At 47.0% G+C, this 56819-nt stretch carries 61 protein-coding genes (2 of these 61 only partly in view); 41 read left to right on the top strand and 20 right to left on the bottom strand.

Going from position 1 to position 56819, the window contains the following annotated elements; all coding sequences use genetic code 11:
* The 15 genes from vscD to vopQ form a co-directional block, all read left to right on the top strand.
* Window positions 1-909, top strand: partial view of a SctD family type III secretion system inner membrane ring subunit VscD gene (vscD, locus tag ACYJZR_RS08225; protein WP_140369437.1) — the 3' portion only. It extends 393 nt beyond the left edge of the window; the window shows 909 of its 1302 coding nt (coding positions 394-1302); its start codon lies beyond the left edge, outside the window; it ends in the stop codon at window positions 907-909.
* Window positions 896-1105: an EscE/YscE/SsaE family type III secretion system needle protein co-chaperone gene (locus ACYJZR_RS08220; RefSeq protein ID WP_015296814.1), complete on the top strand. Its 210-nt coding sequence runs from the start codon at window positions 896-898 to the stop codon at window positions 1103-1105. The genes vscD and ACYJZR_RS08220 overlap by 14 nt, the downstream gene beginning before the upstream one ends.
* Window positions 1106-1116: 11 nt before the next feature.
* Complete coding sequence (gene vscF, locus ACYJZR_RS08215; protein WP_005464566.1) at window positions 1117-1365, top strand: type III secretion system needle filament protein VscF; 249 nt, start codon at window positions 1117-1119, stop codon at window positions 1363-1365.
* Window positions 1366-1368: 3 nt separating this feature from the next.
* Entirely contained in the window at window positions 1369-1728 is a 360-nt protein-coding gene (gene vscG / locus ACYJZR_RS08210; RefSeq protein WP_005477707.1) for a YscG family type III secretion system chaperone VscG, read from the top strand.
* Window positions 1725-2351, top strand: coding sequence for a YopR family T3SS polymerization control protein VscH (gene vscH, locus ACYJZR_RS08205; protein ID WP_021448598.1), 627 nt, complete (start codon window positions 1725-1727; stop codon window positions 2349-2351). Before vscG ends, vscH begins: the two co-directional genes overlap by 4 nt.
* A gap of 8 nt (window positions 2352-2359) precedes the next feature.
* The gene (vscI, locus tag ACYJZR_RS08200; RefSeq protein ID WP_005464519.1) at window positions 2360-2704 is read left to right on the top strand and encodes a SctI family type III secretion system inner rod subunit VscI; all 345 of its coding nucleotides are present in this window, start codon (window positions 2360-2362) and stop codon (window positions 2702-2704) included.
* Complete coding sequence (vscJ, locus tag ACYJZR_RS08195; RefSeq protein WP_005500485.1) at window positions 2704-3450, top strand: SctJ family type III secretion inner membrane ring lipoprotein Vsc; 747 nt, start codon at window positions 2704-2706, stop codon at window positions 3448-3450. The genes vscI and vscJ overlap by 1 nt, the downstream gene beginning before the upstream one ends.
* The gene (gene vscK / locus ACYJZR_RS08190) at window positions 3443-4108 is read left to right on the top strand and encodes a SctK family type III secretion system sorting platform protein VscK (RefSeq protein WP_025532555.1); all 666 of its coding nucleotides are present in this window, start codon (window positions 3443-3445) and stop codon (window positions 4106-4108) included. Before vscJ ends, vscK begins: the two co-directional genes overlap by 8 nt.
* Window positions 4087-4725: a SctL family type III secretion system stator protein VscL gene (gene vscL, locus ACYJZR_RS08185; protein WP_005464499.1), complete on the top strand. Its 639-nt coding sequence runs from the start codon at window positions 4087-4089 to the stop codon at window positions 4723-4725. Before vscK ends, vscL begins: the two co-directional genes overlap by 22 nt.
* Before the next feature lie 212 nt (window positions 4726-4937).
* Window positions 4938-5366 carry a CesT family type III secretion system chaperone gene (locus ACYJZR_RS08180; protein ID WP_029559838.1) on the top strand — a complete coding sequence of 143 codons (429 nt, stop codon included), beginning with the start codon at window positions 4938-4940 and terminating at the stop codon, window positions 5364-5366.
* A 3-nt stretch (window positions 5367-5369) separates the two neighbouring features.
* The gene (vopS, locus tag ACYJZR_RS08175; protein WP_043038266.1) at window positions 5370-6533 is read left to right on the top strand and encodes a T3SS effector adenosine monophosphate-protein transferase VopS; all 1164 of its coding nucleotides are present in this window, start codon (window positions 5370-5372) and stop codon (window positions 6531-6533) included.
* 249 nt (window positions 6534-6782) lie between these two features.
* A complete protein-coding gene (locus ACYJZR_RS08170) occupies window positions 6783-7232 on the top strand; it encodes a type III secretion system chaperone (RefSeq protein ID WP_005464342.1) in 450 nt (149 codons plus the stop codon).
* 9 nt (window positions 7233-7241) lie between these two features.
* Window positions 7242-8219 (top strand): type III secretion system effector VopR, encoded by a 978-nt coding sequence (vopR, locus tag ACYJZR_RS08165; protein ID WP_005464656.1) that lies wholly within the window; start codon window positions 7242-7244, stop codon window positions 8217-8219.
* Between the two features lie 228 nt (window positions 8220-8447).
* Complete coding sequence (gene vecA / locus ACYJZR_RS08160; protein WP_021486459.1) at window positions 8448-8906, top strand: CesT family type III secretion system chaperone VecA; 459 nt, start codon at window positions 8448-8450, stop codon at window positions 8904-8906.
* Window positions 8907-8915: 9 nt separating this feature from the next.
* The gene (vopQ, locus tag ACYJZR_RS08155; RefSeq protein WP_025638819.1) at window positions 8916-10394 is read left to right on the top strand and encodes a type III secretion system effector VopQ; all 1479 of its coding nucleotides are present in this window, start codon (window positions 8916-8918) and stop codon (window positions 10392-10394) included.
* Window positions 10395-10464: 70 nt separating this feature from the next.
* Here vopQ and ACYJZR_RS08150 read toward each other — a convergent pair whose 3' ends face one another.
* The 3 genes from ACYJZR_RS08150 to ACYJZR_RS08140 all read right to left on the bottom strand — a co-directional run bounded on the left by ACYJZR_RS08150 (window position 10465) and on the right by ACYJZR_RS08140 (window position 13103).
* On the bottom strand, window positions 10465-11091 hold the full coding sequence (locus tag ACYJZR_RS08150) for a flavodoxin family protein (protein ID WP_461715799.1): 627 nt from the start codon (window positions 11089-11091) through the stop codon (window positions 10465-10467).
* Between the two features lie 87 nt (window positions 11092-11178).
* Window positions 11179-12117, bottom strand: a complete 939-nt coding sequence (locus ACYJZR_RS08145; protein WP_024703751.1) for an alpha/beta hydrolase — start codon at window positions 12115-12117, stop codon at window positions 11179-11181.
* A gap of 71 nt (window positions 12118-12188) precedes the next feature.
* On the bottom strand, window positions 12189-13103 hold the full coding sequence (locus ACYJZR_RS08140) for an alpha/beta hydrolase (RefSeq protein ID WP_005477772.1): 915 nt from the start codon (window positions 13101-13103) through the stop codon (window positions 12189-12191).
* Window positions 13104-13231: 128 nt separating this feature from the next.
* Here ACYJZR_RS08140 and ACYJZR_RS08135 point away from each other — a divergent pair, with 128 nt between their 5' ends.
* A complete protein-coding gene (locus tag ACYJZR_RS08135) occupies window positions 13232-14149 on the top strand; it encodes a LysR family transcriptional regulator (protein WP_023584200.1) in 918 nt (305 codons plus the stop codon).
* A gap of 110 nt (window positions 14150-14259) precedes the next feature.
* Here the strand turns inward: ACYJZR_RS08135 and vscU are convergent, their stop codons facing one another.
* From vscU to vscN, 8 genes are read right to left on the bottom strand one after another with little or no spacing between them, the layout of a single operon-like run.
* Window positions 14260-15315 (bottom strand): SctU family type III secretion system export apparatus subunit VscU, encoded by a 1056-nt coding sequence (gene vscU, locus ACYJZR_RS08130; RefSeq protein WP_017448968.1) that lies wholly within the window; start codon window positions 15313-15315, stop codon window positions 14260-14262.
* Window positions 15316-15330: 15 nt separating this feature from the next.
* Window positions 15331-16116 carry a SctT family type III secretion system export apparatus subunit VscT gene (vscT, locus tag ACYJZR_RS08125; RefSeq protein ID WP_461715798.1) on the bottom strand — a complete coding sequence of 262 codons (786 nt, stop codon included), beginning with the start codon at window positions 16114-16116 and terminating at the stop codon, window positions 15331-15333.
* The gene (gene vscS, locus ACYJZR_RS08120; RefSeq protein ID WP_005464497.1) at window positions 16113-16379 is read right to left on the bottom strand and encodes a SctS family type III secretion system export apparatus subunit VscS; all 267 of its coding nucleotides are present in this window, start codon (window positions 16377-16379) and stop codon (window positions 16113-16115) included. Before vscS ends, vscT begins: the two co-directional genes overlap by 4 nt.
* Window positions 16380-16392: 13 nt before the next feature.
* Window positions 16393-17043 (bottom strand): SctR family type III secretion system export apparatus subunit VscR, encoded by a 651-nt coding sequence (vscR, locus tag ACYJZR_RS08115; RefSeq protein ID WP_005377232.1) that lies wholly within the window; start codon window positions 17041-17043, stop codon window positions 16393-16395.
* Complete coding sequence (gene vscQ, locus ACYJZR_RS08110; protein WP_193302876.1) at window positions 17040-18026, bottom strand: SctQ family type III secretion system cytoplasmic ring protein VscQ; 987 nt, start codon at window positions 18024-18026, stop codon at window positions 17040-17042. The genes vscR and vscQ overlap by 4 nt, the downstream gene beginning before the upstream one ends.
* Window positions 18002-19342, bottom strand: a complete 1341-nt coding sequence (vscP, locus tag ACYJZR_RS08105) for a type III secretion system needle length determinant VscP (RefSeq protein ID WP_461715797.1) — start codon at window positions 19340-19342, stop codon at window positions 18002-18004. Before vscP ends, vscQ begins: the two co-directional genes overlap by 25 nt.
* Before the next feature lie 9 nt (window positions 19343-19351).
* Entirely contained in the window at window positions 19352-19813 is a 462-nt protein-coding gene (gene vscO / locus ACYJZR_RS08100; RefSeq protein WP_005464592.1) for a type III secretion system central stalk protein VscO, read from the bottom strand.
* The gene (gene vscN, locus ACYJZR_RS08095) at window positions 19810-21132 is read right to left on the bottom strand and encodes a SctN family type III secretion system ATPase VscN (RefSeq protein WP_461715870.1); all 1323 of its coding nucleotides are present in this window, start codon (window positions 21130-21132) and stop codon (window positions 19810-19812) included. The genes vscO and vscN overlap by 4 nt, the downstream gene beginning before the upstream one ends.
* 186 nt (window positions 21133-21318) lie before the next feature.
* Here vscN and vopN point away from each other — a divergent pair, with 186 nt between their 5' ends.
* From vopN to ACYJZR_RS08030, 13 genes are all read left to right on the top strand, one after another.
* The gene (vopN, locus tag ACYJZR_RS08090; protein ID WP_025520603.1) at window positions 21319-22212 is read left to right on the top strand and encodes a SctW family type III secretion system gatekeeper subunit VopN; all 894 of its coding nucleotides are present in this window, start codon (window positions 21319-21321) and stop codon (window positions 22210-22212) included.
* Window positions 22193-22477: a TyeA family type III secretion system gatekeeper subunit gene (locus ACYJZR_RS08085; RefSeq protein ID WP_005464474.1), complete on the top strand. Its 285-nt coding sequence runs from the start codon at window positions 22193-22195 to the stop codon at window positions 22475-22477. The genes vopN and ACYJZR_RS08085 overlap by 20 nt, the downstream gene beginning before the upstream one ends.
* The gene (sycN, locus tag ACYJZR_RS08080; protein WP_025526654.1) at window positions 22464-22835 is read left to right on the top strand and encodes a type III secretion chaperone SycN; all 372 of its coding nucleotides are present in this window, start codon (window positions 22464-22466) and stop codon (window positions 22833-22835) included. Before ACYJZR_RS08085 ends, sycN begins: the two co-directional genes overlap by 14 nt.
* Entirely contained in the window at window positions 22835-23212 is a 378-nt protein-coding gene (gene vscX / locus ACYJZR_RS08075; protein WP_005464441.1) for a type III secretion system protein VscX, read from the top strand. Before sycN ends, vscX begins: the two co-directional genes overlap by 1 nt.
* A 5-nt stretch (window positions 23213-23217) precedes the next feature.
* Window positions 23218-23562 carry a type III secretion system chaperone VscY gene (gene vscY / locus ACYJZR_RS08070; RefSeq protein WP_005464454.1) on the top strand — a complete coding sequence of 115 codons (345 nt, stop codon included), beginning with the start codon at window positions 23218-23220 and terminating at the stop codon, window positions 23560-23562.
* The gene (vcrD, locus tag ACYJZR_RS08065; protein ID WP_011105897.1) at window positions 23546-25672 is read left to right on the top strand and encodes a SctV family type III secretion system export apparatus subunit VcrD; all 2127 of its coding nucleotides are present in this window, start codon (window positions 23546-23548) and stop codon (window positions 25670-25672) included. The genes vscY and vcrD overlap by 17 nt, the downstream gene beginning before the upstream one ends.
* Window positions 25672-26085 carry an LcrR family type III secretion system chaperone VcrR gene (gene vcrR / locus ACYJZR_RS08060; RefSeq protein ID WP_015296792.1) on the top strand — a complete coding sequence of 138 codons (414 nt, stop codon included), beginning with the start codon at window positions 25672-25674 and terminating at the stop codon, window positions 26083-26085. Before vcrD ends, vcrR begins: the two co-directional genes overlap by 1 nt.
* A gap of 60 nt (window positions 26086-26145) precedes the next feature.
* The gene (gene vcrG, locus ACYJZR_RS08055) at window positions 26146-26430 is read left to right on the top strand and encodes an LcrG family type III secretion system chaperone VcrG (RefSeq protein ID WP_005464408.1); all 285 of its coding nucleotides are present in this window, start codon (window positions 26146-26148) and stop codon (window positions 26428-26430) included.
* A 4-nt stretch (window positions 26431-26434) separates the two neighbouring features.
* The gene (gene vcrV, locus ACYJZR_RS08050) at window positions 26435-28258 is read left to right on the top strand and encodes a type III secretion system needle tip protein VcrV (RefSeq protein ID WP_406965109.1); all 1824 of its coding nucleotides are present in this window, start codon (window positions 26435-26437) and stop codon (window positions 28256-28258) included.
* Window positions 28259-28270: 12 nt separating this feature from the next.
* A complete protein-coding gene (gene vcrH / locus ACYJZR_RS08045; protein WP_005464462.1) occupies window positions 28271-28759 on the top strand; it encodes a SycD/LcrH family type III secretion system chaperone VcrH in 489 nt (162 codons plus the stop codon).
* A gap of 3 nt (window positions 28760-28762) precedes the next feature.
* Window positions 28763-29962 (top strand): type III secretion system translocon subunit VopB, encoded by a 1200-nt coding sequence (vopB, locus tag ACYJZR_RS08040; protein WP_005464635.1) that lies wholly within the window; start codon window positions 28763-28765, stop codon window positions 29960-29962.
* Between the two features lie 11 nt (window positions 29963-29973).
* The gene (gene vopD / locus ACYJZR_RS08035; RefSeq protein WP_023585678.1) at window positions 29974-30978 is read left to right on the top strand and encodes a type III secretion system translocon subunit VopD; all 1005 of its coding nucleotides are present in this window, start codon (window positions 29974-29976) and stop codon (window positions 30976-30978) included.
* A 228-nt stretch (window positions 30979-31206) separates the two neighbouring features.
* The gene (locus ACYJZR_RS08030; protein ID WP_005464586.1) at window positions 31207-32178 is read left to right on the top strand and encodes a TAXI family TRAP transporter solute-binding subunit; all 972 of its coding nucleotides are present in this window, start codon (window positions 31207-31209) and stop codon (window positions 32176-32178) included.
* A gap of 127 nt (window positions 32179-32305) precedes the next feature.
* Here ACYJZR_RS08030 and ACYJZR_RS08025 read toward each other — a convergent pair whose 3' ends face one another.
* From ACYJZR_RS08025 to ACYJZR_RS08010, 4 genes are all read right to left on the bottom strand, one after another.
* Window positions 32306-33076, bottom strand: a complete 771-nt coding sequence (locus ACYJZR_RS08025) for a sulfite exporter TauE/SafE family protein (protein ID WP_025562302.1) — start codon at window positions 33074-33076, stop codon at window positions 32306-32308.
* A gap of 267 nt (window positions 33077-33343) precedes the next feature.
* Window positions 33344-34870 (bottom strand): tripartite tricarboxylate transporter permease, encoded by a 1527-nt coding sequence (locus ACYJZR_RS08020; protein WP_005464542.1) that lies wholly within the window; start codon window positions 34868-34870, stop codon window positions 33344-33346.
* A 19-nt stretch (window positions 34871-34889) separates the two neighbouring features.
* Window positions 34890-35384 (bottom strand): tripartite tricarboxylate transporter TctB family protein, encoded by a 495-nt coding sequence (locus ACYJZR_RS08015; protein ID WP_015296786.1) that lies wholly within the window; start codon window positions 35382-35384, stop codon window positions 34890-34892.
* 241 nt (window positions 35385-35625) lie between these two features.
* Window positions 35626-36597: a tripartite tricarboxylate transporter substrate binding protein gene (locus tag ACYJZR_RS08010; RefSeq protein WP_140147579.1), complete on the bottom strand. Its 972-nt coding sequence runs from the start codon at window positions 36595-36597 to the stop codon at window positions 35626-35628.
* 267 nt (window positions 36598-36864) lie between these two features.
* Between ACYJZR_RS08010 and ACYJZR_RS08005 the strand changes: the two genes are divergently transcribed.
* The 10 genes from ACYJZR_RS08005 to ACYJZR_RS07960 all read left to right on the top strand — a co-directional run bounded on the left by ACYJZR_RS08005 (window position 36865) and on the right by ACYJZR_RS07960 (window position 50582).
* Window positions 36865-37263: a GFA family protein gene (locus ACYJZR_RS08005; protein ID WP_005477765.1), complete on the top strand. Its 399-nt coding sequence runs from the start codon at window positions 36865-36867 to the stop codon at window positions 37261-37263.
* 265 nt (window positions 37264-37528) lie between these two features.
* Window positions 37529-38242, top strand: a complete 714-nt coding sequence (locus tag ACYJZR_RS08000; protein WP_005464619.1) for a GntR family transcriptional regulator — start codon at window positions 37529-37531, stop codon at window positions 38240-38242.
* A gap of 12 nt (window positions 38243-38254) precedes the next feature.
* Window positions 38255-39151 (top strand): methylisocitrate lyase, encoded by an 897-nt coding sequence (gene prpB / locus ACYJZR_RS07995; protein WP_005464610.1) that lies wholly within the window; start codon window positions 38255-38257, stop codon window positions 39149-39151.
* A 130-nt stretch (window positions 39152-39281) separates the two neighbouring features.
* A complete protein-coding gene (prpC, locus tag ACYJZR_RS07990) occupies window positions 39282-40424 on the top strand; it encodes a bifunctional 2-methylcitrate synthase/citrate synthase (protein ID WP_005500536.1) in 1143 nt (380 codons plus the stop codon).
* 227 nt (window positions 40425-40651) lie between these two features.
* Window positions 40652-43243: a Fe/S-dependent 2-methylisocitrate dehydratase AcnD gene (gene acnD, locus ACYJZR_RS07985; RefSeq protein WP_406965118.1), complete on the top strand. Its 2592-nt coding sequence runs from the start codon at window positions 40652-40654 to the stop codon at window positions 43241-43243.
* A gap of 8 nt (window positions 43244-43251) precedes the next feature.
* On the top strand, window positions 43252-44448 hold the full coding sequence (gene prpF, locus ACYJZR_RS07980; RefSeq protein ID WP_031781538.1) for a 2-methylaconitate cis-trans isomerase PrpF: 1197 nt from the start codon (window positions 43252-43254) through the stop codon (window positions 44446-44448).
* Between the two features lie 57 nt (window positions 44449-44505).
* Window positions 44506-46383, top strand: coding sequence for a propionyl-CoA synthetase (locus tag ACYJZR_RS07975; RefSeq protein WP_021448576.1), 1878 nt, complete (start codon window positions 44506-44508; stop codon window positions 46381-46383).
* 195 nt (window positions 46384-46578) lie between these two features.
* Window positions 46579-47061: a GNAT family N-acetyltransferase gene (locus tag ACYJZR_RS07970; protein ID WP_021486569.1), complete on the top strand. Its 483-nt coding sequence runs from the start codon at window positions 46579-46581 to the stop codon at window positions 47059-47061.
* A 200-nt stretch (window positions 47062-47261) separates the two neighbouring features.
* On the top strand, window positions 47262-48812 hold the full coding sequence (locus tag ACYJZR_RS07965) for a trypsin-like serine protease (protein ID WP_140147581.1): 1551 nt from the start codon (window positions 47262-47264) through the stop codon (window positions 48810-48812).
* A 306-nt stretch (window positions 48813-49118) separates the two neighbouring features.
* A complete protein-coding gene (locus tag ACYJZR_RS07960) occupies window positions 49119-50582 on the top strand; it encodes a bifunctional NUDIX hydrolase/phosphatase PAP2 family protein (protein ID WP_218744610.1) in 1464 nt (487 codons plus the stop codon).
* A 96-nt stretch (window positions 50583-50678) separates the two neighbouring features.
* On the opposite strand, the gene ACYJZR_RS07955 is transcribed toward ACYJZR_RS07960, so the two are convergent.
* Window positions 50679-51488, bottom strand: a complete 810-nt coding sequence (locus tag ACYJZR_RS07955; RefSeq protein ID WP_021448573.1) for a Cof-type HAD-IIB family hydrolase — start codon at window positions 51486-51488, stop codon at window positions 50679-50681.
* Between the two features lie 165 nt (window positions 51489-51653).
* Here ACYJZR_RS07955 and queE point away from each other — a divergent pair, with 165 nt between their 5' ends.
* Together queE and queC are read left to right on the top strand one after the other, a co-directional pair.
* On the top strand, window positions 51654-52304 hold the full coding sequence (gene queE, locus ACYJZR_RS07950) for a 7-carboxy-7-deazaguanine synthase QueE (RefSeq protein WP_021448572.1): 651 nt from the start codon (window positions 51654-51656) through the stop codon (window positions 52302-52304).
* Window positions 52305-52318: 14 nt separating this feature from the next.
* Window positions 52319-53017 carry a 7-cyano-7-deazaguanine synthase QueC gene (gene queC, locus ACYJZR_RS07945; RefSeq protein ID WP_025571971.1) on the top strand — a complete coding sequence of 233 codons (699 nt, stop codon included), beginning with the start codon at window positions 52319-52321 and terminating at the stop codon, window positions 53015-53017.
* Window positions 53018-53025: 8 nt separating this feature from the next.
* Here queC and ACYJZR_RS07940 read toward each other — a convergent pair whose 3' ends face one another.
* The 4 genes from ACYJZR_RS07940 to ACYJZR_RS07925 form a co-directional block, all read right to left on the bottom strand.
* Window positions 53026-55002: a tetratricopeptide repeat-containing diguanylate cyclase gene (locus ACYJZR_RS07940; protein WP_017448989.1), complete on the bottom strand. Its 1977-nt coding sequence runs from the start codon at window positions 55000-55002 to the stop codon at window positions 53026-53028.
* A gap of 188 nt (window positions 55003-55190) precedes the next feature.
* Window positions 55191-55544, bottom strand: a complete 354-nt coding sequence (locus ACYJZR_RS07935; RefSeq protein ID WP_005477755.1) for a DUF2750 domain-containing protein — start codon at window positions 55542-55544, stop codon at window positions 55191-55193.
* A gap of 150 nt (window positions 55545-55694) precedes the next feature.
* Window positions 55695-56315, bottom strand: a complete 621-nt coding sequence (locus ACYJZR_RS07930) for an OmpA family protein (protein WP_005477817.1) — start codon at window positions 56313-56315, stop codon at window positions 55695-55697.
* 2 nt (window positions 56316-56317) lie between these two features.
* Window positions 56318-56819: the 3' end of a TolC family outer membrane protein gene (locus ACYJZR_RS07925; RefSeq protein ID WP_005464216.1), read on the bottom strand. It continues 809 nt past the right edge of the window; the window shows 502 of its 1311 coding nt (coding positions 810-1311); the start codon falls outside the window, past its right edge — the gene reads right to left on this strand; the stop codon is at window positions 56318-56320.

The raw sequence follows: 56819 nt of genomic DNA, 5'->3' as shown, positions 1-56819 counted from the left end.
CTGATAGCCGTGCTGTGCAGCGCGATACCAAGCGCGATATTCGCTGGCATGTGGTACAGCCAAGCCAATGGCAATGACAGTGAAGTTGTGGCAGAAGCCGAACCGATTGTGTTGGTACGCAATATTTTAAATGAGCTTGGGCTCAATGATGTGCGTGTGGAGTGGAACGCTACTGCTCATCAAGCGGTTTTAGAAGGTTATGTCGAAGACAGAACGCAGAAACTGCAATTGCTGGGAAGAATCGATGTTCTGGGGATTAACTACAAAAGTGACCTAAGAACGATGGAAGAAATCCGCCGAGGCGTGCGCTTTATTCTTCGTAACCTTGGCTATCACCAAGTGAAAGTCGAGAACGGGGATGAAACTGGCACGTTGCTGCTGACGGGCTACATCGATGACGCCAGCAAATGGAACCAAGTCGAACAAATTTTAGAACGCGATGTACCCGGTTTGGTCGCTTGGAAAGTCGAACTGCAGCGTGCAGGCGCGTACATGGACACACTAAAAGAGCTGCTCACCAACGCGGAGCTGCTTAAAAAAGTTCAATTAGTGACAAGTGGTGACCGCATTGAAGTACGTGGTGAATTAGACGACATCGAAACCACACGCTTTTACGGCGTGACTCGGGATTTTCGTGAGCAGTATGGTGAAAAGCCGTATCTGGTTTTGAAATCGATTCCCAAAGTCAGCAAAGGCACGGACATCGACTTCCCGTTTCGTAGCGTTAATTTTGGCCAAGTGCCATACGTCATTCTTACCGATAACGTTCGCTACATGGTAGGGGCTCGCACTCCGCAGGGTTATCGCATATCCAGCGTAACGCCAGCAGGGATTGAGCTGGTGAAAGGCGGGCGCGTTATCACTATTGAACTTGGATACGAAGGCGAGAAAAACCATGACAAATCTTGAACAGATTCTAAATAACGACCTAAGTGGCATTGAAGTGCAAAACATTAAGAGCAAGCTCTTACAAGCACAGGCAGCGGTAAAGCGTCAGTTGGACTTGGGATGTCCTCCGCAGCAGTATCAATTGCTACTAAAACAGTATGAAGCATACACAGCGGCACAGGTTGTGATTGAAGCATACGAAGCTAACCAAAAATAAAGGGAAATCCTATGTCATTTTACGATGCGACCAACAGTGTAAACCTCGATGACGTTAAAACGAAACTTGAGCAACAAGCGAAAGACGCGAACAAATCCGTCACTGATGCAATTAAAAATCTAGAAACCAACGCGGACGACCCATCTAAGCTGGCTGAACTTCAGCACGCTATCAACAAATGGTCGGTGGTATACAACATCAACGCAACCACCACTCGTGCGATCAAAGATGTGATGCAGTCGATCCTGCAGAAGGTGTAATGCATGGAACGAGAATTACGCCAGCTGTTGGCTGAAATTGCTTTGATGGCGACGGGGATGCATCGCCATCAAGAGGCCAATACGATTGCTGATTGCCTTGAGGAGACCTCGAACTCTGAAGAAGTCGTAGTAATGATTCGTGCGATGAGCCTGATGAACAAAGGCGCGTACGAAGAGGCACATCGATTACTTGAGCCACTTTGCACCGCATATCCTGACCTAATCAGTTTGGCGGCACTAGCGGCTGCAAAAGCAGGGTTACTAAGCCAAGCTGAACGTTGGATGGAACTGGCAGCTCAAGGCAGCGAAGAAAGCCAAGCTTTTGCGGCGAGCTTCACCCAAGACATTAGGAATCTTGGATGAGAGTCGACCCTAGCTTTGTCGGACAAACGCCCGCTCATTCAACCGATGTTCGTCACTATGAACGCGACGATGCGAAGCGAATGAGCGAGCTTATGACGAGAGAAACCACAGCCGAAGTTTCTCGCCCAGCTCCCAAAGACACGCTGACAAAAGTAGAAGAGAAACTCAACGCAATTAAAGATTGGTATGCGTCGATCAAGGAAGCAGAGACTGTCTCTAAACAAAGCGTGCTTTCTTCGTTAAAGGACGTTTTTTCTGATCCTCAAACACAAAAAGAAGCGCTGTGGTACGCCTTTCATCAGGCGAAAAGCGCCAAAGGAACGGATGATGCCGTTCCGGAATTATTGAGCGTTCTGAAACAAGAGTTGCTCGGAGATTTTGCTGGCCAGTTAATGGCTGAGCCGCCAACAGACAGAGCAGCATTAAAAGCGATGCTTGCGCAAAGCTTCCCACTTGGCGCTCAGAAAGAACAAGCGCTTTGGCATTGTTGGGCTGAGCTAAAGTCTTTGCCAGAGATGACATCAACAGTCGATTTAGTACGTGAAGAGCTGAGTTTTGTTATCCAAAAAAACGCGATGGTGAAGAACATCATGACTCACAGCCATAAGTTAGATTTGTCGTAGGAGTACACATGATCAATACACAGTACACCGAGGTGATGCAAACCAACCTTGAGAAGTTGCAAGATGCTCAAGTCGAAGACGGGCTGAGTGAGCGTTTTGAACAAGCCATGTCTATTCCGGAGGGGAACAACGGTTTAGAAGGCGGTTTGCTAGAAAACATCAGCGAACTAAAAAACACCATCGACAACGCGAAAAGCAGTCTGCAAGACAGCATGAAAATGGTCGGTGACGATCCTGCGCAACTGTTGCAAATGCAGTGGGCGTTAACGCGAATCACGTTTCAAGAAGAGTTGATCGCGAAAACCGTGGGTAAAACCACACAGAATGTCGAAACGCTTTTGAAGGCGCAGTAATGATGAAGAATAAAATGCGCGCGCTTTGCCTTGTATTGGCGCTGTTTTTGGTGGGTTGCCAAACCGAGCTTTACACCAATGTGAGCCAAAAAGAAGGCAACGAAATGCTGTCGATCTTGTTATCGGAAGGCGTGGTGGCGACCAAAGAACCGGACAAAGACAACAAAGTAAAATTGATGGTCGATAGCTCGCAAATCGCGTTCGCCGTTGATGCATTAAAACGCAAAGGCTACCCACGAGAGCAGTTCTCGACGTTAAAAGAAGTGTTTCCAAAAGACGATTTAATCTCCTCGCCATTGGCGGAAAGAGCGCGTTTGGTTTACGCAAAATCGCAAGAGTTGTCATCAACGCTATCGCAAATTGATGGTGTGCTGGTGGCGCGAGTCCACGTGGTACTTGAAGATCAAGATCTTCGCCCAGGCGAGCGTCCGACTCCTGCTTCGGCATCGGTGTTTATTAAACATGCTGCCGATGTGGCATTGGACTCTTACGTGCCTCAAATCAAATTGTTGGTGAACAACAGTATTGAAGGGCTGAATTACGACCGCATTAGCGTCGTGATGGTGCCATCTTCGGAGGTGCGAGTGACGACTCAAAGCAACCAATTTAAAAGTATTTTGTCGGTGCAAGTTACCAAAGAAACGGCGAACCATCTCATCGGGATTTTAGTGTTTATGGTACTGCTACTGATTGGCTCGAATGTCGCGACGTTCACGTGGTGCCGCAGGAGCGCAAAGCGTGGTTAAACCTGAAACACCGATGGCTCAGGTGCTGCATCAGTTCAACTACTGCCCATGTCAGTACCTAGAGCAAAACTGGATCGTGCCAAAACAGCCTTGGCTTCTTAATTTGGATGGCTGGCGAGATAACCCAAACTTCAACCTTTGGTGTTTAGAAGAGTGGGCGCTTGCGCCTGTGCCAGAAACGGCTTTTAACAAGCCACACCATAGCTTGGCTCTGCTTCCTCCTGATGCGCTCAGTACGTTAATGCTCACCATTGGAGGGGCGTTGCACAGTTTTGCGATGCGCCAAGTGGTACTTAAAAAGCCCAAGCAGTGTTTGAACAACGTGTTTGGTTTGGATGTCGCCCGTTTTCTTATTCAGCAAGGGCCGATGTTGTTGTCACAATGGCCGAAAGGTTGGCAAAAAGCGCTACCAGATATGATGAAAGAAGACGAAGTTGAACGTCATATGCTCAAACAGGGCTACGCATGGATGAAGTTTATCTTAGCGAGCTCTTCTCACGATATTTTGCTCCGTTGGCAGTTCAAGCTCGATCAATCACTTAGCCAAGTGAAAGAAAACACCTCTTGGCTCGTTGAAGAGCAGCGTGATCTCGCGTACCGACTCACCAAAAAAATCGCAAAACAGGTTATTCCCCAATGGTTTCATTTGTTGAAATAAAAACCGACAACTTGCAGTTAGCGCCAGGTTTAAAGGTGCTCAAAGCCAAGGATTACGTTAGTTATCTCGATTCGCAACATTTGGTTGAAGCGGCGAATTCGAAAGCCGACAGCATCATTGCTAAAGCGCAGCAAGCGTATGAGACCGAAAAGCAGCGCGGCTATCAAGATGGTTTGGAGCAGGCGAAAATAGAAAATGCGCAGGCGATGGTCGCTACTTTGGCTCGCTGCAATGAATATTACCTGCAAGTTGAGCACAAAATGACGAACGTCGTTTTAGACGCGGTGCGTAAAATCATCGACACATTTGATGACGTTGACACCACGATCAGCGTGGTCAGAGAAGCGCTGCAATTGGTGAGTAATCAAAAGCAAGTGATCTTACACGTTCATCCTGAGCAAGTGGTTGACGTGAGAGAGAAAGTTGCAGGCGTTTTGAGTGATTTTCCTGAAGTGGGTTATGTCGATGTGGTTGCCGATGCGCGCCTCAAAAACGGTGGCTGCATACTGGAAACCGAAGTCGGCATTATTGACGCCAGTATCGATGGACAGATTCAGGCGTTAAAGCAAGCGATGGTGAAACAACTCAGTGAGCGGAAAATGACGTCACCAGAGTAGAGCGTCACCGCCAAATCAATCGAACACAAAGCTCAGCACATTGCTGAGCTTTGTTGTTTTCAAACGTCTTAAAACGAAAAAAATCCGACCATCTTTAGCATATTAATCGCGCCGAATGATGAAAAATAACAGCATCAAAACGGCCTGGGTCACTCTGTTTTCATGACTCGTCCGCCGAATTCGCAACAAGCACAATAGGATTATTCATTCAAATGGCTAATGGATTTATTACCGCTTTGATGACGGATTTTGCTCACCGTTGCCAAATAGAACAACTGGTTTTTGATGGCGACGATTGCTGTCATCTTTTGATTGACCAAGACACGGCAATCACTGTGCGTGCTGAGGATGATCGCCTGACGCTCATTGGCTTGATTTCTGGCGACAAACCAGAACATGACGTGATGCTGCAATACATGAAAGCGTCGCTCACTCAAGGCTCACCAGCCGTTTACTGGGACGAGGACGTCGGTTTTGTTGGCTTTGTTCATCTAAGTCAGCAATGGCTGGATGCAGCGATGTTAGATGAATCTCTCGGCAATTTCATTGAGTGGTTAAAAAGCACGACAAACTCAACAATCAGTGACGAGCCAAGCGCGCCAGTGATGGATGCTAACCAATTCTCTACATTAAGGGTGTAAATCATGATCAGTTTTGGAAATGTGAGTGCATTGCAAGCGGCGATGCCACAAGCTCGTAATGAGATTCTAAATGAAGGCAAACTCAGCATTGGTGGTAAGGAATATACGATCAATGCTGCTACTCAAGAGTTTACACGCGCAAACCCTACAAGTGGTGCAGTCGCGCGCTTCTTTGAAGCTACTGGGAAATTATTTCGTGAAGGCAGCACGCAGTCTGTGGCAAAAGCGATCACAAAAGCAGTGTTTGACAACGAACAGGGACAAGCTCAGCGTTTGCAAACATCGTCTTCTGTCGAGCATGGTCAGATGTTGTTTAAAGACGCGAACCTCAAAACGCCTTCAGATGTTCTGAATGCGTTTGCGAAGTTGGACAGCAAAATGGTGAAGTCTCACGCTGCTGAGCTGAGCCAACTTGCCGAACGAGCCATGACAGAAGTGATGCTAGAGACGGATTCTGGCAAGAAACTCAAAGCGCTGATTGGTGATGATGCCGTTAAGTCGCTCGCGGTGCGTGTGGTGAAAGATTACGGTGGTGGCGTGGCGGCTGCTCAGAAAAATCCAGAAGTACGCATCAACCAAATGCAAGCTGTCTTTGACATGGAGGTGATGCACCTAAAAGCAGCGCAGCGACATATTGAAGGGTTAGCAAGTACGGATTTAAACCAAGGTGTGTATGCAGAAGGTCTTCCTGAAGACGCTTTCAATAAAGCTGGCGTGACCAACAATGTTGAACGCGCAGCGGCTTGGATCATCAACGCTTCAAACTCAAAAGGGAACGATGCGGAAAACATCACGTCATTATTGAAAGAGTACGCCACCAACGGTAAAGACTTGCTGAATATGGACAACCTAAAAGAGTTGCATGCTCGTTTGGTACCAAATGTAGAACGCGATTACCGTGGGCCAAATATCTCTGGTGGCACATTACCATCTAGTATTGGTGGGGAAGGCATGTTGAAGCAACACATTGAAGGCTTTTTGAAAGAGAATCCAGTTGCGGACAAAGACCTCGGTAAACATTTGTTTGCTGGTGTGATTGGTTATCACGGCTTTACCGATGGCAACGGACGCATGGGGCGCATGCTTTATGCCATCGCTGAACTGCGTAATGACTCGTTCAATCCTCTGGCGATGAATGCCGAAAATAGCCTTCACGGTATCAAATAACTCAGCGCACCAAATACCAAATAACTCAGTGATTTTCGGTGTTGGTATTTGTATGTTGGTAAGAGCGGCGAACGCCGCTCTTTTTGTTGCCGCTGTTCATGCGATTCAATCTCATCGACTTTTAAAACGGCCAATAGCAATAAAATTCGGACGTTTAAATAAAGTCCAACTTCAAAGCTCACCCTAAAATGTCCCTCATCGTTATGCGCTTACTTCAATAAGCCGTCATCAAATTTAACAGGACACAACATGGATACCGGAAAGATCAATATTCTTCTCGCAGAGCTAGGGGATTCACTCAACCTTGAGCGTGTTACAGAGTTTGAGCATCAAATGTGGTCGCTCTGTTTCAGCGAAGATAACGCTATCGATGTGCAATTTGTGCAAGAGAAGAACGAGGTGCTTGTCTCAAAAAGTCTAGTGGTAGAGAAAGATATTCTCACCGCCGACAAGCTCCAAGTGCTGCTGGAATACAACTTTTTGTATCGCGAAACGGGCGGAGTGCAGTTTTGCATCAACCCAACCACCAAAGACATTTTGCTTCAAATCGCCATCACGGCAGACACCGAGATCAGCCAATTAGCCAACGTGATCAGTCAGTTGAATGAGTTGAGTGACACTTGGGTGCAACTGTTCCAAAACAACACGGTTGTCGATTTTAGCCAACAAACTGGCTCACACCCATTTATTCAAGTTTAAGGTTTTTACATGGTTAATATCAATACGTCACACATGCAGTCGTTGAGCCAGCTGACGTCACATTTAGCGACACAGAATCAAGCGGACGATAAAGAGATTCGAGCACACAACGGCAAAGACATTTTCGTAAAAGAAGGGGCGCCAAAAAACAAAAGCGTGAGCGCTCGTATTAGCCATCAGAACAAAGCGAAAGACATCGTGGTGAATCTGCTCACCAAGCAGGGCATTCCAAAAGATGTGGCGAAGCAAATGCTACAAAACGTGCTCAATGGCGAAAATAAACTGACGCTCGGCAATTTGAAAAATCTTGAAAGATTGTCGTCTGGCCCAAGTTCGCATTGGCCTGCCGCACAAACCGACACCTCGTCTTCCAAAACCAGCAAAGCCTCATCCAGCGTGGCGCTGATCAACGAGCACAAAGACAACCTTCAAAAGCTGGGGGATTTTGCGTGTACAGACTTAAATACGTTTGGTCAAAAAGGGTCGCAGTTTTATGAAACAAAAGGCGCGCCAAGGCTAAAAGCTCTTTACGCGAATCAAGCACGAATCGCGCAAGACCAAAGAGCGACCATGTCTGCCAGCGCTGTTCAAGCTGCCGCTCAAAGAGGCAATGCTCCGCAGCTAAGTACATTACAGAACATTGCTAAGTATGTACAAAATGCCAAGGCAGGTTGCTGTACCACATTTGCTTTCGCTGCCGCTGCTGAAATGATTCAAGGCATGTCGGGCACACCAGAAAACCAGCCAAAAGTAGAAGTTGTGGCGTTTAAAAAAGGCCATTCTGGCACGCACCTTTATGTATTGGTAGGGAGACAAGAAGGCAGCGACATTAAAGACCCATCGACATGGAATAAAGACGTAAAAATCGTCGATCCTTGGGCGGCGTCAGCATTTGGTGCGACCATGTTCGGTGATGCCCAACGCCCGCCAGTATCGAACATGTTCCCACCAACAGAAGTGATTTTCGATAGCCACAAACTCGGTTAATCGAGGTTTGTATGTTGATTTGACTTCGAACATGAAAATCGAACCCGTAAGAAAAGAGCAGCTGAGTGTTGCTCTTTTTTTTATTTATAAACCAAATAGTTAAATTGAGGTTGTATCTGAGGTCATCGTCACAAAGAAACGGTGAAAGTGACAAAAATAAAACCATTAGCGACATCGTCAAAATAGGAATCGGTGTTCAATAGAGTGACGGAAACAAGAGGAAAGATTATGAACACGATTCAACCGCTACTCGATGAGTTTTGTCGTTTAAATGAATTACCACCGCTCATTCTAGAAGATGGAAATCGTTGTCAGCTTCTCGTTGATGATCGATTCGTGCTGTACTTCACCGCCACAGAAGATGACGCCTTAATGCTCTCTGTTGCGTTTGGCGGCTTAGAAAAATCGGGAGAGTTGCGCATAAGAGGCTTAGAGCTATTAGCTCGCGCAAATTACCAAAGAGTAGGCAGTGGCAACTTGGCGTTATCGCTCGCCCCGAACGGTCGACAACTTGTCTTAGCGGGTCGCCAACCTACCGAGCATCTTAACTCAGCCAATCTGACAGTTTGGTTCCACGAAATCATCGAACAGACCGAACTTTGGCAAGCGCGTTTTGCCATGTTGGATCAAGATCTTTCAGCCACTTCAAATCATGAACAAAGTCATGTTCAACCACTGCGTGTGTAGGAGGGAGTTATGGTGAATACAACGCAAAAAATCAGTCAAAGCCCAGTACCCGATTTGGAACAGTTTCGTGCCATTGCCGCGCAAAAAGATGACCGAGTAATCAGCAAAAGAGGCGAAGTCAAAGAGCCATCTACGTTCCATAAAGGCCACAAGTTTGCTTCTGTTAGCGAAGGCGTATTAAGAAAAAAATACACCAAGTTCTTCCAAGAAAACATCAAAACGCACCTCGACTTGAAGCAGGCACTGCTTAAGGAAGAAAAACCAGAAACCGCACTTTTGGCTTATTCATTAGTCAGTCCGTCAGGCTACCGAGGAGAACCATTAACCGAGCGAAAAATCTTGGAAGTGGTGAGCCTACTTGATGAAGTAAAAGTCGACGGTGACACCTATCAGCAGCTCAAAAATACGTTTGATTCGATCAGCAAAGATCCGCGTATGCAAGTCAGTTTGGAAAACCAGTATCCGGGGAAAATGGACGGTTTCGGCGCGCAGTTGTTGGAAATGGGAAAAGAGAAGCTGAAAGGCTCGGGTGTTAACGCTGCCATCAATTTGGCGTTACCCGGCGTAGGCTTACTCGTCGCCACAGGGCGTGAACTTCATAAAGCGTCCGTCAATGGCGATGCCGAAGCGTATCATCATCAACTGGAACAAATCTCGCAGTTGCCGGGAAGAGATCAGCGCTTATCGATGCCAATGCAACAAACGTTAGCCATTGGTCACGCGATGTTGTCGGCTGAGGGCGCTGTTGGTGCCACACTTGGCATGGCGACAGGTGGTTTGGGTACGTTTGGTGTAAGCTCCGTGGCGACGGCAGGGGTTACGCCGATAGCAAAAGAAGCCATTGGAACTGCTTTAGCCACTGGCATTATCAGCGGCGGGGGCTTTGTTGCTGGCCAAGCTGGGGCGTATGGCTTAAATAACGAAGTGCAAGACCAACTCAAACAAGGGCCAATGTCTGGTGTGCTGCCACGTTTGGAAATTTCAAACGTGAAGGGCGATTTCACTTTTAGCATGCAGGAGCCGGCGGCAGTTCGCGCACTGATGGCGTATCTTGGTCCTAAAGAAGATACATCAATGAGCTCACCTCAAGCGCCAAAAGAAGCGCAAGAGATGGAAGCCGCACGCTTAACACTCAAGCAAATGCTTGGCTCAAGCCCGAATGAACACCTCGTTCCAGATGTCGATTCACTGCTTAAACTGAGCGATGAAGACATGCCAAGTCAGACGGAATCTACGGCGAACGGTGCATTTAAAAAGCTGTTAAGTGAAGATTGGGATTGGCTGATGCCTGCTGTCCGAGCAATGGATAAAGGTGAAGCGAACAAAATCAACGAGAAGTTGACGTACAAGCTGCCTTTGGACGCCGCCAACGGGCGTGTGTATCTCGATAAGAGCCCGAACTTAAGTGACGCCCAGCTTGACGCATTAGATAAACTCGGCTCACCAAGCCAGTTACGACTAATGTACTTAGCCGAAGGCTGGATTTAAAAGAAAAGGGAGCATTCGCTCCCTTTTTGCTTATTGCATCGACGCTTACAGTGCCATGTTTAACGTGAACTTATTGATTGGGGTTGAGATGGTCAAACGCGGCTAACATTTCGTCTGTAGATAACTGGTCTCCCATTCTTCCTCGTTTTACATATTGATGCTCGAAGCTTGTTGCGCCTTTGGCTCGAACTAATGCAGCAAATTCGTCAATAAAGTGTTGTTCAAATTTACTATTGAACGAGTTAAACAATATGACCCGTTTGTTGGTTAAATCGTTGTCTTTCACAAATTGCCAAATAGGTGGGGCTGGACTGTATAACCAAATAGGAGAGCCGAGATAAACCGTATCGTAAGAGGAGAGGTCGATATGCTGTGGGACGATCTCTGCAACATTACTTCTGGCATCTTTCAACGCACTTATCCATCCTGGAATGCCGAGCTCGTAGCTTTTGGCAAAAATTTCATAAACATGCCCATTTGTTTTGTTGGCAATATGTTCGGACAGAGTGGCGGTATTTCCTGAGCGAGAGAAAACGACGATTGCGGTTATAGACTCATCGGTTAACGAGCGCTGCAGATGTTGCTGCTTTTGTTTGTGCTTGCGGTATTGTGAGTTTTCGATTTGAGTAACGACGAGAGCAACCACCATCAAAAGTACGAACAATATAAATAGAACGATGAGCGTCCATCGAAACATAGTCACTGACCTATGGCTATTAACTGGGAAATAGGAATAACAGAGAAGTAAGAGTGCGACCGGTTTGGTGGCACTCTTGATTTCAGATTACTTCAAATGCTTATCCAAGAAGGGCGAGACTTTCTCCATTGCCATTCCAACTGCTTGTGGATGGTCATACAACTCATAGTGAGACCAGTTTTCTAAATCAACTAGTTGGCGATCCTTTGACGCGACAGCTCGACCATAAACCTCCTGCCCATCGCGATAAGCGCCAAACGCTCCCACTTTTTGACCAATCACGGTCATCACTGGTTGAGTTAATAAAGTTTCAGTGAAGGCAAAAGCATCCCAACTTAGGGTTTTCTGAGCATGAGAAAACAACATGCGCGTGGCTCCGCCTTCAGTCTGTCCGCGAGGCGTTTTATAGTAGTCAGTCGCCTCAAACACATCGCGCTCAGTTAAGCCATTTTCTTTGGCAAACTCTAGGTTTGGTGGAAGAAGTTCGTTGACTTGTAATTCTCCGCCGCGAGCTTCAGCGGTACGCTGTGCCGCCATTGCTTCCAGCGTGCCGTTTGGGTTGTACAAGCTGAATCCTTCACGGAATAAGCGTCCCACATTGACTGGCGTAATGCCAACGACCGCTTTCAAACGTTTTTCTGTTAAAGCGGCACTGATGACATAAGCCCCGCCACCGCAAATTCCCAAGCCACCAATTCGAGTTTCATCGACATACGGCAGGGTTACTGCGTAGTCGATAACGCGACTGATGTCTTCAACGCGTTGGCTTGGGTCTTCAACATAACGAGGTAACCCTCCAGATTCACCTTGAAAACTCGCATCAAAGGCGATCACAACGTAACCAAGTTCAGCTAATGCTTTTCCGTATACCGCGCTTGACGTTTGCTCTTTGCAACTGCCAAATGGGTGAACGCTTATCATGGTTGGGTAACGTTTGGATTCATCAAAACCTTCAGGTAGTAGAATAAGTGCCGCTATATCCCAAGCCATATCTGCGTTTCTAAATGTTACTTTTTGAGTGTTCATATCTTTGTTCCTAGTTTCAAATTTGGCTCGAGATCGCAGAGCCAAACTATCTGGTATCTCAAATCAATCTGTTAAAGCGTGCGTTGGAAAAACGGCGCTAGAGCTCCAATCGCTTCTGCGATAGGGGTTTCACCATCATAAAGATCCATGTGATTTGCGCCGTCAACGACATACATATGTTTATCCGTACTTGCCGCTCGTTCCATTAGGTCATCGCTCATCCATTTGCTGCCAGCCTCGCTACCGACAACGGTCAGCAATGGCTGAGTCAAGAACGCTTCTGCTTTAAAAAACGCATCGTAAGTGATGATTTGATTCAAACTACGTGCAGTTGCAAAGCCCGGCGCTGTGCAATAAGCCGCGCGGTCGGTGTGGTAATACTCCCACGCTTGGCGTAACTCTTCGTTTGGCGCGTCTTCTTCTTTTAACGGCGCCATTGGGATTGTGACAAACTCAGCGCCGCTCGCGTCTGAAGTTCTGGCGAGTGATCCCGCCTCGATGTAAGGGATGGCGTCGCTGTCTTTCACACTGTTATCCCAACCATTACGGAACATTTGACCGATATTAACCATGCTGACGGTACCGACAGCCTTAATTCGGCGGTCATTAATCGCTGCGTTCGCGGTGTAACCGGCACCTGCACAAATCCCCATTGCACCAATGCGTTCGTTATCTACGTAGTCAAGAGTGGTGAGATAATCGATAACGGCACTCACATCTTCGGTACGAATGTGAGGGTTTTCTAGTTGGCGAGGCTCACCTGTACTTTCGCCCTGAAACGATGCGTCGAATGCGATAGTCACGAAACCATGTTCTGATAGTTTTTTCGCGTAGGTTCCCGCTGTCTGCTCTTTAACGCCGCCACCAGGATGAGAAACTACAATGGCAGGATACGGTTTAGATTCATCAAAGTTTTCAGGAACGTTAATCACCGCTGCAATAGAGATACCCAGACCATTTAGATTTTTGAAAGTAACTTTAGACATAACGAAATTCTCCTGTAGCGTTTCACTGTTTTGTCTCGTGGGGCGTAAGCCTTGAGTTAATACTAGTGAACGAACTGTATTAGATAAATATCGTTTTACACACATGACTGTTAAGTTATACTTAACAAATGGCTATTGAACCTTCCCTAATATCTTCACTAACGTGGTTTGCGCATGTAGCGCGCCATCGTAGTTTTACGAAAGCCGCCTCCGAAATGGGAGTGACGCGGGCTGCATTGTCGCAGCATGTGAAAGGGCTAGAAAAACAACTTCAAGTCAGGCTGCTAAATCGCACGACACGAAACATGTCTCTGACCGAAGAAGGGCAGCGCTTGCTCGACACCCTTCATCCTTCATTGACCAATATTGAGCAAGCCCTAAATTCGCTGAATGATTTACATATCGAGCCTGCGGGGCTCATTCGTATTAGCGTGTCTAGAACAGCCGCTCGGCTTCTTATCGAGCCGCACTTGGGGGAGTTTTTATCTCGTTATCCGAAAATACGTTTAGAGCTGATCATGGATGACGGTCTGACAAATATTGTTGCGGAAGGGATGGATGCAGGAATACGTTTAGGTGTTAGCTTGGATGAGCACATGGTCGCGATTCCAATCACTCCAAATCTGACAAATGCGATAGTCGGTTCACCAGATTACTTCAAGCGATATGGCAAACCTGAAACGCCGAATGACTTAGAGCATCACAACTGCCTCGCGTACCGTTTTACCTCAAGTGGCACACTCGACCATTGGTCACTCACGTCTCCTGATGTTGATAAACATACTGTGATATTTGAACCGAAAGGCAATGCGGTGTTCAACGACGATTACAGCATGTTGCAAGCTGCTATTCAGGGTGTGGGACTTATCAAGCACATTGATTTATGGGTATTGAAGTATCTTGAAGAAGGGAAACTGGAGCGCGTTTTTGTTGATTGGTGTAAACCGTTTCCGGGCTTTTATCTCTATATCCCTTCACGTGAAAACATGCCCAAGAAAATCCGCGTCCTTATGGATTTTCTGATTGAAAAGCGCGCTGAGCTTTAGGTTTACAAGTAAATCGTACGCGCTTTCTGCAGACGTATCCGTGGTAGAAATGTTAAATCAACCTGAGTTTTATTAAGGACAAAGCGACGTACTTTGCCCTCTGAATAAAACTATCTTTGAGTACCATCAGATTCCAATGACGCCAGCCAACGGAGCACTTCTGCCGTGGCTTCAATTAATTCGCTTGGGATGTATTGGTCAACGTTGCCGTCGGCATAAAGCGCACGCGCCAATGGCACTTTTTGCATTACTGGCACGCCTTCTTCTCGTGCAATTGCAATCATGCGTTTAGCCATCGCATCGGTTTCCATCAGAGTGATGACAGGCAACGGTGTTTCGCCTTTTTTGTAGTACAGACCAACCGCGATGTGAGTCGGGTTTGTTACTAATACGTTGGAGCGCTTAACGTTTTCGCGTTGATTAGAAGCTTGAAGTTCTTGATGAAGCTGACGGCGTTTACTTTTGATTTCCGGGCTGCCTTCCATCTCTTTGTATTCACGTTTCACTTCGTCCTTGCTCATTTTGAGCTTCTTCGTGTGGTCAAACTTTTGGTAGGCAAAATCTGCCGCAGCGATCACAACAAAACCAACCGATGAAATGATCATCAATTGTTTAATCATAACTCCCGTCACCGCAGGGACGCATTCTAATCCACAAGTTGGAATTTGCATTAAGGTGTTGATGTTGCCCCGCAACGTAACCCAAATGATGCAGGAAAGCAGAGACACCTTGAGTATCGACTTGATGAACTCAATGACGCTTTTTAGCGAGAAGATGCGCTTTGCGCCCTCGACTGGGTTGATTTTCTTAATGTCGGGTTTGATGGACTCGCCACTAAAAAGAAAACCAAACTGTCCCATGTTAGAAAAAATCGCGATAAGCGCTGCGACCAAAATAATTGGCGCGAGGAGGTAAGCCATCTCTTTGGCGATAGCGATGGCAACATCGATCAATGCGTCTTGAAAGCCTTGATATGCGAGTTCGCTTGGCAGCAAAAGTAGGGCAGAGATGTGCGACATGTAGTAATCGGCAAAGGCGAACAGCACGGCGATGAGTGCCAGAATTAACGCCGAAGAGACGATCTCTTGGCTCTTTGCGACTTGTCCTTTTTTGCGGGCGTCGCGGAGCTTTTTGGCGGTGGGTTGTTCGGTTTTTTCACCACTCATAGAACATCCTAACCTTTATTTCCAAATCGTGTTGAGCTGATCGCCAAAGCGAGTGATGCCATAAAATAGTGCTTCAAAGTGATCCATCATTAATCCGAGATAGACGATCAATAACACACTCGCGATGGCACTTTTGATGGGCATCGCCAAGAAGAAAACGTTGAGTTGCGGCGCAAAGCGGCTGATCAGCGCAAGGCCAAATTCGGCTAAGAACATCGCGAGCACAAGTGGCGCCGACATTAATACACCAAGCCACATTAACTGTTGGAACTGAGCATAGAAAAAGCTTACCCACGCGTCCGTGACCATCGGAAAAAAGCCGAGTATTGGCCAAGTGGTGTAGCTTTTAAACAGAGCGTAGATAAATGCAACAAAGCCACCTCCAGAGAAGAACAAGGTGATCAATGTTTGGGTGAGTAACACCGCCGTTGGGGTGGATTGAGAACCCAGCGTTGGGTTGAACATGCTCGCCATCGCCGCACCGCGTTGGTTATCCACCAAAAAGCCAGTGGCTTCAATCGCCCAAAAAGGAATGGCTGCGACAAAGCCAATCAGCATACCCAGCAAGACTTCTTTACCTAGAATCACTATCAACCAAAGGCCGTCAGTTTCGGCGGGCAATGCTTGCTCGTTTATGACGGGAAAAATAAACAACGCAAGTGAGCAAAGTACGCCGTTACGGATCATTGCGCCGCCAAGCATCTGTTTACTCAAAATAGGCAGAAAGATAAAGCACGCCATGAGCCTAGGCAGCGTTAAGCTATAAAGAAACAAAGCTTGGTGTAAATCGTCGTAACTCATCGTATTTGTGGAATTTTATCCAGAGCGAGTGAGGCAAAAGCGTGCAGTTCTGCACCTAGCCACTGCGTTGTGATGAACAGGGTGATGATCACGGCAATGAGCTTCACGACAAACCCTAACGTTTGCTCTTGTACCTGAGTCAGTGCTTGGATCAGCGACACTAAGGTGCCGACTAATGCTGCGACCAAAATTGGTGGTAGCGACAAGAACAGAACCAAAGTGAGTGCTTGCGTTGTGAAATGGATGATTTCTGCAGGATTCATTCTCTCTCCTTCATCAACCGTAACTCAGCACTAAGCCGTGCGTGAGTTTTGTCCAGCCATCAAGCAAAACGAAAAGCAGTAACTTGAAGGGCAGAGAAATGGTCATCGGTGACACCATCATCATCCCCATTGCGAGCAGAATATTGGAAACAATCAAATCGATAGCGATAAACGGCAAGTAGAGTAGGAAGCCGATTTCAAAAGCCCGCGTTAACTCGCTGACCGTAAATGCAGGCAGCAACAGCAATAAGCTGTCGGATTCCAAACGGTCCACGTATTTTTGCGGCCACAGTGTGCGTGCTGCGTCGGTAAAAAATATCGCTTCGGTTTCACGAATGTGCTTTTTCAAAAACTCGCGATACGGCTGTAAACCACTTTCAATCAGGCCCTCAACGCTGGCAGAGTCTTCCAAAGAAATGTCGTGCTGTTTTACGTAGTCGTACGTTTCAAAGCCAACCGGTGCCATGATGAAAATCGACAAAATGATCGCCAAGCCATACAGCGCCATATTCGGCGGAATCTGTTGTACGCCAAGCGCATTTCGCAGCAGCGAAAACACGACCGCGAGTTTCACAAATGAGGTCGCCATCATGGCGATAAACGGGATCAATGCCAGCAACGCTAGGCTGACAATGAGGTTTAGCTCATCAGGTAACTGAATCATGCCGGCTCCTGAGTGCCGCCGAATAATTCAAGCACACGTACACCTAAATGATCGTTGACGTTTACCAGTTCACATTCACCAATGATTTTACCATTCGCGCGCAGTGTCACGGGCTTGGACACCGGTTGGTTGAGCTCGAAAACGTACCCAGGTTGCAGTTGGTTGAGTTGTTCCAGCGTGACGGTTTGGTGGCCGATGTCGAACGTGAGTTCCACAGGCAGTTGCTGGTGGTCTGTGAGTGTTTCGGATGTGTTTACGTCATTCATGTTGGTTTCTTTCTCAATGATGTAGAGGGTGTTGTCTTCAAGTTGACAACGCCACAGATTCTTATTGGATACCTGAACAATCGCTTGTTGCTGGGCGATGTAGCATTGGTCAAAAAAGATCACGTCTCCAAGCTCTAACGAATGGAATTGATTTAAGTCCAGGTGCGTTTTGCCAAGGCTTAGCCAGACAGGAAGGGCAATATGCTGAGTCAGTTGCGACGAGCATGGCGGCAGCGCATCAACTAAAACGCTTTGACCTTCACTTACCCACAAACAAAGTGATGCGCTCGGTTTGTTTAGCGTCAGCATTAAGGTATTGTGCTGCGTTTCGCTTTGTTCCAGCGGTTGTAATTTGCTGAGGATAGGTAACTGACCAAATAGTCGTTTGAACGCGTCAGCATGAGGCTCAATCTGCGTACTGAGCAGAGCTAACTGCAACGAGTTTGGGAGAGATTCAAACGCTGTCGCATTCAAAGTCAAGTGAAGCCATTGTTGCAGCTGCGCGGAACAAAAATCGACTTGAATGGTTTGTCCACCAACCAGAGTGGTCAAGCGGTAGCCAGAAAATTCCGGTTTTTGTGATGCGGTTATTGAGATGCTGTGCTCGTCACGTCCTTGAAAGTGGCATTGTTTAGCACAGAGCTGATTGGTCAGCGCAATGCTCTCGGCATCGACTGTTGGGATGGTTAATTTCATTGATCCGCCTCGGGTTGCCATTCTTCATAAACGCTACGTTGTTGGCGTGATTGTTGTTGATCTTGCTGTGTGTGACCGTGTTGCGACGTCTGCTCGCTGATCGAGACGCGCAAAGGCTGTTCAAAGCCCATGCGGTTTAAACGTTCTGCCAGATCTTGCCTCGCTTGTTGATTGATGATGGAAAGCGCATGCTCTTGTCGAATCGTCACGCTATAACCTTGCGAATCTAACTTGATGTGGATTTCGCCACCTTTGAGTTGACCCTCGCTTAGAAACAATCGTATTTCTTTCTCATTCGATGCCGTTGGTAGGGCAACGTACACTTTATCCACCAATTGCTGAATCAGTTGGCTGACTTCACGAGTTGGTTGAGTAGGTTGTGGAGTCGAGATGCCTTTCAAAATCACATCGCCTTGAGTAATCGGTGTCGTGACTGGTTGATGCGTCGGCTTGTCATCGCTTTTTTCTGAATCCAGCATGGCTTTATCTAGCAATGTGCGCTCAGCCTTGCTCGCTTTGGGATGTTCATCATTCGGGAGTGGTGTTTTCAAATTGCGCGAATTAAAGCCAAGTGATGAGTCACCCTCATGCTTGTTTACTTCAGTTTTAGTTGCAGTTTTGTGCACAGCTGAAGTGACAGGATGAGAGGCGAGTGACGCAGAAGCCGCAGACGCAACGGTTGTTGATTCTAATGTTGACGCTAAAGCGTCGGATACCGTTTCCACTGTGTTCGGCTTCGTACCTACAGTAGGAATGTGCTTAGTATCTTTCGGCGACTGTGTCGACTCGTGTAACTCTGCTGTTTTAGCAGCCGCGAGTTCGGTTTTAGAATCATCATGATCTTCGGCCAAGCGTTCAAATGCGTCTTGCTCGTCAGCGTTTTTCTCACGCTTATTCGAAGGCTCCATTGGTAGTTTCTTATCACCGGTAGTAGGAATTCGAATGTCAGATTTCATGTGTGCGTCCATATCGCTTGGCGTTTTGTCTTGGGTGTTAAGAGCGATAGGTGACGACGTATCTGATTCGTTGTTTTTATTCTCTGTGACGGCGTCACCACTTTGAGCAAAAGCAGATTTCTCAGCAGTCTTACGCTGGTTGCTACCTGTCGAATGCAGTGACGCAAGAGAGCGCTCTGAGTAATTTTCAGTAAACGGTTTTTTAGCTTCTAAAGCCGCTTGATTGTTGGTTTCATTTGGCTGTGGTTTGGTTTGGTCTGGGTTTTCCTTGAGCGCACGCTCAAAACGCGATTGAAGCATAGCATGATCGTCAATCGGCATTGGAGATTGTGATGAATGAGGCTGCGTACTTGGGGTATCCGTACTTGGTTTAATGCGCATGATGAACCTTTAGATAATATCGACAGTGCGAAACTCTTCTTGCTCGAGTTCTTCTTGGTACTGTTGTTGGCGCGATTGTTCCGCGATTTCTTGTTGTTGCAACTGAACGAATTTTTCTTTGGTTTTATGGGCTTGAAGGGCCTCTTGTTGTTTTTGTTTTAGCAGAGTGCGCTCTTGTTCTAACGTTACTTTTACTTCTGCTACGCGCTGCTTGAGCTCGGCTTCCCGTTCTCTAAGTAGGGCGATTTCTTGTCTTAGCGTTTCCAACTCTTTAAGAAGCACGGTTTGCTGTTTGGCTTTCGCGAAGCGGCGTTCTTCTTCTTCCTGACGCCAAACGTGATAGTCCGCTACCGAGCGTTCTGCTTTTTGCAGCTCTGCCGCCACATTGGCAACTCGGTATTCTTGGCGTTGAACGGCTTTATCGGCGCGGTCTGCACGAATTTTCTTAATTTCTAATAATCGTTCGATCATTGACCTGCGATGCCTTTCAGTTGAGCGATAGCACCTTCAAGGTCGCTTGGCTCATGTGTGCCTTGACGTAAAAAGGTGCGAATATCGTCACGTTGCGCGATTGCCAGATCGGCACGCGGGTCTGCGCCATGTTGATACTCGCCGATTTTGATAAGCAGCTCGACTTCTTCATATTTCGCCAACATTTCACGCAGATGCGCGGCAGATGCTTGATGATTCGGCTCGACAATTTGGTTCATTACTCGGCTTGCAGAGCGGAGCACATCGATGGCCGGGTAGTGGTTCATCGCCGCCAATTTCCGCGAAAGGATAATGTGTCCATCCAGAATGGAGCGCGTTTCATCTGCGACAGGCTCGGTCATGTCGTCACCTTCGACCAATACGGTGTAAAGGGCAGTGATAGAGCCTTTGTCCGATTGACCGGCACGCTCCATTAGTTTTGGCAGCGCGGCAAAAACAGAAGGCGGATAACCGCGTCGAGTTGGTGGTTCACCAGCGGCAAGGCCAATTTCACGTTGGGCACGAGCAAAACGGGTGACGGAGTCCATCAGCAGCAAAACGCGCTTGCCTTGGTCTCGGAAATATTCGGCGATTGAAGTCGCAACGAACGCCGCTTTTGCACGCTCCATGGCTGGTCTGTCGGATGTCGCAACGACCAGTACTGAACGCGCCATACCGTCTTCGCCCAAGTCGTGTTCGATGAACTCTCGCACTTCTCGTCCACGTTCGCCAATCAGAGCCAAAACGGTTACGTCTACGTCCGCAGAGCGAATCAGCTTCGCCAGCAAGGTACTTTTACCGCCGCCAGCCGCAGCGAAAATGCCCATACGTTGGCCTTCACCACAAGTGAGCAAACCATCTATGGAGCGAACGCCAAGCGAAATTGGTTTTTCGATCAATTTACGCTGCATCGGTGGCGGGGCATCACGATAAACGGGATACCAAGCACTTGGCTCTTGGCTTTGCGCACCATCGAAAGGGCGGCCCAGTCCGTCGAGGATTTTTCCCAGCAAGTGATCGCCGACACCGACTTCGTGCATTTTCCCCATCGGGCTCACCTCGGTATTGGATGAAATGCCAAACATGTTGCCAAGTGGGGTAAGCAGCGCGTGATGTTGTTGAAAGCCGACGACTTCAGCCAACAACGATAAGGTTTGATCGGGATTGCGCAGCTCACACAATTCTCCAACGCGTACGCCCGGCACCACAGCCTTGATGATGGTGCCGGTTACTTGAGTAACGCGTCCGCGAATTTGGATCAAACGCGTTTGTTTGATCGCAGATTGCTGAATATCGGTGATGTATGAGAAATCGTTCAATGTAAAAAATATGCGCAATGATTGATGCTGGGAGAATAGAAAGGATGGGTTGGTATTTATAGTGAATATTGGTCGGGAGTTTTTAGAAAACTGAAAACGCCCTAAAAAAACACGTCTGATTTTGACAGCCTGATAAAAACGCACTTCATATAATTCGCTTGTATTGTACGAAAGGAGTGCAAGTGAATGAGCATTATCAATAGTCAGATAGCAACCAACACCAAGTTTGATGCATCGGTCCGAAATGGATTGGAATCGTCTCGTGCGGACAGTGCCGTAAAAGGCAGTTATCGAGGTGAGGCCGTGCGCGTGCACAACGCCACTCAATCGCTTTTTGACGCGATGGAAGAGCTCACATCACTTGGCTCCGAAAAAGCAGAAAAAGATCTCACCAAACGCAAAATAAAAGACGGTGCCGTTCGCGTTAACGAAGCGCACGAGCTGGTATCTGATTACCTCAGAAAGGTGCCCGATCTAGAGAAAAACCAAAAAATCAAAGATCTTGCGGCCAAAATGGCGGGTGGCAACATTTCGACCATCGCTCAGCTTCAAGCGTATTTGAACGGGTTTTCGGAAGAGAAAAGCCACCAATACTTAGCTCTAAAAGCGGTGAAGAAATACTTATCGGCCAATCCGGAAAGCAAACACTTATTGGCGCTGATTGACCAAGCGATCTTGAAAATCGAGCAGAACCCGGATTCTTGGTCGCAGATCGACACCGAAATCCGTGTTTCTCAGTTCGCTGATGAGTTTAGCAAAGAGCAAGAGTTCAGCTCTCTTCACCAATTGCGCGGCTTTTACCGCGATACGGTGCACAGCTATCAAGGGCTTGGCTCTGCATATCAGGATGTTGTCGAGCGTTTTGGTGAGCAAGAAGTCTCAACAGCGGTGGACTTCATGCTGCAAGGCATGAGCGCCGACCTTAGCGTTCAAGGCAGCAACATTGACTCCGTCAAATTGCAGCTGCTGATGTCCGACATGCAAAAACTCAAAACGTTAAACACCTTGCAAGATCAGGTAGGGCGGCTATTTCAAATGTTCAAACCAGAAAGGATGAGTCATGGCTTATCAGGCTTCTGATTTGATGGCAGACGTAATTGCTCTGGTCGAGCAACGTTGGGTCAGCAGTGAAGAGATTTGGAAGATCGCAACATCAATGGAGTTGGTGGCAATAGAACAGAAAATCGATTTTTTTCGAGAGCTGCACAAGTTGATACGACACATCCCCGTTGATGTATTTGCTGACGACGAACAGAGACAAAACCTAATACAAGCCGCACAAAAGGCGCTAGACGAAGCCATTGATTTAGAAGAAGAGGAAGCGTGGGACGATGAGTTGGATTGATGCATCAGTCGATGAGTTTTGCCGAGGAATGGGCTTAGATGCGGTGGATTTTTCTACCGCAGGACGTGTGCAGTTGAGCTTTGAGCAAAGCGGCACATTGCACATAGAAAAACATCATGATCGACTTTTCCTTATGTTGGCGCGTGCGTTGTCGTGGCATCAGTCGAGCGAGCGTATTCAGCATGCGTTGCGTTTGTGCCATGCCGAACAGGGTTGGCCATTTGAAATGAAAACCGGTTTGCTCGACGACGAAACCTTGGTGTTTTCCGCAAAAATTGAAGGCGATAAAGTGACGCTGCCGACACTCGAACAAGCGTTCGCGCTTTTAGTGCGTCTTCACGATGAAGTGGCAAGTTGATGACCCGAGTTAGTACGTTAAATGTCGGCATTGAAGCCTTTACTCACGTTTCCCATGGTGAAGTCGACACGGATTTCCCCAAACGATTTCAGTTATTGCCGGATGGGCAAGCCGTCGCGACTCATTTGGAAAAACTGTATGACCTAAGACCGTCCGATCAATATTTGTTGGCGTTAGCGAAGCCAAAACTGAACCATTGTGAACTGCTTCGTCCAGAAAAGTACCGTCAGCAATTCGACAATACTTTAGCTCGTGTTCAGCAACTCGCACAGGAATCAGGCTCAGCGAACCTTGCTAAAGCCGCCGAAACGCTACAAAGCACACAACTGGACCAGCGTTACCTCACCATGGCGCTCAATCTTCTTATTCAGGTTTAACCCACATGCTAAGCACCAAAGATATTGAGCTGCTGCTGGTTCACGCTGCGCTTCAAGTTCAATACCAACAACCCGATCAAGCCATCGCGATACTGGATGCCGTTTTAGAACTCGAACCAGAACGCGAAGATGCGTTACACACGCTCGCGGTCGCGTGTTTGCAAACTGGCCGTTACACCCGCGCTGTTGCGGTATGTGAAGGCTTACTGAAGTCGCAATCGCAGTCTGTGCAAGCGGCGGGAATTTGGTTTTGCTTGAGCCAAGCGCGCTGGAAACAAAATGACGTCGAGGGTGCACGCCAAGCGCATCGACGCTATCTGCAATCTTTACATAGTGAATCTCATGAATAAGTTGATCGATATTCTAAACAAGGTAGGGCAACGCAAAGACATCATGCTCGCAGTGATGTTGCTGGCGATCGTCTTTATGATGATTTTGCCTTTGCCAACTGCACTAGTGGATGTGCTGATCGGCGCAAACATGAGTATTGCTGTCGTGCTGCTGATGTTGGCGATTTACATCACCACGCCACTGGAGTTTTCGGCGTTTCCGGCAGTATTGCTGATCACGACGTTATTTCGTTTGTCGCTGTCAATCACCACAACACGTTTGATCCTGCTTCAAGGCGATGCGGGTCAAATCGTTTACACCTTTGGTAACTTTGTTGTTGGCGGCAACCTTGTCGTTGGTATCGTGGTCTTCCTGATCATCACTATTGTACAGTTTATGGTGATCACTAAAGGTTCGGAGCGTGTTGCTGAAGTTAGTGCTCGATTCTCTCTTGATGCGATGCCGGGCAAACAGATGAGTATCGACGGTGACATGCGCGCTGGAGTTATCGATGTTCACGAGGCGCGTCATCGCCGTTCTCTGATCGAGAAAGAGAGCCAAATGTACGGCTCGATGGATGGCGCAATGAAGTTTGTAAAAGGCGACTCCATTGCGGGCTTGGTGATCATCATCGTGAACATCTTGGGTGGCGTCACCATTGGCGTCACGCAAAAAGGCATGAGCGCGTCAGAGGCGCTTGAGCTGTTTGCGATTTTGACCGTAGGCGATGGCTTGGTATCGCAGATTCCTGCGCTATTTATCGCGATCACCGCTGGTATTATCGTTACGCGTGTTTCCCACGAAGACTCGGCCGACTTGGGCTCCGACATTGGCGGGCAAGTCACGGCTCAGCCTCGTGCACTGCTGATTGGTGGTGTGCTGCTGGTCTTGTTCGCTCTGATCCCTGGTTTTCCGAAAATTACATTCCTAGTGCTGGCTTTGGTGGTCGGTGGCGGCGGTTTTTACCTCTTCTATCAACAGAAAAAGCAAACCGAATCAGAAAGCAGCGATCTGCCGAGCTTCGTCGCGCAGGGAGCGGGCTCTCCTGCCGCGAAACCCAATAAACCAACACCGTCTCGTGGTAGCAAAGGCAAATTGGGTGAGCAAGAAGAGTTCGCGATGACAGTGCCACTGCTTATCGATCTGGATTCAAGCTTACAAGAAAGCCTAGAAGCCGTCGCACTGAACGACGAACTCGCCAGAGTAAGACGCGCGTTGTATCTCGATCTTGGCGTACCGTTTCCGGGAATTCACTTGCGTTTTAACGACGGGATGAAAAACGGCGAATACTTGATTCAGTTGCAAGAAGTGCCCGTTGCACGTGGTCGCATTGAGAAAGACAAATTGCTGGTCACAGAAGGAAGCGACCAGATTGAATTGCTTGGTGTGCCTTTTGAGCAAGATGACGACTTCCTCCCGGGAGTCTCGAGTCTTTGGGTCGCACAAAGCTATCAAGAGAAGTTGACTGCGAGCCATGTCGGCTTCCTTACACCAGACCGCATTTTGACGTTCCATCTATCACACGTATTGAAAGAGTACGCGCAAGACTTTATTGGGATTCAAGAAACTCGCTACCTACTTGAGCAAATGGAAGGCAGTTATTCTGAGTTGGTGAAAGAGGCGCAGCGCATCGTCCCGCTACAAAAAATGACGGAGATTTTGCAACGTTTGGTATCTGAGGACATTTCGATTCGTAACCTTCGCGTCATTTTGGAGGCCATGGTCGAGTGGGGACAAAAGGAAAAGGATGTCGTCCAGTTGACGGAATACATTCGTTCAAGCTTAAAGCGTTACATCTGTTACAAGTACGCGAGCGGTCAGAACATGCTGCCGGCGTACCTTCTCGATCAGAGCCTCGAAGACACGATTCGCAGCGGTATTCGACAAACCTCGGCGGGCAGCTACTTAGCGCTTGACCCTTCGGTTACACAGCAATTTGTTAGCGACGTAAAACAGACCGTAGGTGATTTAAGCCGTATGCCGAACAAGCCTGTTCTGGTGGTTTCTATGGATGTGCGTCGTTATGTTCGAAAGCTGATTGAATCCGAATATTACGATTTGCCCGTTCTGTCGTTTCAAGAACTCACTCAGCAGATCAACATTCAGCCACTTGGACGGGTAGGGATGTAATGAACGCCGCACTTGTACAATCGTTGGAACAAACGGGGATTCACGTGACGCCGTACTTTTGGCAAAAAAGTGCGATTCAACTTGGTTATCGCATGGAAGTTGATGGCATGGAGCTGGTGTTTCGTGTCGAAGAAGGGGAGATCATTATTGTACTCCTCAAACGTGTGAGTCCGAATTTGGGGTTGAGTAACCCCTTTTCTTGCCTATTTCTTTTGGCTGAGCACGCCATCCCTCTTTTTCCTTCTGATTGGGTTATCCGCGGTAACGTTGATGTGTTGCGTGGTAGCAACATGAGTAGCCAACGCTTGGCTCAATTCTACTTACGCGCCTGTGGCGCTAGCCACGATCAACAAGCCGACTGGTATTTTTTGCGGCTTGCAGACTATCGCCCACTGAAAAAGAGAAAAATGTAAAAACTCTCGACTGTTACTGACAGCGCCAATGAGAAGACACGCTTTAAGATAGGAATCAATATGAAGCAACCCTTTACCCAAGCTATTGAAAATGCAGAGTTAGCCATTCGAAATGCGGATGAAAGAAATGACATTTTTAGTGAGCTATTAGAAGGACTCGGTGTTGGCCCCGTAGCAGGAGAAGTTCTGCTTGGCGGTTTAAACGCCTCGCCGAAGTTAATGCAACACGCAGAGCAAGAACTCATCGAAGAAGTTCAGCGCCGCAGGCAGCAACAGCATCAGTTGCAAGGCGTGCAGGGTAAAAGACGAAAGCGACCAACCATGATGCGCGGTATGGTGATCTAGAGGTTTGGATATGACGATTATGACAACAACGGGCTCAGCAACTGGTGCGGCAACCGCCGCCGCAAGCAGTACGCCACTGCCAACGTTTGGACAAAGCCTAACAGAGCAATTGACCCCAATTTTAGGTGATGCGGAAACTCAGCAGCTTGCTTCACTGATCGCGCATTTGCCAACCATTAAAGGTCAAACTGACGAACAGAGCATCGCACTTTACGTCGATACGCTGACTCAATTGAAAGAGAAAAACAGCGCATTTTCGGGTGCTGCGCTCAGCGAAAGCGCATCTATTTGGATGAAGTCGCTACAAGGCGCGAGTTCAAACGGTGAAGTGGACGCCGCCGAACTTACGACGCAGATGAACAATGCATTGGCAAGTCAGTTCCAAACTTGGTTTGCCGACCAGCTTACGGACAAAGTGGATTCGTCATTGCCGACTCAGTTTGTGAGTCAATTTCAGCTTGGAACCGAAAGCACGCAAGCGCAGCAGATTGCAAAGTTAAGCGCTGAAGAGCTGAAATCAGCGACTGGGGATATTGCCTCATTTGTTGATGATTTGGCGCGTCAAATGAGTTCTAGCGTGGTTCGTGAGAGCGCATCTTCGTTTCTTCGCAATGCGTTTGCTCATTTGCCATCGGTGAATCTGGCCCAGCTCAAAGCATCTGATTTTCTGCTAACTGAAGCGAATTTTGTTACGAACGTCTCGACGCAATTGCAGAACGCTTTTAACCAGATTGGTATCACTTTAACTAAAGATGACGCGGACCAATTAGCGAAAAGAATTACGTGGACGCCAGGCATTTCTAAACAGCAGCTTAGCGAAGCGTTAAGCGAAATGGCGACGCAAGTGAAAGGTCAGTTTACTGCGGCTTACGGTGAAACCGCTGGGACTGAAAATTTACGAAAAGCGTTAGATGCCATCATCAAAAGCTCGGATTCTTTGACGCTTTCAAGCTTGTTTGCGAATTTTGCTGTAAGTCTGATTCACACCGAAATCGATGCTTTTTACAACGATAAAGCGATTGTCGATATCCAAAAAACGCAAATCTCTGCGGATCAGGTTGAGCTGATAAAAAACAATACGGAAAGAGACATCCGTTTCCAGTTTGAAAAAATGCTGAAGGGTGAGTCGACAGGCGCCTCGTTTATCGAACGTTACGAAACATTACGCAAGAACTTAGGTGCGTTGAAAGATCGTCTACTCAACATCACCGAGCAAGAGAAAAAGGATCTTGAGGTTCGAGCTGAGCACTCTTTGACGGCTCGCGATTTGTTGGCTGTCGTTGAATCTAGTATTGGTGACCGTTTTGATGAACAAGTGCTGTTTGCATTAAACGAGCGTCGCGTAAATCGCTTAGAAAAACGTAACGAGCAAAAGGAAGCACTGCAAGATTTAACCGTGCAACTAAAAATCTTTGGTGTTGTTCAGTCGAAAATTCACTCTACGCAGAGTGTCGATGGTACTTACAAACCGGATGACAATGCTTTTAGTGCGAGCGACTTCAACTACAACTCTGTTACCGATTTTCAGAACTCGCCTGAGTATAAATACCTCACCGACAATGGCATTAGCACACACACGGATTTTCTGAAAAAACAGGGTGTAACGGTAGCTGACGGTGCGAGTTTTAAAGACGAAGAAAAAACCAAGAAACTGTCCAACTTTTCCAGTTCGGTCAGCGACAAATCCAAACTACTCAACGACGAAGTTCAAATCAAAACGACAGAGCTAAACGATATCAGCTCGCAATACAACTCGACCGTTGAAGCGATGAACAAGTTTGTTCAGAAGTACCACAGTATTTTACAAGAAATCCTACGAGCCATTTAAGGATAACCAACCATGACTAAAACAAACGCGACCGATCCATCTCAAATGCAAGCAGAAGAGCTGCTGTCTTTTCTGGAAGAGGGAGGCACGTTGAAAATGTTGCACGATGTATCGGCAGATACCATCGAACACATTTACGCGGTCGGCTACAACTTCTTCCAATCAGGAAAGATTGAACAAGCCGCCAAAGTTTTCCAACTGCTTAGCATGCTGGATCATTATCAGGCGCGATTTTTCATTGGCCTTGGTGCTGCTCGTCAGGAACTGGGTGAGTATCTGCAGGCGATTGATGCCTACAGCTACGCAGCGCTCGTGGACATTAACGATCCACGCCCACCTTTCCACTCTGCGGAATGTCACCTGAAATTGGAACAACTGACAGAAGCAGAGAGTGGGTTTTACAGCGCGAAGGAGATGTCTGCCGGTAAATCACAATATGCAGACTTGCATCAACGTGCAGGCATCATGTTAGAAGCGGTGAGAAACAAAAGGAGTAATTAGACTATGAGTTCTATTGCACTTGACCGCACTCAGACGCAGGTTTACATCCCTGAGTCTGGCCAAACTACGTTAGAGAACGTACAGAAAACGGCGTCTACTGCGACGCCTTCTGTAACGGTTGAAAACGTAAAGAGTAGAGATGCTGACACTCTGAACACAGGAAGAGTGAAAGTTCAGCTAGATGCCCCAAATGCAGCCGTGAGCGATAAAGTGACAGACTTGACGCTAAAAGCCATGGCTCAACTGCAAAAGATCGTCGATACCATCGCAAAAGCGCTACATGCTGTTGCCGATCAGACGGGTTCGATCGCAGTTAAAATCATCGCAGGTTCTGCGGACGATTTTGAAGTGGAGCTTGCGGCGATTACAGACAAACTGAAAAGTGCTCAGAACGAGCTGAAAATTCAGGAAGTGAAAGTCGCAAAAGCCAAACATGAACAAGAAATGGCAGAGAACCAAGAGAAAATCAAGGAATCAGAAGCCGCCGCGAAAGAGGCTCAGAAATCGGGCTTAGCGGCGAAGATCTTTGGTTGGATCAGCGCGGTTGTCTCCATTGTGGTAGGTGCCATCATGGTTGCTACTGGCGTTGGTGCGGCAGCTGGCGCGCTTATGATCGCTGGTGGCGTCATGGGTGCAGTCAGCATGGCACTGCAAGAACCAGCCGTTCAAGACGCGCTAAAAGAAGCGGGTGTGAATGTCGATGTGTTGAACAAAGTGGTGATGGCATTAGAAATTGCTGTCGCTGTCATCGGTGCAATCGTGACCTTTGGTGGCGCGGCGGCTGGTGGTATCGCGAAACTTGCCGCGAAAAGTGCCAGCAAAATTGCGCAGAAAGTGACAGATATTGCCACGAAAGCTGCAGCCAATATGGCAAAAGTTGCGGACATGGGTTCTAAAGCTGCGACAACCACAGCCAAAGCGATTCGCTACGGCGCTGAAACGGTTGACCTTACGGTTAACATAGGTAAGGGCGCAACGGACAGCGTTCACGCTGCCAACAATGCGAACGTTACGGAAATACAAGCCGATATCACGGATCTCCGCGCCAAAATGACGTTGAGCCAGGCAGTCATCGATAAGCTAAAAGAAGAAATTGGCAAGTTGATGGAAGATTTCCAAGAGCTGATGAGCATCATCATGCAAATGATTCAGGCGAAAAGTGAAACCATGCAAACGGTGTTAAGCCGTCCTGCAACGGTTTAAGGAGCGGAAGTATGTTGGATAAAATTGGTGGAACGGGTCGCGGTGAACTGTATGGTTTGGACGACACTATCAAAACAACCAAAGCAGAAAAAACACCAGAGACCAAATTGGAAGCGGGTGCAGTAAAAAGCAACGGTGAGTCAAACGTTTCTGGTGCGGGTCGTTATCAATTAGATGGGCCGAAAGCTCCTGCGATCAGTAATCAAGCACAAGTGGTTGCGAACCTGATGGGTGAGCTTGCACCAACGATTGATCTACTGATGAGCACTACCGCGAAAGTGCTGAACGGTGAAGAAGTGATCAAATCACCTTCGGACGCGGTTTCTCAATCGCTGTCTTTGTTGACGCTGCTTTACCAAGTGTCGAAGCTAAGCCGTGAACAGCAAGTGCTTCAACGTGAAATTGCGGTTGAAGCCAACGTTGCGAGTTTGCAAAGCCAAGCGGCAGAGCTGAACAACTCTGCTAGCGCAATGATCGCGATGGCGGTTGTATCTGGTGTGTTAGCGGGTGCTACAGCAATTATCGGTGCGCTTGGTTCGTTCAAAGCGGGTAAAGAAATTAAGACCGAGATGGCAAGCAACAACGTGCTGAAAACGCAAAAGGCGGGCTTCGATCAAGTAGAAGAGTTGATGAACAACGGTAACTTGTCAAAAACTCAGCAAGATCAAGTAAAACGCGCACATTCGCTAGCGAAAGACAGCATTGCAGACACCACGGCTCAGTTGACTAGCGGCGGTCGCAAGTTCGATAAACTGATGAGCTCAAACCAAGCGAAGAACGCGATTCTTCAAGCTCTTGGACAGATGGCAAACTCAGCATCGAACGTTGAACAAACTAAAGCGCAAGCTCGCAGCAAGGACGATGAAGTGCAAGCGACGCGTGCTCAAGCAGCGAAGCAAAAAGCAGATGAGAACATCGGCTTCCAAGAAGGGCTGCTTAAAGAGTTGCGTGAGCTGTTCCGTTCTATCTCTGATAGTCAGAACCAGGCGTGGCGCGCATCTATCCCGACAGTGTAGTTGCGGTTTTATTTTAGTACTGACAAAGCGTTGTTTATACAACGCTTTTTTTGTATTTAAAAGGATAGAATAAAAAATACTCTTTATATATCAGATTATTATGTGGTTTTGTAAATCATTCTCGAATCGGGTGTGAGAAGCAAAGTTCAAGGATGAGAACTCAAACGTTATCAAATTGTTAACGATTGCTATACTTACACCGTCATAAACAAAGGAAAAGGACGTTCAATGTTTAAGTTTAAGCACATCGCGCTAGCTGCGTCACTTGCAGCGTTGACTGCCGGCTATTCTGTTGCCGCCGAAGAGACTTTCGTCACCATAGGTACGGGTGGTGTCACAGGTGTTTACTATCCCACGGGTGGGGCTATCTGTCGCTTGGTAAATAAATCTCGAGCAGAGCACGGCATTCGTTGTTCGGTCGAAAGTACGGGCGGTTCGATATACAACATCAACACCATTCGCGCAGGCGAGTTAGATTTGGGTATTGCGCAATCAGATTGGCAATATCACGCGTATAACGGCACCAGCCAGTTTGCTGAAAATGGTCCGTTTAAAGAGCTGCGCGCGGTATTTTCTGTTCACCCAGAACCGTTTACGGTGGTTGCCCGTCAAGATTCAAATATCAAAACGTTTGATGACTTAAAAGGTAAAAGAGTCAACATTGGTAATCCTGGCTCTGGTCAGCGAGGCACTATGGAAGTGTTGATGAAGGAATATGGTTGGAGCAACGATGACTTCAAACTGGTTTCGGAATTGAAAGCGGCAGAACAATCGAAAGCGCTTTGTGATAATAAAATCGACGCAATGGTTTACACCGTTGGTCACCCAAGTGGTGCGATTAAAGAAGCAACCACTTCGTGCGACAGTAACATCGTGACAGTCGCTGGCCCAAAAGTGGATAAGCTAATCGCCGACAACAGTTTTTACCGCGTTGCTACCGTGCCTGGCGGCATGTATCGCGGCTCGGATAACGATGTGATGACATTCGGTGTTGGTGCGACGTTTGTTTCATCTACTGCCGTACCTGAAGAGGTGGTGTATAACGTCGTGAAGGCCGTGTTTGAAAACTTCGATGATTTCCGTCGTCTTCATCCCGCGTTTGCGAATTTGAAGAAAGAAGAAATGGTGAAAGATGGTTTGTCTGCGCCACTTCATCCCGGTGCGCTTAAATACTACAAAGAAGTTGGGTTGATTAAGTAAGTGGTAGTCCACCTTAAAACGGTTTTCTAAACTCACTTTTTCACGTTATTTAATAAACTTCTTTTTAGAAACCTTTATTGAAAGCCGCAAAAGCGCCATTAAGTTGATGGCGCTTTTTCTGTTTGGGTTAGGCGTAAACGTCAATAAAAAAGTAAATGGTGATGATAATCGAAGAGAGAGCGACAAAGCCTTTAACGTGGCTCGGATTAAGCTGGCGAGACACACGCGCGGCGAGGTAGCCGCCAACTAATGTCCCGACCATTACCACGCTGCCTTTGCTCCAATCGATAGAGCCGTTCGCAACAAAAATGACGATTGCGATGAGAGACACACACGTTGAAACCAGAAGTTTAAGCCCATTCATCAAGTTGATGTCTTGATGGCCCGCCACAACGAGGTAACTCAGAACAATCACACCTAATCCGGCATTAAAAAATCCACCGTATGCTGAAACGCCCACCAACAACAAACTCAATGCGATTAAGCCTAAAACGCCAGCGTGTTTATGTTCTCTGGTGATGGATTTGATGATCATTGTTAACCGCGAACCTGTAAGAAACAAAAGCGTAGCAAACAAAAGTAGCCAAGGAATGGCTTCCAAAAATAGTGACTCTGGCGTGTTGAGAAGAAGATACGCGCCAACTGCGCCACCGACTAAGCTGAATGAAACGGTGAATAGCAGTTCTTGTTTGTTTTTCAAAATTTCTTCCCGAAAACCCACGGCACCGCTTATGTATCCCGCGCACGCGGCGTAAGTGTTGGTGGCGTTAGCCATGATGGGCGGCACTCCAACCGCCATTAGGGCGGGGAAGGTGATAAAACTCCCACCTCCTGCTATCGAATTCATGATTCCACCTACCACGCCTGCAGCAAACAACAGAGCCAATTCCAGCAGCATAAACAGTCCTTGTTATGTTCTTATTGGTTATTAGAGTCTTAGATTTTGAGAACGCATGTTCTAAAGTTTTTATGAGATTTACTTTACATGCTCCAAAACGAAATTGTTCAGTTCCGTTGCGGTTTTGATAACGTGAACCTCTTTCTAGCGAAATTTTATTCTTCGCCGTGATATTAATTCATCATAGCTATATCAAAGAAAGATCGAAGAAAGAAAAAGCCACCGCGAGGGTGGCTTTAGGGGCTATCAAGAAGGAGGAATCGACGATTATTGCTCAACTTTTACAGGTTGCGCTTTAAGCTTTTGAAAAAGCTTCACAAACAGCGGGCTACCCAGCACTAATACTGCCAGCACAGTAAACGTCAACGTAATCGGACGCTCCCACAAGAAGCTCAACTCACCGTCAGAAATCATCAACGCTCGGCGCAAGTTTTCTTCCATCAAGCCGCCGAGGATGAAGCCAAGCAGCAATGGTGCGAGAGGGAAGTTTGCCAGTCTAAGTGCAATGGCAGCCATCGCCACAAGTAGCATCACAAACACATCCATCGTATTGAACGAGACTAAGTACACACCTGTAATTGAGAAGAACAAAATCATAGGTAGAAGCACTGTTCTTGGAACGGCCAGTAGTTTCGAGATGTAAGGAATCAACGGCAAGTTAAGAATCACAAGCACGATGTTACCGAAGTACATTGAGATGATGACTGACCAGAAGACATCCGGGTGTTCAACAAACAGGCGAGGGCCAGGTTGAATGCCGTAGGCGATTAATGCACCAAGCATAATCGCGGTGGTGCCTGAGCCCGGAATACCCAGCGTTAACAATGGAACGAATGAGCCACTTGATGCGGCGTTGTTCGCTGATTCTGGCGCAACCAGACCACGAATGCTGCCTTTTCCGAACTCTTCTTTTTTCTCTTTTGGAGCCAAGTTGCGCTCTAAGCCGTAACTTAGGAATGCCGCGATTGTTGCGCCAGCGCCCGGAAGTACGCCAGTAAAGAAACCTAGGATAGAAGAGCGGATCGATACCGGAGCGACTTCTTTAATTTCCTCTTTGGTGACTTTCATCGAGCCGATGTTGCTCAATTTGTCTTGCTCTTCATCACGAGTATCGTTTGAAGGTTTGAGGATCCCCATTAAGGTTTCGCCCAAAGCAAACGTCGCCATTGCAAGAAGTAGGAAGCTAAAGCCGTCCATCAAATCGGTTAAACCAAAGGTGAAACGCTCGACACCAACGCCTTTATCGATACCGACTGTCGACAGCATCAAGCCAAGAATGGTCATCATCCACGCTTTAATGACCTGACCTTTACCAGCAAAAGCCGCAACGGCAGACAAGCCGAGCAACATCAACGCAAAGTAATCAGAAGATTGAAAGCTTAATGACACGTTAGCCAAGGCTGGCGCAGCCACGAGCAGCATGATGGCCGAAAGCGTGCCGCCAGTAAAAGAGGAGTAAGCGGCTAATGCTAGCGCTTTACCCGCTTGACCTTTTTGCGCCATTGGGTAGCCGTCAAATGCGGTTACGACCGTTGAAGAACAACCCGGTGCGTTGATCAAAATTGAAGAGGTTGAACCACCAAATACGGCGCCGTAGTAAACACCCGCCATCAAGATGAGGCCCGATGAAGGCTCTAAACCATAAGTAATCGGGATCATCAACGCGATGGCCGAAATTGGGCCAAGACCCGGCAGCATGCCGATAAATGTGCCGACGAAGCAGCCAACAATCACCATCATGATGTTCATTGGCATCACCGCGGTGGATAAACCTTGTAGAATTCCATCTAACATAATTCAGTCCTTTCTTTGGCTACCAGATGGTGAAAATCAAACCCGGTTCGAGATAGATATCCAAACCTTGAGTGAGCAATAAATAAAAGGCGATAACGAATGGGAAAGAGGCACCAAACAAAACGGGTTTGCGTCTTTCTCCAAGCAGATAGAAACCCGCAAGCAAAAAGAAACCTGTAGCGAGTACAAAGCCCAAGTAGGTTAGGCCCAAGCCGTAAAGGGCCATCAGCACTAAGAACGAGATCAGTAACTTCCAGTTGAAGGTTAAAACGGCGCCGCTCTTTTTGTCTGGTTGGCCAGTCACAAGAAGCAAGAGAGAAAGCCCGATGCCGATATAAGTCAGAATGGTTGGCAAGGTGCGCGCAGTAAACGGTTCATACTCATCGCCCGGAAACAGTGCGATTTGAGACGTTTGATAACCGTAGCAAAGGCAGAAGAGCAGGAAAATCATGGCGCCAACACGGTCGCGACAGAGTAGATATTCTTTGGTAAAAACGTTGGTTGAACGAGACATATTCAACTCCTAACAAGAATAAAAAAGACCGTATATGAACGTTAATGTGCAAAGTAATCCATTAACAAGTAAGCATTTCGCTGCTAGTCGATATGCTTAACAATCAATAAACAAAGGAGTGTGTATGCCGAGTGTCGACAATGTCCATATACGGTGAAACTTAGAGTGCAAATGCCGTTGGGGCGAATAGCAACTCAGGTTTTACGCTAAGTTGCTATCGGAGGGAGCCCCGGAATAACGGTTATTTCAGGAAGCCTAGCTCACGCATCAGGTCACCCATTTGCTTCTCTTGATCTTCAAGGAACGCGAAGAATGCTTTGTCCGCTTTGTAGTTGTCTATCCAACCGTTGCGGTCACGAACGACTTGCCACTCGTCAGTGCTGTACATCTTAGTGAATGCGGCATTCCATTCGTCGATTTTCTTTTGGCTAACGCCCGGTGCAGCAAAGAATCCACGCCAGTTCGCAAATACCGTTTCGTTGCCGTATTCCGTTAAAGTTGGAATGTTCGGCGCGGCTTCTAGGCGTTTTGGCGCAGTGATAGCAAGTACTTTCACTTGGCCAGATTTGGACATTTCCAGTACTTCACCTAAACCTGTTGAAAGTAATTGAGTTTCGCCAGAAAGCAGGGCTGCCATCGCTTTACCGCCCGCATCATAGCCAATGTAACGGACTTTACGCGCATCAAAGCCTTCGCCTTTAAATGCCGCCGCAATGACAAGGTGATCCATAGAGCCGCGCGCTGAGCCACCAGCAATCTTCACTTTGCGAGGATCGGCTTCAAACGCTTTTACTGCATCTTCCCATGTGTTGTATGGCGAGTCTGCAGAAGCAACAATCGCGCCGTAGTCGGCAACAGTTGCAGCAACAGGCGTTAGGTCACGGAAGGATTGAGGAAAAATACCGCTAAGAGAACGCACAACGATTGGTGTTGAGTTCACCATGAGTGTGTCTTCTTGGCGATCTGCCGTTTCAATTAAGTGAGCGATGGCTTTACCACCGCCGCCACCTGATAGGTTTTGAAACGACACGTTTTCTACGATGTCTGATTTTACTAACACATCACCCGTACCACGGGCGGTCATATCCCAACCGCCGCCAGCGCCACCTGGGATCAAAAAGTGCATTTTTTCAATATCCGCAGCAAAAGCGTTGAATGAGAATGAAGCTGCGATGATTGAAGCGGCGAGCGTTGGTTTGATTACCTTTAACATGTTCACGTTCCTTATGTTGGCGACTCTATTTTTTGATGAGCCTTATTATTTTGCTCCGTCTTAATGCCGTGTAAGCGTTAAGGCTGAACTTTGTGTAAAGGTTAATTAACTGTTAAATGTCTGTCTTTAAAACGGAGATAAAGAGAATATTGAGCATTGCGGCTATTTTGTTCATAAAGTTCACGACGAGAAACAGGGGATAGGTCACGCGGATTTGCTTATCGGTAGGCCATAATAGGGCGACAACAAATGAATAAGGAAAGAGGAATGAAAGGAACATGTTTGTGCGGTGCAATCGAAGTTATCGCAGAACCCAAGAATGAAGTGAGTCTGTGTCACTGCTCAATGTGTCGAAAATGGTCGAGTGGGGCACTTCATGCCGTGCATTGTGGCCCAGAAGTCACATTTAAAGGTGCAGAGCCAAAACGTTATCAGTCTTCAGATTGGGCAGTACGAGGTTTTTGCGGCGAGTGTGGGACGAACTTGTTTTACCATCTCTTGCCAACCAACGAATACATCCTTTCTGCTGGCTTATTCGATAATCCTGATTTTAAGTTGACGCTAGAAATCTTTACTGATGAAAAGCCGGGTTACTACGAGCTCAATCCTCATTCTAAAAAGATGACAGCTCAGGAAGTCTACGACCAATTTGTGCCAAAAGAGTAGCGGTTCTCGATTTTTTTGCTCGGCAATTATACGTCTTTCTTTAATTATCAATAAATTAGAGTGTTTATAGTTGTCGACAATTGTTTCTTTCCATTACAAAAAACCTCTGTAAATCATTAAATCTTCCCAAATTCGTCCATTTCAAACTACGACCTTAGTCTAAATTGTCGACAATTTACTTGATTGTCGACACTTTGATCGTCTATTTTAAATTCAGGTTAAGAAATTGTAGACACTTTGATGTCGATTAAGTGAGTGCCTGAATATGAACTCTGAGTTGAAAGCTCGTTACAAAGTACTGGGTTCTGAGAAAGAACACACCAAGTCCGAAACGCTGACAGAAACACTGATCGAAGTGATCGTAAATGGTGATGTGGAACCGGGTAGCAAAATCTCGGAGCCTGAGCTAGCAAGGAAATACCAAGTCAGCCGTGGCCCGCTACGCGAAGCACTAATGCGTTTGGAAGGGCTTGGATTGATTGAGCGTATTCCTCATGTTGGTGCAAGAGTCACGACCTTCTCTCCAGCCAAGCTGATTGAACTGTATTCGGTGCGCGAAGCTCTGGAAGGCATGGCAGCACGACTTGCAGCACGACACATTACGCAAGAAGAGTTATTAAGCTTGGAAATGCTGTTGTCGACACATTCAAAGCACATCGACCAAGTGGAAGGCGCCTCTTACTTCCATCAGCATGGCGATTTTGATTTTCACTATCGCATCATCCAAGCAAGCCGAAACAGCAAGCTGATTTCTCTGTTGTGCGACGAGCTTTACCACTTGCTGCGCATGTACCGCTATCAGTCACCGCGCGCGCAATCTCGTCCAAATGAAGCGCTGACTGAACATAAATTCATTCTGGAAGCCATTCGCAATCGCGATGAAGAACTTGCAGAAATGTTGATGAGACGACACATCTCAGGAAGTCGAAAGCTCATCCAATCGCAAATTATACATACAGAAAGTTTAGACAAAGACTAGAAGGAATTCGTCATGAGCTTAACACCGGGGGCGAAGTTCAGACTCGCCGTAGAACAAAATAATCCGCTGCAAATTGTCGGCACCATTAACCCGTACTGCGCCATGATGGCGAAGAACTTGGGGCATCAAGCGATTTACTTGTCTGGTGGCGGTATTGCTAACGCTTCATACGGATTGCCTGATCTAGGCATTACAACATTGAACGACGTACTGGTTGACGTTGACCGCATCACCAACGCGTGTGATTTGCCGCTCTTGGTTGACATCGACACCGGTTTTGGCGGCGCATTCAACATCGCTCGCACCATTAAGCAAATGGAAAAGGCGGGTGCGGCAGCGGTGCACATGGAAGACCAAGTTGCACAAAAACGTTGTGGCCACCGCCCAAATAAAGCGATTGTCAGCCAGCAAGAGATGGTTGACCGCGTGAAAGCGGCAGTGGATGCGCGTAATGATGAAAGCTTCGTGATTATGGCTCGTACTGATGCACTAGCGGTTGAAGGTATGGACAGCGCGATTGAACGTGCCATTGCGTGTGTGGAAGCTGGCGCGGACATGATCTTCCCAGAAGCGATGAACAAGCTGGATCAATACCTACAGTTCTCAAATGCGCTAGAGCAAGCAACCGGAAAACATGTGCCTATTCTGGCCAACATTACTGAATTCGGCGCGACGCCACTGTATGGCTGTGACGAATTAGCAAAAGCGAAAGTGGACATGGTGCTTTACCCATTAAGTGCGTTCCGTGCCATGAACAAGGCCGCTGAAACGGTTTACAAACACTTACTAGAAGTGGGTAATCAGGAAGCGCTGGTTGATTCGATGCAAACACGCAAAGAGTTGTATCAACACCTGAACTACCACGACTACGAAGACAAACTTGACCAGCTATTCTCTGAAGGGAAATAGCGGGAAAAGAAAAGATAGACGGAAGCCCAAGAAAAGATAATCGGAATTTATCTAATCCAATAACGTGAAATTCGTCTGGCTAAAAACGCTCCGAAAGAGGGCAAAGCCAGACAGAAAAGGAGTTCAAACAATGCCTCAAACTGTAGCAAAGAAAGCAGAGTTAGGTGGCGCTGGCCTGCGTGGTCAAAGCGCTGGAAGCACAGCTTTATGTACTGTCGGTAAAACGGGGACCGGTCTGACTTATCGCGGTTACGATATTACTGACCTTGCCAATAATGCTCAATTTGAAGAAGTTGCACATCTTCTGTTACGCGGTCACTTGCCGAACCAACAAGAACTTGATGCGTACAAGACACACCTACTGAGCCTTCGCGGTTTGCCGACCGAGCTAAAGCAAGCTTTAGAACTGATCCCAGCAAGCGCGCACCCAATGGACGTAATGCGTACGGGTTGTTCTGTATTGGGTAACTTAGAGCAGGAAATGAGCTTTGATGAGCAACTGCAAGCAACAGAGCGCATGTTAGCCTTGTTCCCAGCCATCATCTGTTACTGGTACCGTTTTAGTCACGATGGCGTTCGTATCGACACAGAAGATCAAACCGAAGACTGCATCGGCGGTTATTTCTTGCGATTACTTACAGATAAAGAGCCATCAGCGCTACACAAGCAAGTGATGCACTGTTCATTAATTCTTTACGCAGAGCATGAGTTTAACGCATCAACCTTCGCAGCACGCGTTTGTGCATCAACATTGTCAGACATTCATTCTTGTATCACGGCTGCAATCGGTACGCTTCGTGGCCCTCTTCACGGCGGTGCAAACGAAGCAGCGATGGAGATGATTGAAGACTGGCAGACGCCGGATGAAGCCGAAGCTAACATCATGCAAATGCTGGCGAATAAAGACAAGATCATGGGCTTTGGTCATGCGATTTATCGAGAAAGCGACCCTCGCAACGCACTGATCAAACGTTGGTCTGAGGAATTGTCGAAGCATGTGGGTGACACGCATTTATACGCAGTATCTGAGCGTGTTGAATCGGTGATGAAGCGTGAGAAAGGCTTGTTCTGTAATGCGGACTTCTTCCATGCATCGGCGTACCACTTTATGGACATTCCGACCAAGCTGTTCACACCGATTTTCGTGATGAGCCGTTTAACTGGTTGGGCTGCACACGTGTACGAGCAACGCGCGAACAACCGCATTATTCGCCCAAGCGCAGATTACACAGGTCCAGATCATCAAGAGTGGGTGCCTATTGAGAATCGCTAGCGCGAAAGCCAGTCAAAGTCATTACATGCTTTGATTGGTTTATCTCCTCCTTCTTCTGTTTTCACTCTCTCTTGGCAGAAGAAGGAGGACTTCTCGTCACAAACATTACTAGAGCGACTACATCTCAAAAAGTTCTCCAATCAAGTTCTCCAAACTGCTTTGCTAGAGTAGCGTTTCTAGAGTGATGGGGAGAAGGCCAAGATGTACAGATTGAATGGAAGCAAACCATGAGCACAAATATTAATACCCAATTCCGTAAGTCGCTTCCGGGGACTCAACTTGATTACTTTGATGCCCGCGAAGCCGTAAACTCTATCTCTCCTGGAGCCTATGAAACGCTCCCTTACACCTCTCGCGTTCTTGCCGAACAGCTCGTACGCCGCTGCGATCCAAGCGTATTAACAGACAGCCTGAAGCAGCTCATCGAACGCAAACGTGATCTTGATTTTCCATGGTATCCAGCACGTGTTGTTTGTCATGACATTCTAGGTCAGACAGCGCTTGTTGACTTAGCCGGTTTACGTGATGCGATTGCCGATCAGGGCGGTGACCCGTCTAAAGTGAATCCAGTGGTTGAAACCCAGCTTATCGTTGACCACTCGCTTGCGGTAGAACACGCAGGTTTTGATCCAGAAGCATTCGAGAAAAACCGTGCGATTGAAGAGCGCCGCAACGAAGACCGATTCCACTTTATAGAGTGGTGTAAAACGGCTTTTGAAAACGTCAGCGTGATTCCTGCGGGTAACGGCATCATGCACCAAATCAACCTGGAGAAAATGTCTCCGGTTGTACAGGCGAAGCAGGGTATTGCTTACCCAGATACTTGCGTTGGTACCGATAGTCATACGCCTCATGTCGATGCACTTGGCGTTATAGCAATTGGCGTTGGTGGTCTGGAAGCTGAAACCGTGATGCTTGGCCGCCCGTCAATGATGCGTTTGCCAGACATCGTGGGTGTGAAACTGACTGGTAAACGTCAGCCGGGTATTACCGCAACGGATATTGTTCTGGCGATTACCGAGTTCTTACGTAATGAGCGTGTTGTTTCTTCATATCTTGAATTCTTTGGTGAGGGCGCTCGTGACCTAACAATTGGTGACCGTGCAACCATCTCCAATATGACACCAGAATACGGTGCAACAGCGGGTATGTTCTACATCGATGAGCAGACCATCAACTACCTGAAACTAACCGGTCGTGACGAACAACAAGTCGACTTAGTTGAGAAATACGCAAAACAAACCGGCCTTTGGGCAGACGATCTTGATACAGCGGTTTACGAGCGCGTACTTGAGTTCGATTTGTCATCCGTAAGCCGTAACATGGCTGGTCCTTCAAACCCGCACCGCCGTTTGCCTACTTCTGAGCTGGCACAACGTGGCATTTCTGGTACATGGGAAGAGAAAGAGGGCGAGTTGCCAGATGGCGCGGTGATCATCGCTGCTATCACATCCTGTACGAACACCAGTAACCCACGAAACGTTGTTGCTGCTGGCCTTGTCGCGAAGAAAGCCAACGAACTTGGCCTTGTACGTAAACCTTGGGTGAAGTCATCATTTGCTCCGGGTTCTAAAGTTGCACGCTTGTACCTGGAAGAAGCGGGCTTATTACCTGAGTTAGAGAAGCTTGGGTTTGGTATTGTCGGTTACGCATGTACCACTTGTAACGGTATGAGTGGCGCGTTGGAGCCGAAAATCCAACAAGAGATCATTGACCGCGACCTGTACGCGACAGCTGTACTATCTGGTAACCGCAACTTCGATGGCCGAATCCATCCTTATGCGAAACAAGCTTTCTTGGCTTCACCACCATTGGTTGTCGCTTATGCGCTAGCGGGTACGATTCGTTTTGACATCGAGCGTGATGCGCTTGGCACCGACCAGAACGGCAAAGAAATTTACCTCAATGATTTGTGGCCAAGTGATGAAGAGATCGATGCTGTTGTAGGCAAACACGTTAAGCCAGAGCAGTTTAATCAAGTTTATATTCAGATGTTTAAGCTCGATGATGCCGAGAAAAGTGCTAACTCGCTTTACGATTGGCGTCCGATGAGTACCTACATTCGCCGTCCTCCTTACTGGGAAGGTGCGTTGGCCGGAGAAAGAACGCTGTCTGGCATGCGTCCGTTAGCAGTTCTGGGCGACAACATCACAACAGACCACTTATCACCATCCAACGCAATCATGGCGAGCAGTGCGGCGGGTGAATACCTTGCCAAAATGGGCGTACCGGAAGAGGACTTCAACTCTTATGCGACTCACCGTGGCGATCACTTAACGGCGCAACGTGCGACCTTTGCTAACCCGAAACTATTTAACGAAATGGTGAAAGAGAACGGCGAAGTGGTTCAGGGTTCTCTGGCGCGAATCGAGCCAGAAGGTCAGGTTGTACGCATGTGGGAAGCGATTGAAACCTACATGAACCGCAAACAGCCACTGATTGTTGTCGCGGGTGCAGATTATGGTCAGGGCTCGTCTCGCGACTGGGCAGCAAAAGGCGTTCGATTAGCTGGTGTAGAAGCCATCGTTGCAGAAGGTTTTGAGCGAATTCACCGTACTAACTTGGTTGGCATGGGCGTGCTACCACTGCAATTTAAGCCGGGTGTTAATCGCAATACATTAGAACTGGATGGTACTGAACTGTATGACGTGGTGGGTGAAATTAAGCCGGGTGCAGATTTAGCCTTGGTTATTACACGTAGCAACGGTGAGAAAGTCGATGTTCCGGTTACCTGTCGCTTAGATACCGCTGACGAAGTGCACGTGTATAACGCTGGTGGTGTTTTACAACGCTTTGCTCAAGATTTCCTGGCGCAATAGGAGTAATTATGGAAAACAGTACTCCTAACAAAATGAGCCAAATCAAAGTGCCAGCGACGTACATGCGTGGCGGCACAAGTAAAGGTGTCTTTTTCAATCTTGATGATTTGCCGCAAGAGGCGCAAGTGGCAGGTGAAGCGCGTGACAAACTGTTGTTGCGTGTTATCGGCAGCCCAGATCCTTACGCTAAACAAATCGACGGAATGGGCGGCGCGACGTCAAGTACAAGTAAAACGGTGATCGTTTCTCGTAGTAGTCGAGACGATCACGATGTTGACTACTTGTTCGGACAAGTATCGATTGATAAGCCATTCGTCGATTGGAGTGGGAACTGCGGTAACTTGTCTGCCGCAATTGGGCCTTTTGCTATCCATGCCGGCCTGATCCCGCAAGATCGACTTCCAGAAAATGGAATTGTGACCGTGCGTGTCTGGCAGGTGAACATCAGCAAAACTATCTTGGTTCATGTGCCGATTGTGAACGGATTTGTGCAAGAGACCGGAGAATTTGAACTTGATGGCGTGACGTTCCCGGCCGCTGAGATTCAAGTGGACTTTGTTGACCCGGCAGATGGGGAAGGCAGCATGTTCCCAACTGGCAACTTAGTCGATGATTTGGTGGTGCCTGATGTGGGGACGTTTAACGCTACCTTCATCAACGCGGGTATTCCAACCATCTTTATTGATGCTGAGTCTATTGGATATCAGGGCACGGAGCTGCAAGATCAAATCAACAACGATGACGCAGCGTTAGCGATGTTTGAATCCATCCGTGCTCATGGCGCATTAAAAATGGGGCTGATTTCTGAACTTGAAGAAGCTCAAACACGCCAGCACACACCAAAGGTTGCGTTTGTATCCAAACCGAAAAGTTACCAGTCCTCAAGCGGTAAAGCGGTAAACGAGTCGGAAATAGATGTGTTGGTTCGCGCGTTGTCGATGGGCAAACTTCACCACGCAATGATGGGAACCGCAGCCGTTGCGATTGCTTCGGCGGCGTGTGTACCGGGAACGTTAGTCAATCTGGCAGCTGGTGGCGGCGAAAAAGAGTCAGTGACTTTTGGTCATCCGTCAGGGACGCTAAAAGTCGGAGCACAAGCGAAGCAAACCGAACAAGGCTGGGTGGTACAAAAAGCCATCATGAGCCGAAGTGCGAGAATACTAATGGAGGGATTTGTGCGTGTACCCTCTGATGTCTTTGAGTGAAAAGAACGGTCTTTGAATAGAACGAGAGCAATGTCAGGACATACTGGAGGAAGCAATATGTCTTCATACGAAAAAGAATATTTATGGGCGAAAAACGAACCGGAGAGTTTTTGGCGCGCTCAAGCGGAGAATATCGACTGGTTTGAATCTCCTAAAACCATCTTGAAATCTGATGAGAACGGCATCGAACGTTGGTTCCCAGATGGGGTGATGAATACGTCTTGGTTGGCACTGGATTACCATTGCGAACAAGGACGTGGTGATAATACTGCGCTAATTTATGACTCACCAGTAACGGGAAATAAAAAGACTTACACTTACCGAGAGCTACGCGATCAAGTTGCGAAAATTGCCGGTATGCTTTCTGCCCAAGGCGTTGAAAAAGGCGACCGAGTTGTTGTTTACATGCCGATGATCCCAGAAGCGGCAATGGCAATGCTTGCTTGTGCACGTTTGGGTGCGATTCACTCAGTTGTGTTTGGTGGTTTTGCGCCTAATGAGCTGGCGGTACGTATTGAAGATGCAGAGCCTAAAGTTATTATGACGGCATCGTGTGGCATTGAAATCAGCAAAATCATTCCGTATAAACCTTTGGTTGACAAAGCGATCATGGACAGTCGTTGGAAGCCAGAGAAAGTGTTTGTTTTCCAGCGTCCAGAATGTGAAGCCGAGCTAAACCAAGAGAGAGATCTGGATTGGCAGCAAGAGTACAGCAAAGCACTGCCTCATGCTTGTGTTCCTGTATTAGCAACAGACCCACTGTATATCCTTTACACCTCGGGTACGACAGGTAAACCAAAAGGCGTAGTGCGTGATAACGGTGGTCATGCCGTGGCACTGAAGTACTCAATGAGTGCAATCTACAACATCCCGAAAGGTGGTGTTTTCTGGGCGGCATCCGACGTGGGCTGGGTAGTTGGTCACTCGTATATTGTTTACGCGCCATTAATTCACGGTTGCACCACAATACTATTTGAAGGTAAGCCAGTCAGAACTCCGAATCCGGGAGCATTCTGGCGCGTGTGTGACGAGTATAAAGTGGATGCTTTATTCTCGGCGCCTACCGCTTTCCGTGCGATTAAGAAAGAAGACCCAGAAGGCGAGTTCTTAAAGCAGTATGATCTGTCAAACCTGAAAACCATCTTTATGGCTGGTGAGCGTTTAGACCCTCCTACGCTGGAATGGGTACAAAGTAAAACGGACAAACCAGTTATCGATCACTGGTGGCAAACAGAGACAGGTTGGGCGATTGCGGGGAACCCAACGGGCATTGAAATGATGCCAGTAAAAGCGGGTTCTTCAACTAAGCCTATTCCGGGTTATCAAGTAGAAATCCTCGATGAGCTGGGTGAACCAGTAAAACCTAATCAACAAGGTTTCGTTGCGCTAAAACGTCCGTTACCGCCAAGCTGCTTACCAACCGTGTGGCGAAACCATGATCGTTTTGAAACGGGCTACCTAAGCCAATTCCCGGGTTACTATGTTTCTGGCGATGGCGGCTACCTTGATGAAGATGGTTACTTGTTCATCATGGGACGAATCGATGACGTGATTAACGTGGCTGGCCACCGTCTGTCTACTGGTGAAATGGAAGAAATTGTTGGTGGTCACCCAGCCATTGCAGAATGTGCGGTTGTTGGCATTCACGATGATCTGAAAGGGCAACTACCACTTGGTTTCGTTGTGCTGAAAGATGGCGTGAAGGTTGATGAGTTAGCGCTAGAAGGCGAACTTGTGGGCAAGGTGAGAAATGAGATTGGCGCGGTTGCATGCTTCAAACACGCACTGGTTGTAGATCGCTTACCGAAAACACGCTCGGGTAAAATTCTGCGTCGAACCATCCGCCAAATTGCTGATGGTGAACAATACACCGTGCCATCGACGATTGATGATCCAACGAGCCTGAATGAAATAGAGCGAGTATTACGACGCTAACAATTTATCGTCGTACTCAAATGAAACCCTGATCCTCGAACTCCGTAGTTTGGTTCTGCCTCTGTATGCCGATTTGTACAGGGGCTTTTTTGCGTTGGTGCTCCAGAAAACAATCGTGAGTAGGCGCTTTTGTGGCTTGCCAAGCCTGTGTTTTCGCAACACACTATACGGACTCAAATTTTGGTAACCCTTAGTATGTCTGCATTTGTAATCAAAGCTGCGAGTTTTGATGATTTAGAAGTGCTCAACGATCTTATGTTCGATTTGCACGATGAGCACCATGTTCAATCCCCTGAATTGTTTAAAACTGCCGAAGAAATCGAGCAAGAGAAAAGCATTGCTCGTTACATCGATAATCCCGAGTGTTTGGTATATGTAGCGAAAGTCGGTGATGAAGTTATCGGTTTTGTCTCTGGTCACTTTTGTGAGTTAACTTCCGTTGTCAGCCAACCTGTGATGATGGGTAGTGTGGATGAGTTGTATGTGATGCCGGAATATCGAAAGCAAGGAACGGCTCAAGCTTTGCTCGATAAGATAGAGGCTACCTTTATCGATTACGGCGCAACCCAGATGTTTGTTGAGGTTTGGAGTTTTAACCGCCAAGCTCTCGGATTGTATGAAAAACAAGGGTTTGGGCATCATATTCACTGTTTGCGAAAGCCCTTAAATCCATCGTAATTAATACGTCTTGTTGACGGTAATTCAGTGACAGAAACCATGTGGAATTGAAATCATTCAGTTCATCAATAGACTTTTGCGTTTAAGTGGCTCGCAAGCTATGAATTTGCTACTCAACTTACATTGGTAACATTGAATTTGTCTGCTTGTTTTATGAGTAGCACGAGGATCGTGCTTAAAAAAAACAAGAGGATAATACTTTGAAACTATCAAAATCGTTACTTGCTTTGGCAGTCTTGCCAATGTTTGCAAGTGCTGATGATTTATCACAGACGCAAAACCACATCATTCAACCGAAAATCGTGGGCGGCATTACCGCCGATCCAACTGAATGGAAGTTCTACACACAAATTGTAAGTCGCTACAGCAATCGTTCCTATTGTGGTGCCAGTTACATTGGCAATGGCTATGTATTGACGGCGGCTCACTGTGTGGAGGGCGATTCACCGAGTCAAATCGCCGTGAAAATTGGTGGCGTCGTGTACAACGGCACCGATGGAGTAAGAGCGAATGTGAGTGAAATCCACATGCATCCGTCTTATCGCCGCGCCACGCTTTCTTATGATATTGCGGTTCTAAAGCTAGATTCTGTCCCTCAAGGTGTATCCGCCGTTGAAATTGCTGACGGCAGCTTGGCGCAGTACGCCAGTATTGGAGATTGGTTGACAGTTGCAGGTTTAGGTCGAACGTCAGAAGGCGGCAGTTCGCCAACAAGATTGCAAGAAGTCGATGTTCCACTCGTGTCGGATGCCACTTGTCGTCAGGCGGGTGGAAACTACACCACCGTTGGGGAAGTGGCATTCTGTGCAGGCGTGCCGCAAGGTGGGATAGATTCATGTCAGGGTGACAGCGGTGGCCCGATCGTTATTAGTCGCGGCGGTGCGATTACCCAACTTGGCGTGGTTAGCTGGGGAATAGGGTGTGCACGTCCGGGTATGTACGGCGTGTACAGTGATATTGCAGCGTTGCGCAGTTTTGTGGATGGCGTCATCGGCACTTCAACGCCTCCGAAAGATAACGTTTCTGTTGGTTACACTGCTAATCAAACGTTGCCAGCGTTTAATGTTGGCGAACTCAAGCAGCATGGATTTGTGATTAGTAATTCGGGAAATACTGCATTCACTGTCGAAAATGTACGCATTGGCGGCTCAGGAGTGACTGATGCAGCACTGATTGCCAACGATCAATGTTCTCAAACAACGTTAGCTGCAAATACGAGCTGTCGTGTGGATGTGGAGTTTGGCGCATCACAAGCGGGTGAAGCTAGAGTGACGTTGAACTTCGGTGTTGATAAAACCAGTACTTTATATCAAGCGGTTGTGTCTGCAACAGCCAAATCGGTAACGTCGCCACCAACAGGAAGTTGTGCAAACGAATGGCAAGCCTCATCTGTTTACAATAAAGGCGATACGGTCACGTGGAATGGAAAAGTGTGGCAAGCGCAATGGTGGACTCAAGGCGATAACCCAGCAGAATCGGGTTCCTGGGGCGTTTGGCAAGCAGTGAGCGATGCAAACTGTACGTCACATCAAGATCAGGTCATCCCGCCGACTGAGCCGCCAGTTGTGTCTGTTCCTTCAGATAATATCTATCAAGCAGGATCTCAATACCTCGCTGGCGATGTTGTGACTAATCAGGGCTCGTCTTATCAATGTTTACCATGGCCAAATAGTCTTTGGTGTGGTTCGACGCCAAGCGCTTATGAGCCGGGCGTAGGTTCTGCATGGACTCATGCGTGGATAAAGCTATAAAGTCATACTAATCATAAATGGGGTTTATTGTTTTCGAATAATAAGCCCCTTTTTGTTGTTTTAAATATGAGAACCCACAAAATACCTATGACTTTATCCTGACAGTTTGCTTATATAACTGGCAGAATTGCGATCAATATTTCACGTTTTGTCTGATTTTTGTCAGATTTACATTAAGAATTTTCTCCGATGACTTTTTTGACTTGTGCATCATATGCATAACTCGTTACTTAATTTATGTCGAAAAATATTGGTAATACTGCCATCATGCATTGGTCATTATTCTCTTCATTAAAGGTTTATCTTGTGCTGAGACAGTTGTTTTTTCTCACTCTCTTTTCTGCTTTGCTTTCTACGTCTTCAATGACAATGGCAAAATCGGTATCCGGTGCGTCATTGAATGGAATTAAAGGCGCGCTCTGTGTTGTTCGAGCCGACGATAAGCTTGTACTGGTTCATGAAATTCTCACTAACAAAATCTCCTTGCCGGGAGGTACTATTATTGAAGGTGAATCTCCAGAAATTGCCGCGCAACGAGAAACGTGGGAAGAAACGGGGCTTGCAGTAACTGTCGGTAATGAGTTGGGTAGAACCTCAACTGCGATCTTGTTCGACTGCGTATCTGATTCTGAAGTTATCGCTTTTTCTATGAATAACTCATTGGGTGGAAACGAGCTGCCTTCTTGGTTTGCGCCTCATTACGGTGTGGAAGTGGCTTCTGCCATGCTGCTTAACCCAAGTGAACTTACGGCATCTCAATATCGCTATCCGGCTCAATGGCCAGAAGTTGTTAACCTTTTTGCTAATGCAACAAACCAGCCGGTTTCTTACGTTACACAGCTAATTGAGTCTGCACCTACATTCCGTCAGGTCGAGCTCTCTTGGGTGATGGAACTACAAGGTTGGATTGGTGAGCTTTCAGACAACAGTTACAAAGCCGCGTACGACTTTGCAAGCGTAGTGATGGAGCTGACGACGCCGACTATTTTGCTGTTTTTATTCCCGTTCGTCATGATGCGCTTTGATAGTCGCTTTGTGTACCGACTGTTCTTCGCCATTACCGCGACATCTTTAATGGTTTTGGTGGCACAGCAGGGATTTTCTCTACCAAGGCCGCATGTGTACGTGCCTATGGCGGAACTTCCAAACAGTTACGGCTTTAGTTTTCCAAGCTTGCCTATTGCGGTTTGGTTCTGTGTGTTGACATTTTTGTTCCAAAGAACGCACAGCTTTGGATTTAACAGTACCACGGTGTTGATGGCCGCTATTACGCTAATAGTCATGCTGTGCAAGTTCTTCCTAGGTTCTGCGTTTATTCTTGATATGTTATTGGGCGCCTTGTTGGGCATCTTGGTTGCTTGGCACGTATTACGTTTGGAAACGAATCCAGAGGTCAATGTTGATCAACTCCTCAGCTCAAAAGGAGTGTGGTTTACGTTGACTGCTGTGACAGCCGTTATTTCGGTGATTTGGCCGTTACCTGTGTTTGGCAACTGGTTAGCGATGTTGATCACGGCTTCTGCACTCGTGCTTACGTTTAAGGAGTCTCAGGTGAGATTAAACAGTAAGCAGATGATTTTTGTCACTTTGGCGTTGATATTGACTCAGCAGGTGTATTTGTGTGCTGCGACGAGCGTCTCTTCCAGCGGTTTTTGGTCATTGGTGTTTATGACGTTCCACTATCCGGTATTGATGCTGTTGTTCATTTTTATGGCAAGAAGATTGACTCATCAAAATCAGTACCAAGAAGAGCTCAAACTGTCAGAATAATAAGTACTTCGGTATCAAGTAAAAAGCCTCGCAATTCGCGAGGCTTTTTGTGTTTTAGGTGCTTAATTCTGTAAAGCTACTTTTATAAAGCGAGAGCTAAGCGTTAAGAACAAATTTCTCAATTGCTTTCGCTACGCCGTGGTCGTCGTTACTTTCAGTGATGTAATCTGCGATTTTCTTGGTTTCTTCCATCGCATTTGCCATTGCGATACCAAGACCTGCGTACTTTAGCATGTGGTGGTCATTTTCAGCATCACCCATACAGATCACTTCTTCTGGTTGAATTCCTAAGTACTCAGCAATCGCCGCAACTCCGATGCCTTTGTTGCTCGCTGGGTTAAGAAACTCTAGGAAGAATGGGGCACTTTGAACAACAGTAAACTCTTCACGCATTTCAGACGGAAGCGCAGCGATGACCTCGGTGAGTTTACTTGGCTCGGCAACCATCATTGCTTTGATGATTGGATGATCATCTTCTAACGATTCAAAATTCATCTCTGTCACATCTAAGCCATTAATGTTGGCTTCGATGTCAGTGTATGGGTTGTTCTCATTCGTGATCAGGCCGTGCACTTGGCTAAATGCGTGCACATAAGCGCCTAGTTCTTTCGCTTTACGAGCGACTAATTTAGCTGCCTTACCATCAATGATTTGCTGGTGGATAATTTCGTTTGTACCTACATTTTTAACCATAGAACCATTGTAGAAAAGGACAAAATCTTTATCGGAATGAATATTCAGCTCATCCAATTTTGCCTGCATGCCTTCAAGTGGGCGGCCAGAAGCCAAAACGACAGTAACGCCAGCTTCACGAGCTTTCGCGATAGCGTGTTTGTTTTCTTCTGAAATCGCTTTGTCGCTGTTTAATAACGTGCCGTCCATGTCTAGGGCGATCAGTTTGTACATCTTTACTTACCTTAAAATAATGGGAACCTGAGTATGAAACTACAAAATGGGCTATTTTAACAATTAATTTTTGGTTTGAATTGACCTAGACACGCCTCTCCATTAAGGTCTTCGCCTCGAAGTTTTATGAGTTAAGTGAGTTCTGCGTTGTATAAGCTAAATGAGATGTTTGAAACCATCCAAGGGGAAGGGATCTTTACTGGTGTTCCTGCCGTTTTCGTTCGCTTGCAAGAGTGCCCAGTGGGGTGCAGTTGGTGTGATACAAAACAAACGTGGGATGCCGAAGAAAAGGATCTGCGTCCTATCGGTGATATTTTGGTGAAGACGGAAGATTCTCCGACTTGGTGCACGGCATCGGCTGAAGACATCGTAGAACAATACAAACAGCAAGGCTTCAATGCGAAGCATATTGTTATCACTGGTGGTGAACCGTGCATTTACGATTTGCGTCCGTTGAGCAAAGCGTTTGAAGATATGGGCTGTCAGTGCCAGATTGAAACCAGTGGGACATCAGAAGTCGTCACGTCTGAAAAAACGTGGGTGACAGTGTCACCAAAAGTGGCGATGAAAGGTAAATTGCCCGTACTGAAAAGTGCTTTGGAGCGTGCTAATGAAATCAAGCACCCAGTCGGTACGCAAAAAGACATCGATCATCTTGATGAACTACTTGCAAACGCTGATATAAAGACAGAAACGGTGATCGCTTTACAACCAATCAGCCAGAAGCCTCGCGCAACTCAGTTGTGTATCGAAACGTGCATCGCGCGCAATTGGCGTCTATCTATTCAAACTCATAAATACCTAAGTATTGCTTAAGCTCGGAGAGTAAAATGAAAAAAGCTGTTGTTGTTTTCAGTGGCGGACAAGACTCGACAACCTGTCTCGTACAAGCCCTTAAAGAGTTTGATGAAGTGCATGCAATCACTTTTGATTATGGCCAACGTCATAAACTGGAGATCGAAGTTGCACAAAAGATCGCCAAAGATCTTGGTGTAAAAGCGCATAAAGTGATGGATGTTGGTTTACTGAATGAACTTGCTATCAGCTCTCTGACGCGTGATGACATTCCTGTTTCTCACGAATTACAAGAGAATGGCTTGCCGAACTCGTTTGTGCCTGGCCGTAATATTTTGTTCTTAACTCTTGCTGGCATTTACGCTTACCAAATCGGTGCCGATACGGTGATTACTGGCGTGTGTGAAACGGACTTTAGTGGCTACCCAGATTGCCGAGATGATTTTGTGAAATCAATGAACACGGCGCTGGTTAAAGGTATGGATCGAGCTTTGACGATCAAAACACCGCTGATGTGGCTCAATAAGGCAGAAACATGGGCGTTAGCGGATCAATATGACGCGTTGCAACTGGTTCGTGAAAACACGCTAACTTGCTACAACGGCATCATCGGTGATGGTTGTGGCGATTGCCCATCGTGTGATTTACGCAAAGCCGGGCTCGATGATTACTTGAATAACAAAGATGCAGTTATGAAATCTTTGGTTCAAAAGCAGGAATCAGAAGGTCTATAAACAGACCTTCACGAATTTGCAAATTCTGAACTCAGGTTAATTGGCTCATTGTACGCATCAACAACCGCGTTTTTGCCATTTCTCTTCGCCTGATACAAAGCTTGGTCTAATATCGAGTACAGCTCATCGAAGTTGGTGAGTGGCATTGATGTCGATAGATAGGCCAAGCTTGCCGTTACACGAAGGTCTTCATTTCTTTCCGTTTTGATTTGCTTTTCCGAAATGGTTTTATGCAAGCTTTGAACTCGGAAAGGTACATCAATTTCATCAACGTTTTTGAGTAAAAGAACAAACTCCTCTCCACCTAAACGCCCGATGTATTCACCTTTGTTGAGTTTTACGCGGATGCTTTGACAAACGTGTTTCAAAACCAAATCGCCTGTAGGGTGGCCGTAGGTATCATTGATGGCTTTAAAGTTATCTAAGTCAATTAAAGCCAGAACATATCGCATCTCTTGATGAGTTTTCGAGGTTTGACTTTTGATGGTTTCAATGATCGCGGTTCTGTTTAAGGCGCACGTTAAACTGTCTATCCGTGCTTTGTTTCGAGTTTGTCGCTGAGCCATTATTGCCAACACCAAAAGAAGCACTAAGCAGGCAACCACAAAATTGTACGCGCGTTTTTGATCTGTAAGCTTTTCAAACTCGCTCTGCTTTAAATTCCGCTCGTTCGCAAGTTTGATCAGTTGCAGTTCGTATTCGTACTCATTTTTGGTGAGGTCGAGAGCTTCCATTGCCTTGATGTTGCTAGTATCTCGGTTATCTAGTTCCAATGTTGAATACGCTTCATAGTGACTTAGCGCCGCTTTGTAATCCCCAAGTTCTTGGTAAGCATTGGACAGCAACAGTTGTGCTCTCGCTTGTAGCAATGGCCTTGAGTTTTCCATTGCTAGTGTGAACGCTTCTTTACCGTGCTCGATCGCCTTTTCTGGCGCGTCATTTTTCAGATAAGCAAAACCAGCGGCTAAATGCCCCTCGGTTTGTAAATGGTTGTTTTCGTATCGCTCGCCCAAACCGAGCGCTTTGTTAATGTATTTGACGGCTTGTTCAAGGTTGCCAATTTCAGCAATAGCGGAAGCAAGCCCCAAATACGCCAAGCCTTGTCCATACGGATAGTGGAGCTCTTCCAAGATTTTCAATGAATTCTGGTAGTGGTTAATGGCCTTATCGAAATCTTTCGATTTGTTATACATCCGAGCTAGGCTGTGTTCGACTTGCGCCACTTTGAGTGGGGCCTCTTCAAGTTGGCGCGCAAGCAAGGATTGGATGAGGTATTGCTCCGATTGCTCAAACTGTCCTAATTCGGCGAGTAAATTGCCGACATCGTTATAAATACCAGATGGGTCGCTTTGATAAGACATATTGGCAAGCAGACGGCGGTACAGGCTCAGAGCCTTTTCGTAGTCGCCGCGATAATTGTAGTTGTTCGCGACTACTCGCAACGCCAAGTCTGCAGGAAAGACTTCTGCGTGCTTATCGTCTAAATGGCTTTCGAGAGATGAGCAAAAGAAGTTTGCCTTGTGGTAACGGCCTTGCTGGTTTAGCGTGTAGCAAAGCTGGTAATTCATCAACGCTTTGCCTTCCACGTCACCATTTTGTTTCATCTTTTGCCTTAACGAGCTGAAACTGGCAACAGAAGCGTCATAACTGCCATGTTTACGTTCGTTTAAAGCGAGAATGTACTCAGACTCTAACTTCGCGAAATCATTGTTTAAGATTTGGCTACTTCCGTAATAAGGCTGCTTAATGTTGGCCATGTACTCATAAATCAACCCACTGACGTAAAGTCTTTCGCTGTCAGATACGGAAGTATGATAACGGTCTTGAAGCATGCTAAGAGCAGAAGCCGCATCGTTGTGTAACGTTGTTTGATAGACAGCGTGCCATTGCGTAAAGTTTTGGGTGTGTTCAATCTCGGTAGAGTCACTTGCGTATATTTGACTGCAAAAAAGCAGTGACGCAAGCAAAGGAGACAGCGCGCGCATAAGGAAGTAGCCTTGTGTTTTTCTTATATAATCTTTTCAGTATGTTATACCCATTATCTTATAGGCGATGTGACCACGTGAAGTGAATAAACAATACTGAATGGAAAAACTATGAAGTGGGTCGATATTTGTGTTGAGAATTAGGGGAGGGAATAGAAACCCCGGCACAAGTGCCGAGGTCAACGCGATTAGTCTACGTATAGCTTCGCTAGATCTTGAGGCTCCATTTCTTTGCCTTCTAGCTGATCATTCCAGTTTGTACCAACAAGAACGCCGTCTTCAGCAAGAGTCAGAAGCCAATCTTCTACAAAGATATCTAGTGGAATTTCAAGAACAGTAAAATCTGCCCACTCTTCAACGTTATGCGCTTCAGCATCTTCTTTTGAAGACCAGAAAGGCATTACTTCGCTATTTTCGAACTCAGTTGAATCGCAAGACAACCAACCTTCTTCATTGCGTAGACCCCAAACGAGTTGGTTTTCTTTCGTTTCTGCTACGAAAAGATCAAGGTTTGCTTGGATATCTGATGTAAGTTTGCTCATTTCAAAACTCTCATTGTTATGACGCAGCTAGATTACCACTAAAGCGCCGATTCCTAAAGCATAATACGGCTTCAAGCCACTATGAAAAGAAAAGGAGCCGAAGCTCCTTTTGTCAAATCTGAGTGCGATGTGAGAGTGTAAAAATTTAGATTAGCTTTCTGCTTCAGGAAGCGTCGTAAAGATCGTCCACTCTTTTTTAACTTTACCTTTGTAACCAACAACAGATGCGGTCACTCGGCGGTTAAGTGCGTGACTTACCTGATCGGTGCCTTGCTCTGCTAGATGTGTGTCACCAAAACCAATGATGCGAACACGATTTGGTTCAATACCGTAACTTAATAGCGCGTCACGCACGTTTTTCGCTCGTCGTTCAGAGAGATCTTGATTGTGTTTTGAACCACCTGTTTTACTCGCGTAACCTTGTAGTTCAATCGAGGTCGTTGGGTAATCCTTCAAGAAGTCAGACAACTCACGAATTTGACGACGAAATACCGGATTGATCTCATCAGAATCGTTGGCAAATAGCACACGAACCTGCATTTTCTCAGATGCTTTGATGTATTCGCCACAGCCATCATTGTCAACTTCAGAGCCAGCTGGCGTCCCCGGACATAGGTCGCGAGCGTTAATAACACCGTCGTTATCTTCGTCTTGTAAGTCAGCAATTTGTTCTGCGGTAGGGAATGCACGGTAATCGTACTCATCTTCAGCGATTGCTTGTTGCGTAACGGCGATAACGCTTAATGCCAATAGCAGTTTCATCGGTTTCATGATTAGTACTCCACCTTCTGGTTCCATTCTGTTGGTACATCAACACGCAAGGCATTCAACAGTTGACCCGTAGCATTCATCACTCGGTACTTCGCGTATTGTTCCGCGTATTTAGCGTCTAAATAGTTCTTTCTTGCTTCGAACAGTTCGTTTTCAGTGTTTAAAAGGTCAAGTAGAGTACGCTTACCAATGCGATATTGCTTTTCGTAAGCAATGACCGTTTCAGAAGCTGAGTCTACGTGGTCAGCTAAAAACTCTTTTTGTTGCAGAGTTAAATCTAATGCACTCCAAGATAAGCGAAGTCCTTCTTCGACATTTCGGTATGCGCGCTCTCGTAGATCTTTCGCTTTGTTTAACTGATATGCAAAGCTTTCTGCGTTCGCAACGTCACTACCGCCGTTGAACAAGTTGTAACGCATTCGAAGCATTGCTGTCGTTTCATCGCTGCTGCCTTCAATACCGCCGGCATCGTTGCGCCATGTTTGTGCTGCTTCTACAGAAATG

Source organism: Vibrio sp. RC2502, assembly GCF_054850435.1.
The sequence above is the reverse complement of the archived record's forward strand: the minus strand, read 5'-3'. Positions and strand labels throughout refer to the sequence as shown.

Bases quoted from the DNA above. Each gene is read 5' to 3' on its own strand.
- vscI (WP_005464519.1), top strand. From the start codon at position 2,360: ATGATCAATACACAGTACACCGAGGTGATGCAAACCAACCTTGAGAAG.
- ACYJZR_RS08030 (WP_005464586.1), top strand. From the start codon at position 31,207: ATGTTTAAGTTTAAGCACATCGCGCTAGCTGCGTCACTTGCAGCGTTG.
- prpF (WP_031781538.1), top strand. From the start codon at position 43,252: ATGGAAAACAGTACTCCTAACAAAATGAGCCAAATCAAAGTGCCAGCG.
- queE (WP_021448572.1), top strand. From the start codon at position 51,654: ATGTTTGAAACCATCCAAGGGGAAGGGATCTTTACTGGTGTTCCTGCC.
- vscG (WP_005477707.1), top strand. From the start codon at position 1,369: ATGGAACGAGAATTACGCCAGCTGTTGGCTGAAATTGCTTTGATGGCG.
- vscS (WP_005464497.1), bottom strand. From the start codon at position 16,379: ATGAATCCTGCAGAAATCATCCATTTCACAACGCAAGCACTCACTTTG.
- ACYJZR_RS08010 (WP_140147579.1), bottom strand. From the start codon at position 36,597: ATGTTAAAGGTAATCAAACCAACGCTCGCCGCTTCAATCATCGCAGCT.
- vscX (WP_005464441.1), top strand. From the start codon at position 22,835: ATGACCCGAGTTAGTACGTTAAATGTCGGCATTGAAGCCTTTACTCAC.
- sycN (WP_025526654.1), top strand. From the start codon at position 22,464: ATGAGTTGGATTGATGCATCAGTCGATGAGTTTTGCCGAGGAATGGGC.
- queC (WP_025571971.1), top strand. From the start codon at position 52,319: ATGAAAAAAGCTGTTGTTGTTTTCAGTGGCGGACAAGACTCGACAACC.
- vcrH (WP_005464462.1), top strand. From the start codon at position 28,271: ATGACTAAAACAAACGCGACCGATCCATCTCAAATGCAAGCAGAAGAG.
- vopN (WP_025520603.1), top strand. From the start codon at position 21,319: ATGAGCATTATCAATAGTCAGATAGCAACCAACACCAAGTTTGATGCA.
- ACYJZR_RS08140 (WP_005477772.1), bottom strand. From the start codon at position 13,103: ATGTCTAAAGTTACTTTCAAAAATCTAAATGGTCTGGGTATCTCTATT.
- ACYJZR_RS08180 (WP_029559838.1), top strand. From the start codon at position 4,938: ATGGCTAATGGATTTATTACCGCTTTGATGACGGATTTTGCTCACCGT.
- vscL (WP_005464499.1), top strand. From the start codon at position 4,087: ATGGTTTCATTTGTTGAAATAAAAACCGACAACTTGCAGTTAGCGCCA.
- ACYJZR_RS07935 (WP_005477755.1), bottom strand. From the start codon at position 55,544: ATGAGCAAACTTACATCAGATATCCAAGCAAACCTTGATCTTTTCGTA.
- ACYJZR_RS08025 (WP_025562302.1), bottom strand. From the start codon at position 33,076: ATGCTGCTGGAATTGGCTCTGTTGTTTGCTGCAGGCGTGGTAGGTGGA.
- ACYJZR_RS08150 (WP_461715799.1), bottom strand. From the start codon at position 11,091: ATGTTTCGATGGACGCTCATCGTTCTATTTATATTGTTCGTACTTTTG.
- prpC (WP_005500536.1), top strand. From the start codon at position 39,282: ATGCCTCAAACTGTAGCAAAGAAAGCAGAGTTAGGTGGCGCTGGCCTG.
- ACYJZR_RS07940 (WP_017448989.1), bottom strand. From the start codon at position 55,002: ATGCGCGCGCTGTCTCCTTTGCTTGCGTCACTGCTTTTTTGCAGTCAA.
- vscQ (WP_193302876.1), bottom strand. From the start codon at position 18,026: ATGGCAACCCGAGGCGGATCAATGAAATTAACCATCCCAACAGTCGAT.
- vopB (WP_005464635.1), top strand. From the start codon at position 28,763: ATGAGTTCTATTGCACTTGACCGCACTCAGACGCAGGTTTACATCCCT.
- vopD (WP_023585678.1), top strand. From the start codon at position 29,974: ATGTTGGATAAAATTGGTGGAACGGGTCGCGGTGAACTGTATGGTTTG.
- ACYJZR_RS08015 (WP_015296786.1), bottom strand. From the start codon at position 35,384: ATGTCTCGTTCAACCAACGTTTTTACCAAAGAATATCTACTCTGTCGC.
- vscH (WP_021448598.1), top strand. From the start codon at position 1,725: ATGAGAGTCGACCCTAGCTTTGTCGGACAAACGCCCGCTCATTCAACC.
- vscR (WP_005377232.1), bottom strand. From the start codon at position 17,043: ATGATTCAGTTACCTGATGAGCTAAACCTCATTGTCAGCCTAGCGTTG.
- vecA (WP_021486459.1), top strand. From the start codon at position 8,448: ATGAACACGATTCAACCGCTACTCGATGAGTTTTGTCGTTTAAATGAA.
- vscU (WP_017448968.1), bottom strand. From the start codon at position 15,315: ATGAGTGGTGAAAAAACCGAACAACCCACCGCCAAAAAGCTCCGCGAC.
- ACYJZR_RS08145 (WP_024703751.1), bottom strand. From the start codon at position 12,117: ATGAACACTCAAAAAGTAACATTTAGAAACGCAGATATGGCTTGGGAT.
- ACYJZR_RS08170 (WP_005464342.1), top strand. From the start codon at position 6,783: ATGGATACCGGAAAGATCAATATTCTTCTCGCAGAGCTAGGGGATTCA.
- ACYJZR_RS08135 (WP_023584200.1), top strand. From the start codon at position 13,232: ATGGCTATTGAACCTTCCCTAATATCTTCACTAACGTGGTTTGCGCAT.
- vscJ (WP_005500485.1), top strand. From the start codon at position 2,704: ATGATGAAGAATAAAATGCGCGCGCTTTGCCTTGTATTGGCGCTGTTT.
- ACYJZR_RS08020 (WP_005464542.1), bottom strand. From the start codon at position 34,870: ATGTTAGATGGAATTCTACAAGGTTTATCCACCGCGGTGATGCCAATG.
- vopR (WP_005464656.1), top strand. From the start codon at position 7,242: ATGGTTAATATCAATACGTCACACATGCAGTCGTTGAGCCAGCTGACG.
- ACYJZR_RS08085 (WP_005464474.1), top strand. From the start codon at position 22,193: ATGGCTTATCAGGCTTCTGATTTGATGGCAGACGTAATTGCTCTGGTC.
- vopQ (WP_025638819.1), top strand. From the start codon at position 8,916: ATGGTGAATACAACGCAAAAAATCAGTCAAAGCCCAGTACCCGATTTG.
- vscY (WP_005464454.1), top strand. From the start codon at position 23,218: ATGCTAAGCACCAAAGATATTGAGCTGCTGCTGGTTCACGCTGCGCTT.
- vcrG (WP_005464408.1), top strand. From the start codon at position 26,146: ATGAAGCAACCCTTTACCCAAGCTATTGAAAATGCAGAGTTAGCCATT.
- ACYJZR_RS08005 (WP_005477765.1), top strand. From the start codon at position 36,865: ATGAAAGGAACATGTTTGTGCGGTGCAATCGAAGTTATCGCAGAACCC.
- vscP (WP_461715797.1), bottom strand. From the start codon at position 19,342: ATGCGCATTAAACCAAGTACGGATACCCCAAGTACGCAGCCTCATTCA.
- vopS (WP_043038266.1), top strand. From the start codon at position 5,370: ATGATCAGTTTTGGAAATGTGAGTGCATTGCAAGCGGCGATGCCACAA.
- prpB (WP_005464610.1), top strand. From the start codon at position 38,255: ATGAGCTTAACACCGGGGGCGAAGTTCAGACTCGCCGTAGAACAAAAT.
- ACYJZR_RS07930 (WP_005477817.1), bottom strand. From the start codon at position 56,315: ATGAAACCGATGAAACTGCTATTGGCATTAAGCGTTATCGCCGTTACG.
- ACYJZR_RS07970 (WP_021486569.1), top strand. From the start codon at position 46,579: ATGTCTGCATTTGTAATCAAAGCTGCGAGTTTTGATGATTTAGAAGTG.
- ACYJZR_RS08220 (WP_015296814.1), top strand. From the start codon at position 896: ATGACAAATCTTGAACAGATTCTAAATAACGACCTAAGTGGCATTGAA.
- vscO (WP_005464592.1), bottom strand. From the start codon at position 19,813: ATGATCGAACGATTATTAGAAATTAAGAAAATTCGTGCAGACCGCGCC.
- ACYJZR_RS08000 (WP_005464619.1), top strand. From the start codon at position 37,529: ATGAACTCTGAGTTGAAAGCTCGTTACAAAGTACTGGGTTCTGAGAAA.
- ACYJZR_RS07955 (WP_021448573.1), bottom strand. From the start codon at position 51,488: ATGTACAAACTGATCGCCCTAGACATGGACGGCACGTTATTAAACAGC.
- vscT (WP_461715798.1), bottom strand. From the start codon at position 16,116: ATGAGTTACGACGATTTACACCAAGCTTTGTTTCTTTATAGCTTAACG.
- vcrR (WP_015296792.1), top strand. From the start codon at position 25,672: ATGAACGCCGCACTTGTACAATCGTTGGAACAAACGGGGATTCACGTG.
- ACYJZR_RS07975 (WP_021448576.1), top strand. From the start codon at position 44,506: ATGTCTTCATACGAAAAAGAATATTTATGGGCGAAAAACGAACCGGAG.
- acnD (WP_406965118.1), top strand. From the start codon at position 40,652: ATGAGCACAAATATTAATACCCAATTCCGTAAGTCGCTTCCGGGGACT.
- vscF (WP_005464566.1), top strand. From the start codon at position 1,117: ATGTCATTTTACGATGCGACCAACAGTGTAAACCTCGATGACGTTAAA.